Raw genomic sequence first — 56479 nt, 5'->3', positions numbered from 1 at the left:
CATCGTCACCGTGGTTGGCCCCACGAACCTCGAAGACGAATCCGCCGAAGTCCATCATGAATTCTGGCCGAAGCATCTGGGTAAGGCTTAGATCAACGCCGGAAGATGGTGATTGCGGCAATATAGATCGCCGAGGTGAGATACTCGGACGCCTGTCGTCTGCTCCGTGCCGCTTCCGTTGTCTATCCAATGAGCGCAAATTTGTCGACGTCGACCATTCCCATATCGGATATCTTCAGGTGCGGGATGACCGGCAGTGGCAGGAAGGCGACCTGAAGGAATGGCTCCTCGAGCGTCGTACCCAGCGCATAGGCCGATTTTCGCAGATCGTGGAGCGTATCGCGAACCGTCTCGTAGGGTTCCAGGCTCATCAGGCCGGCAATCGGCAGGGCGATTTCGCCGGTGACCTTGCCGTCCTCGACGACGACAAAGCCCCCGTTGATCTCGCCGAGGCGGTTGGCGGCCAAGGCCATGTCATCCTCGCTGACGCCGACGATGCAGATGTTGTGGCTGTCATGGCCGACCGTGGAGGCGATCGCGCCTTTCTTCAGGCCGAAGCCCTGAACGAATCCGTTGGCGTGGTTGCCGTTCTTGCCGTGCCGCTCGATGACGGCGACCTTGATGATATCGTTGGCAAGGTCCACGGCTGTCTGGTTGCCCTTGACCGGCAGGCGATAGCGGCGATGCTCGGTGATAATCTTGCCGGGCATGACGCCGATAACCGGCGTTTCTCCGTCGGCAACGGGTACACCGAAATGGGCGGCGTTGACTGTGCGCGCCTTGACACTGTCGAGGCCGACCGGCGATATCGGTTTGCGGGTGGCGAAGAGTTCGGTCGTGACGCGGCGTCCGGCCGCGAAGACCATTTCCGCCTTGCAATTTCCCAGGCTGTCGATGACGACAAGGTCGGCGCGCCAGCCGGGCGCGACAAGACCGCGGTCGCTCAGGCGAAAGGCGCGAGCAGCCGAGATCGACGCGGCGCGATACACAGCGAGCGGCTCCACACCGTTTTTGATCGCGGTGCGGATCATGTAGTCGAGGTGGCCCTGCTCGGCGATATCGAGCGGGTTGCGGTCGTCGGTGCAGAGCGCCAGATAGGGGGACAGGCGCTCAGTGATGATAGGCGTCAGGGCGGCCAGATCCTTGGAGACGGAGCCCTCGCGCACGAGGATGTGCATACCCTTGCGGATCTTCTCCAGGGCTTCTTCGGCCGTGGTGCATTCGTGCTCGGTGCGGATGCCGACGGCGAGGTAGCCGTTGAGATCCTTGCCTCTGAGCAAGGGCGCATGACCGTCGATATGGTCGCCTTGGAAGGCCTCGAGCTTGGCCAGACAGATCGGATCCTTGTGGATCACGCCCGGGAAGTTCATGAACTCGGCCAGACCGATGACCTTCGGGTGGTCGCGGAAGGGCAGCAGCTTTTCGATCGGCAGGTCGGCGCCTGACGTCTCTAGGTGGGTGGCCGGTACGCAGGAGGAGAGCTGGACGCGGATGTCCATGATCGTCTCCAGCGCCGAATCCAGGAAATACTGGATGCCTTCCGTGCCGAGGACGTTGGCGATCTCGTGCGGATCGCAGACGACTGTGGTGACGCCGTAAGGCAGGACACAGCGGTCGAATTCGTGCGGGGTAACGAGCGAGGATTCGATGTGCAGGTGGGTATCGATAAAGCCGGGTACGATAATCCGGCCCGATATGTCGATTTCCGTCACGCCTTCGTAACTGCCGCAAGTGCCGACGATGCTATCGCCGCAGATGGCAATATCGGACTGTACCAAATCACCGGTCACCAGATCGAAAAAGCGCCCGCCTTTCAGGACGATATCGGCTGGCTCGCGGCCGGTTCCCTGGTCGATGAGACGTTCGAGCTTGGCGGTCATGGGCTTCCTCGTTCTGCACGTTTGGTGGACTATAGCCCATGCGCGCGGCAAAGCGAGGCTGGCCGAGGCACGTGCGCACGGCGTCCACAAACGAAAACCGGGCGCCGATGAGGGCGCCCGGTCGATTGCCTGTCTAAAGCCCTGTGCCTATTCGGCCGGGACGATCTTGCCGGCTTCCCACTTGTAAAGCGCGAAGCTCTGCGAGGAGAGGTCGCCGCTTTCGCCGTATGTCAGCTTGCCGATGGCCGTTGAGACGGGTTCGCCGGCCTTGAGCGCCGTTGCGACAGCTTCAGCGTCTTCGGCGCTGCCGGCCTTTTCGATGCCGGCCTTGATGACTTCCACGGCGGCATAAGCGTTCAATGTAAAGGCTTCCGCCGGGATTCCCTTGGCCGAGAGTGCGTCGGCTGCAGCCTTGGAGTCCGGGCTCTTGGTCGCGTCCATCGCGTTGGTGAAGACGGTGCCGGCGGCGGCGTCGGTGCCGATGTTCCAGAACTCGCTGTTGGAAAGGCCGTCGCCGCCGATGATTGTTGCGTTGACAGAGAGGTCATGCAACTGGCGGGCAAGCAGGCCGCCTTCCGGGTGGTAGCCGCCGAAGTAGACAACGTCCACCTTCTCGGCCTTGAGACGGGTGGTCAGCGCGCTGAAGTCCTTGTCGCCCGGGCTGAGTGCGTCGTCGAGGACTTCCTTCATGCCGCCGGCGTTCAGCGTGGCCTTAAAGCTGTCGGCAAGACCTTTGCCGTAGGCACCCTTGTCGTTGATGATCGCGACGCGCTTGTCCTTGAAGTTCTTCAGGACGTAGTTGGCTGCGACTTCGGCCTGCTGGTCATCGCGGCCGCAGGTGCGCAGAACGTTGGCGAGGCCACGCTTCGTCAGGTCCGGCGCTGTGGCGGTCGGGGTGACCATCAGCACGCCATTCTCGGCCAGCACGTCGGAGGCCGGAATGGCAACGCCTGACGTCACCGGGCCGACCACGAAACGGATACCGTCGCCGACGATCTGGTTCGCGGCGGAAACCCCCTGCTTGGGCTCGCCAGCGTCGTCGGCATATTTCAGGACGACCTTCTCGCCCAGAATGCCGCCCTTCTTGTTGATTTCGTCGACAGCAGCCTGGGCGCCGTTCTTCACCTGATCGCCATAAGCAGCGACCGGGCCGGTCAGCGGTGCGATCAGGCCGATGGTGATGTCCGCGTGGGCGAGCGGCGCGAAAGCGAGGGAGGCAACCAGCGTCGCTCCCGACAATGACTTCAGCTTCATTTTCTATCTCCTTGGGTGGGGTTTCTAACCCGCGACTTCTCTGCCGAAGCGACGAACCCAGGTCGTACAACAGCCCTCATGGGGATGCGCCAAGAGACGACGGATTGCGCGCGGCAAATGCAGCCCACTGCCATGTTTGGCTTCGAGGGATGCACGGCAAGTTTCTTAGGAATTTACCGAGGTTTACGCAAGAAGATAAAAAAATGAGGCCCGATTTTGCCATATCGACAAAAACGGGCCTTGGTTGTGGCGGTTTAGATGTTGTTTTGCAGAATCTCGCGCAGTTTGCCGAACAGCTCGTCGATATGGTGCTTCTCGATGATCAATGGCGGTGACAGGGCAATGATGTCGCCCGTGGTGCGGATCAGCAGGCCCTTCTCGTAGGCCTTCAGGAAGGCCGTGAAGGCACGCTTGGTCGGTTCGCCGGCGATCGGGTCGAGCTCGATGGCGCCGATCAGGCCGGTATTGCGGATGTCGATGACGTTGGGGCAATCCTTCAGCGAATGCAGTCCGTCGGCCCAGTAGTCGGCAAGCTCGGCGGCGCGCGTCAGCAGACCTTCTTCCTTGTAGGTGTCGAGCGTCGCAAGAGCCGCGGCGGAGGCGATGGGGTTGCCGGAATAGGTGTAGCCGTGCATGAACTCGATCATGTGCTCGGGACCGGTCATGAAGGCGTCGTGGATCTCGGAGGTGACAAAGACGGCGCCCATCGGGATGACGCCGTTGGTCAGGCCCTTGGCGGTGGTGATCATGTCTGGCTTGACGTCGTAGTATTGGGCGGCGAACGGGGCGCCGAGGCGACCGAAACCGGTGATGACTTCATCGAAGATCAACAGGATGCCGTGCTTGGTGCAGATCTCGCGGAGCTTCTGCAGATAGCCCTTCGGCGGGATGAGGACACCGGTCGAGCCTGCAACCGGCTCGACGATGACGGCCGCGATGGTTGAGGCGTCATGGAGCGTGACGATGCGCTCGAGTTCGGTTGCGATATCGCCGCCATGCTCCGGCTCGCCACGGGTGAAGCGGTTCTTGTCGGGCTGATGGGTGTGCGGCATATGGTCGACGCCGGTCAGCAGCGTCCCGAACATCTTGCGGTTGGAGACGATGCCACCGACGGAGATACCGCCGAAATTGACGCCGTGGTAGCCGCGCTCGCGCCCGATCAAGCGGAAGCGCGAGCCGTTTCCCTTCACGCGGTGATAGGCCAGCGCCACCTTCAGCGCGGTCTCGACCGACTCCGAACCGGAATTGGTGAAGAGGACGTGGTCCAGGCCATCGGGTGCGATGTCGACGAGGCGGTTAGCGAGCTCGAAGGCCTTGGGATGGGCAAGCTGGAAGGCCGGAGCATAGTCAAGTTCGCCGGCCTGCTGGGCGATCGCCTCGGTGATCTTGGGGCGGCAGTGGCCGGCGTTGACGCACCAGAGACCCGCCGTACCGTCCAGCACCTGACGACCGTCATGGGTCGTGTAGTACATGTCCTTGGCGCCGACGAACATGCGTGGCTCCTTCTTGAACTGGCGGTTTGCCGTAAACGGCATCCAGAAGGCGCGAAGATCGTTCGGTGCATTGAGGCGGTTGGACATGCTGTTCTCCTGGCCGCTGAGTGGCCGTTCCCGGGCGGTTTGGGCCCATATTTTTACTGCCCGGTCAAATTATCAGGGCTTCCCAAGGCGTCAACGGGAAATGTCCCGGAAACCGCACCTCGCCGCGGTGACCGTGTCGCTTCTGCCGGGGTGAACAAGAAACTGTCATCAAGCCTTCGCCTCGCCTTGCTACAGGAATTGCCGGCCCATTGAGCCAATTCAAATTTCCTGCAAGCGCTTGAAATTAAACACATTTATACCGGAGAAAACCATGTCTGACCGTCAGAAGACGAGGGCGCGTCCCAATCCGCGCCGTGCATTCGCGCCCAGCTACGGCGCCGTTCTCGAAGAGGGCGTCCGCCGCCGCAGCGTTCTCAAGGGCTTCCTTGCGGCCATGGGCGCCGCGGCACTTGCGCCGGCGCTGGGTGCGCCACGTGCCGAGGCTGCCGATTCCAGCCTGACCTTTCCTGAACTGAAGCGCGTGCGCGACACCGCCGACCACTGGCCGGAAGGCTATGATCGTCAGATCCTGCTGCGCTGGGGCGATGCGTTGTTTGCCGACAGCCCCGAATTCGACATCGCGACGCTGGATGGCAAGGCTGCCGAGCGGCAGTTCGGTTACAACAACGACTTCACGCAGTTCCTACCCTTGCCCTGGGGCGAGAAGAGCTCGGATCACGGGTTGATCGTCGTCAGCCATGAATATGCGACGCCCTTCCTGATGTTCCCGGGCCTGACCGACGAGGACTATCGCGAGAAGCTGAACGACAACCAGATCCGCGCCATCATGGCGGCGCTCGGCGTGTCGATCTTTGAAGTGAAGAAGACGGACGGCAAGTGGGCGGTGGTCAAAGACGGCCAGTATAATCGCCGCATCCACATGAGCACGGAAATCGGCATTTCCGGTCCAGCTGCCGGCGACGACCGGCTGAAAACCAAGGCCGACCCGACGGGAACCGTGGTGTTCGGCACGATCTCGAACTGCAATGGCGGCATCACGCCCTGGGGTACGATGCTTTCGGGCGAAGAAGGCGCGATGGACGTTTTCGCTGGCGACTACAAGAAGCTGCCGAACCAGGAACTGGTCGAACGCCAGGGCTGGGACGAGGACGAAAACGACATCTATTCCGTCAGCCGCGTCGAGCCGCGCTTCAAGTTTGAGGAAGAGCCGAACGAATGGATGCGCTTTGACTGGGTGGTCGAGATCGACCCATTCGATCCGACCGCCAAGCCCGTCAAGCGCACCTCGCTCGGCCGCATGACGCACGAAGGCGCACAATGTTGCGTCGCCCCTGACGGCCGCGTGGTGGTCTTCATGGGTGATGACGACGACTTCGAATATATCTATCGCTTCGTCACTCGCGATGCCTGGAACCCGAACGACCGCGCCGCCAACAAGGACCTGCTCGACAACGGCACGCTGTCGGTCGCCAAGTTCGAAAGCGACGGCACGATGCACTGGATCCCGCTGATAGCCGGGCAGGGGCCGCTGACGGCGGAAGCCGGCTTCAAGACACAGGCCGACGTGGTGCTGGCAACGCGCGCCGCGGCCGATCTCGTCGGCGCCACGCCGATGGATGCGCCTGAAGGTTTCATTGCGCATCCTGGTACCGGCAAGCTCTATGTGGCGATGACGGAGAACGAAGACCGTCTGCCGAAGGGCCAGGGCGACAGTGCGAAAGAGATGGTCAACGATGCCAATCCGCGCGGCCCGAACCCGCACGGCCATCTGTTGGAGTTGGTGACGCCGGGCTCGCCTGAGAAACCAGACTATGCGGCCGACAGTTTCAAATGGGATGTGTTCGTTCTCTGCGGCGATCCCGCCAAGGCCGAGGATCAGGCGATGTTCCATCCGGGCACGACGTCCGCTGGCTGGTTTACCGATCCGGACAACCTTGCTGTCGATCCGGCCGGACGCCTCTGGGTCACCACCGACGGCCCGCCGCCGGAAGGCATCGCGGATTCGGTCTACGTGATGGAGACCGAAGGCGCGAACCGCGCGCTGCCCAAGCTCTTCTACATCGCGCCGGTTGGCTCGGAGTGCTGTTCTCCGACCTTTACTTCGGACGGCGGCAGCGTCTTCCTCTCGGTGCAGCATCCTGGCGAGTTGCGCATGGCGGACAATGAAGATGCAACCTCGATGGAGGATGCCGGTACCAACTGGCCGGACTTCAAGCCGGGCATGCCCGCCCGCCCGGCACTGGTGGTTGTGAGCCGCAGCAACAACGGCGTTGTCGGTAGCTAACCGATAAAATGCCCGGACCGGCAAACCTTCTGGATTTGCCGGTCCGGTTTAATTTTAAGGTGCTGAAATACCCGGTGCCGCATCATTTCGGAAACATTCCGTTGTGAGCGGCCTCACGCCGACGTCATGCCGGCGTTAGTGTCATGCAGCCGAGCGAATACGCGTCTGAACGGCGTAGATGTCCTCGAGCGCTTCGAGAATTCTCAGGACGGCTTCGGAACTGCTGGAATAGTAGATCGTCTGCGCGTCGCGGCGGGTCTTGACCAGCTTCTGCGCACGCAGCTTCGAGAGATGCTGAGACAGTGCCGACTGGCTGAGGCCAACCTCCGTTGCCAGCGCGCCGACCGGAATTTCGCCCTTGACGAGGTTGCAGAGAATGAGCAAGCGCTTCGGATTGGCCATTGCGGAGAGGAGGGCGGCGGCAATGTTTGCGTGGGCGGCTAAATCAATTGTGTCCATAATCGTCTTTCTGATGTGAAACTAATTTCAAAAACGCACGTGCCCTGCCAAAGAATGTCGGACGGCAAAAACTATCAACAGCGCCTCAAGATTGTATATAGCTAAATTTCAGGTATTGCGTATTTTATGTTAGATATGTGTGAACAAGCGCCTTCGACCCCTTCCGCAACCTCGTCGAATTCGTAGCGCACCAGGAAATCACCCGAAATCACGTCAATTCCGGCACAATCGAGCCCGCAAATGCGCCAATCTATCCGTTTTTCAGCCTTGGCGCCTGCCGCTCTCCTCGCGAGATCGGAGTCGGTTTCTATTAAATTTAGCACTATCGCATCGGCCCGCGCTGCTAACGCCTCGTTGCCTGATGATCGAATCATCAGGTCTTCGCCGTCCAGAACATAGGCCCGCCCGAAACCGCCGTTGAGGCTTGCTGACTGCGGTACGAGCCTGAAAAACCGAAAATCCGGGAAATCGACATAGAGCTTCGCCTTTGAATGACGGCTCAGAAAGCGACCGCGAATTCGGGCGTGAACGTCGGTGTCGCGTTCCACCGGTTCGGCCAGGCATTGCGTCGTCAGCCGTGCATGAGCGAGGGGATCGCCCTTGCCGGGTTCGCCGGTCAGCAGCGAAGCGCGGCGGTCAGCGTCAAGCGCGCGCGTATGCGTCGACAGGCCGGACACGAGAATGACGGGTACGCCATCGATGTCGGTGCCGAGCAGGACGCGGCTTGAAAAGGGGAAGCCGCTCTCCGGGTCGAGAACGGCAATTGCGGCATAGCGGGCAGAGCGGAGGAGCGTGCGAGCGAGCTTGCGGGCCTCTCCATCCGTTTCCCGAAGGACGGAAGCTTGATCTTTCATGTCCACTTTCTGGCCGAAGTGGGAGGCTGGATCAAGCCTGTTCTTTGCGTCGATGCTGGGTTAGGCCCGCAACGATGTCCTGCGCCGAGATGGTGCCTATGACGGCGCCATTTTCGACGACGCCGATGCTGCCGGGTTGACGGGCCAGTGCGTCGAGGATGTCGACCAGCGGCGTTTGCGCGCGCGCCGTGCCGCTGACGACGCTCCCCACCCCTGCGCTGCCGAGCCCGGGCTGCATGACGTCCTGTGCGGTCAGCATGCTGATCGGGTTCATGTGCTGGACGAAGTCGGCGACATACTGATCGGCCGGGTTCTTGACGATATCTTGCGGGGTCCCGCACTGGATGATGCGACCGCCCTCCATGATCGCAATGCGGTTGCCGATGCGGAAAGCTTCGTCGAGATCGTGGCTGACGAAGAGGATTGTCTTTTTCAGGCGCCGCTGGAATTCGAGAAGTTCATCCTGCAGGCGGGTACGGATCAGCGGGTCGAGTGCCGAGAACGGCTCGTCCATGAGGAGGATCGGGGCGCCTGTGGCGAAAGCACGGGCAAGGCCGACGCGCTGCTGCATGCCGCCAGAGAGCTCATTGACCCTGCGATCCGCCCATTTCGTCAGGTTGACGAGCTCGAGTTGTTCGCCGACGCGCTGCTTGCGTTCGGCCTCGGGCATGCCGGCGAGTTCGAGGCCGAATCCGACGTTGTCCGCGACCGTGCGCCACGGGAGCAGCGCGAACTGCTGGAACACCATCGAGACGGTATGCATGCGCAGGTCGCGCAGGCCCTTGGCGCTCGTCTTGTAGGGATTGACGATGCCGGTGCTGGTTGCGACCGAGACCTCGCCGCGCACCACCGGTGCAAGTCCGTTGACGGCGCGCAGCAGTGTCGATTTGCCGGAGCCGGAAAGCCCCATGAGCACGAGGATCTCGCCTTCCTGGACCGACAGAGATGCATCGGCGACACCGAGGACAAGCCCGGTGGCAGCGCCGATTTCGTCGCGATTCTTGCCCTGGTCTGCCAGCGCGAGCGCGTCGGCCGGCTTGTCGCCGAAGACGATGCTGACATTGTCGAAGCGGACGGCCGTCATACGCCTTCTCCTTCACCAGCCGAGCGGAACATGCGATCAAGAATGATCGCGAGAATGACGATACAGAGACCTGCCTGGAAGCCCATGGCCACGTTGACCGTATTCAGCGCGCGCACGACAGGTTTGCCCAGGCCGTCAGCGCCCACCAGAGCGGCGATAACCACCATCGAAAGCGACAACATGATTGTCTGCGTCAGTCCCGCCATGATCTGCGGCATGGCAAACGGAAGCTCGACTTTGCGCAAAACCTGCGTCGGCGTCGCGCCGAAGGATTCGGCAGCCTCGACGAGGGAAGGAGGGGTCGAGATGATGCCGAGGCGCGTAAGGCGGATCGGCGCGGGGATGGCAAAGATGACTGTTGCAATCAGGCCAGGGACCATGCCGAGGCCGAACAGAATGAGGGCGGGGATCAGATAGACGAATGTCGGGATCGTCTGCATCAGGTCAAGCACCGGACGCATGATCGAGAACACCCAGGCGCGCCTGGCGCCGGCGATGCCGAGCGGAATACCGATGGCCATACTGACGAACGTCGAGGCAAGGACAAGCGCCAGCGTTTCGGTTGTTTCCTTCCAGTAGCCCTGGTTCATGATCAGCAGCAATCCCAGCAGCGTGAAGATTGCGACGCCGATCGAGCGCCGGAGCCAATAGGCAATTGCGACAATCACCGCGAGGACGATCAGTGGATGCGGCGCCTGCAGGACGAAAAGCAATGCGCCGATGACATGCGACAGGACCGAAGCCAGCCAGTCAAAAAACCATTCGCCGCTCGAGGTCAGCCAATCGACCGTATATTTGGCGAAAGGGCCGATGGGAATTTTATAGTCGGTGATCCAGTTCAAGGAGCGCGCCTATCCGAAAGAGCAGAGATCAGGACGAAGCAAAAAGGGGCGGCCCTGGCCGCCCCCGTTCATCAGATTCAGAGGCCGAGGCCCGATTTGACGGCCGAAAGGGCGTCTTTGCCGTCCTTCGTCGTCACACCGGCAAGCCATGGATCGACTGCCGTCGGATTTGCCTTCAGCCATTCAGTCGCCGCGACCTGCGGATCCTCACCATCGTTGAGGATCTTGCCCATGATCTTGTTTTCCATTTCCAGATTGAACTTCAGATTGGAGATGAACTTGCCGACATTCGGGCATTCGGTCGTGTATCCGGCTCGGGTGTTGGTGTGGACCGTCGCACCGCCGAAGTTCGGACCGAAGGTGCTGTCGCCACCGGTCAGATAGGTCATCTTGAAGTTCTCGTTCATCGGGTGGGGTGCCCAACCGAGGAATACAACCGGCTTGCCGTCCTTCTCCGCACGGGCAACCTGTGCCAGCATGCCCTGTTCGGAGGACTCGACGACTTCAAGGCCGCCCATTCCCATCTCGTTCTTTTCGATCAGGGTCATGACCAGGCGATTGCCATCGTTACCCGGCTCGATCCCGAAGATCTTGCCGTCAAGCTCGTCCTTGTGCTTGCCGATATCGCTGAAGTCCTTGATGCCGAGTTCAGCGCCCTTGGCGTTGGTGGCCAGCGTGTACTTCGCGCCTTCGAGGTTGGCACCGATGGATTCAACCGTCTTGTCGTCGAGATAGGGCTGAACATCCTTCTGCTGCGCTGGCATCCAGTTGCCCAGGAATACGTCGATGTCCTTGTTCTTCAACGACTGATAGGTCACCGGAACCGAGAGGACCTTGACGTCCGGCTCGTAGCCGAGGTTCTTCAGAAGAACAGCCGCGGTAGCGGTTGTTGCAGTGATATCCGTCCAGCCGACGTCTGAAAGACGCACGGCAGAGCAGCTATCGGGATCTGCGGCAAAAACCGCGGTTGCGACGGAAAGAGCGGCAACTGCGGTGGCAGTGGTCAGTTTGAATGCGCTTGTCGTTTTCATTTTAGACTCCCAGTCTTACGTTCCCAAGCCAATCATCAATAGCCGAGTTTTACAAGCGACCTCAGCGCGTTTGCGCCGCATTGCAGTACCCGATTGCGACGTTCGCGCTTTTTCTTGGAAAGCCAAGATTTCAAAGGGTTCCGCGATTGTCGGACGTGAATTTCCTGTGGCTAACAAAATGCGGGGCTTTTCTTCCCGCTTTCGAGCTTTCAAGAACGAAAAGACGGAGAAAACGATGGCAAAGCTCTATTTCAACTACTCAACCATGAATGCCGGCAAGTCGACGATGCTGCTACAGGCCTCGTACAACTACGAGGAACGCGGAATGCGCGCCGTTCTCCTGATTGCGGCCTTCGACGAGCGGATGGGAAAGGGTGTCATCGGCTCGAGGATCGGGCTTGAAGCCGATGCCATCGCCTTCGAGCCGGAAACCGATCTTTACGCCCTCGTCGGCGATCTCGGCCGGGAGGCGGAACCGATCGCCTGCATCTTCGTCGACGAGGCGCATTTCATGACGCGGGAACATGTGTGGCAGCTCGCCCGCATTGTCGACCGCAGGAATATTCCCGTCATGGTCTACGGGCTGAGGACCGATTTCCAAGGGAAGCTTTTCCCCGCTTCGCAGGAGCTTCTCGCGATTGCCGACGAGATGCGCGAAGTGCGCACCATCTGCCATTGCGGACGGAAGGCGACGATGGTCGTTCGTCTCGATGCGAACGGAAACGTGGCACATGAAGGCGCCCAGATCGAAGTCGGTGGAAATGAGAAGTACGTATCGCTATGCCGTCGTCACTGGGACGATGCCATGAACGGTGAATGGATCGCCGAAGCGGTCTGACTGTTTTCTTTGTCAGGGCGACCGGGTAGTTTCTTCCAATTGATTCCAGGGGGCGTCCGGTGCGCAAGCCTTTCTCCTTCGACACCCAATACGAGGCTGCCCGGACACTAGCGGAAGCGTTGCGCCCGGAGGCGAAGCTGTGCGCGGAGTTCATGAACGAGTTCGCCCGCTACGGCGCACAGACCGACGACGAGCGTTTTCTCGTCGAAAATGGACGCTTTCAGGGGTTTGCCGCAGCCGGCGTGAACCTTGCCAAACTACTGGCTGAGCTTGTCTCCGCCCTCGACGCGATGACGGTGAAGGTCTCCGCTGACCTCGACGGTTTTCGAGGTCTCACAAGGGCCGAAAAGCTGATAGGACGCTTATCGCGGCAACGCATGTGGCGTCGCCACAGCGCCCGGGTGCGAGCGGCGCCGGTGGTGGAACGGTTACGCGATCTTCTGCTGAAGTCGGATGCCGTGGCCGGCCTGATCGAGAACCATCGCGCGCTGGCGCGCGTAACGCACAAGGCCGCCGAACGCCGGCTGATCGACATCGTCGAGCACCGCCGGCGTCTTGTCGACGAGATCGACATCGCGCGCCTCCGCATCAAGGAGTTGAATGCCAAGGCGTTGACGACGCAGGGGCGGATCGGCCTCTATGGCAGCAAGGCCGAATGGGAGACAATGGAAGAGGAGCGCCGCGCACTGAAGTCGGAAGCAGATCGCATTTCCAACGAGGAACACGCGATGCGCGACGAAAGTCAGTGGCGTGAAAGGTTCATCAACATCTTCCAGCTCTTCGTCGATGCGCTCAACAATCAGATCGGTCTCTGTAACGCGCTTGCCCGCAAGCAGATGATCGACACGGAAGAGCGATTGCTGATCTACCAGTCACAGGTGGATACCGAAATTCCCGGCTCGAAGGTTCAGATATCGACGGAGCTGTTTCCCAATATCGCCGGACCGATCTCGCTGTTCGAACGCGGAATGCTGGTGCCGCAGGAGCTGGAGCATCGCAAGCGGGCCGCCGACGGCATCTTCCGCAAGGCGTTCGCCGCTTTCGCGCCGGATCACGACACGGCTCCTGGGACGCCAATTCTCGATACGACGAAGATCTCCACCCGCCTGCGATTCAGATTTCTGCGCTCGTAGCCCGCGCAAGACAATAACATCGACGTGATGTTGTGCTTGCGCGGTCGAGCACATATGTGAGTGCTGAGGAAATATTTCGCCCGCCGTCGCAAGGAGAACAGGATGCTCGACCGGATTGCCGGTTTTTTCAGGCTGATCGGACGCATGATCGGTCGCTGGGTTCGGGTCTTCTTTGCGTGGGCCTTCTGGCCGTTCATGGCTGCAAGAGGGTGGTATGTTCAACGGACATGGATGGTTCGGCTGCCGATCATCGGTCTCGTTGCCTTGCTTGTCGTTCTCTATGGCTACTTCGTCTGGCAGACGCAGGTATGGACCGGTTTCAATCCCTCGTTCGTCAACGAATACCGGCTGTCGGAACGCAAGATTCCGGCTGGGCAGGAACTGCCGGTGGCCGATGGCGCTACCGCGCCCGCGGCCAAGGCCTGCCAGCGCTCGGCAATCGTGGACGTTGCCGCGGATCTGACCGATTTCAACGTCAACCAGAATGCGTGGATTTCATCCATGCTGCTCTATCGCCTCGGCTTCTTCGGCGTCGACTGGGACCACACGCCGTTCCTGGACAACAAGGCGTCGTTTCAGCGTGGCGTAAATCAGGCGGTTCGTCGCACGTCCGCTGAACTCGTCGATACGCTTGGGCGCGTGCGCGGCACATCGGGTATCAACAGCGATTTGCAGGATGCCCGCGGCAAACTGCAGTTCGATGAATACAGCTGGTATTTCGGCCTCAATCCGTTCGGCCCCAAGACGCCGACGCCTAGCTATTACCGGTCCGCGCTCGAGAGCCTGCGGAAATTCAACACCGACCTGGCGAGCTGCAACGCAATCTTCGATACGCGTGCGGACAACCTCATCCAATTCATCGACCGCATTGCCAACGATCTAGGCAGCACGTCCGACGTGCTTGCGGACCGCTCGGCAAACCATCATCGCGGTTGGTTCGATACGCGTGCCGACGATCGGTTCTGGTTCGCCTATGGTCAGCTGTATGCCTATTATGCAATCCTGACCGCCGCCCAATCGGATTTTTCGCAGGTCGTTGCAGAGCGCAACCTCGGCGCCATTTTCGGTGCGACGATGCGGCAATTCCAGGCGGCCTTGCGGATCCAGCCAGCGATCATTTCCAACGGTCGCGAGGACGGTCTGGTCATGCCTAGCCATTTGGCGACAATGGGCTTCTATATCCTGAGGGTGCGCTCAAATCTCGTCGAGCTTCGCTCGGTGCTCGATCGCTGAGCGCTCAGTTGATCAGCTTGAGCCGGATCGCCTTTGCGACCAACTGGGTGCGGTTCACGCAGTCGAGCTTCCTGATCGCGCTGGTCATGTAGGCGTTCACCGTGTGGTCGGACAGGGAGAGGATCTGCCCGATCTCGATCGATGTCTTGCCCTGTGCAGTCCAGCGGACGACCTCGTGTTCACGAGCGGAGAGTGCCGGGTGCTCGGCAGCCTTGGCGCGCTTCACGAGATTGTAGGCGTCGAGCACCTGTAACGTGACCATAACGAGCTCGTTGAGCTCGGTTTGACCAAGCGGCGCGCGATCTCCGCCCAACCACAAAAGCAGGCGCTCGCCGTTTAGCGCGTAGGTCGGTATAGCGACGCCGGTCTGCATGTCGAAAGCGTCCAGCAAATCACGCAACTCAGGGGGGAACGGGTAAGCAGGCGCTGGCTCGGTCAGGTTCCACACACGAGGCAGCGCCGAGTCTTGCATGCCAGCGGGGATAAGCGGACTGTGCGCTACCGCCGCGCGATCGGCTCGGCTGAAATATGCAGCCGGAAGCGAGGTCTCTATCAGAAGTGCCTTCAGAAGTAGGATTTCGGGCGATGGGGCGTGCATCAGGGTGATGTACCTGAAGCCGAACGCTCGCGCTACTTTGGCGAGAATTTCTGCAAACTCAGCCCTGGTCCTGGCAGCGGAAATCTCGACGGACAAAGACAGTTGCCTCTCCGAGGTAGTCATGTAAGACATCGATACGTCCCTGCTTACCGTCATTTCGGTGCCATGAAATATGGAATCCGATATATTTGCTAGCAGAAACAGCGGAGCACGCGGTGATTAATTGCGTCATCCGGAATTAATCACAGAAAATCTCTTATTGGTTGTGTTTTTCGGGCTAGGAATAACAACCGATGTGGGTGAGTGTTTCGTTTTCGTTGTATCGGTGTAGCGAAAAAAGCTACACCCGAGCGGTCTTGGCGGAAACTTTGCCAAGTCGACACGGCCTTTGCCGAATCGTTTAATCATCACGCCTTCTCGCTACCCTTCGCCTTCTTGGTAATCAACTCGAGATAACCGAGCAGAACCGCGGACACGACAAACGCCAGATGCATGGCCGTCAACCACATGATTTTCCCATCCGTGTACTGGTCGACGTTGAGGAAGACCTGCAGCAGGTGGATGGAGGAAATCGCGACGATCGAGGAGGCGACTTTGATCTTGAGGCTACCGGCGTCGAGCTTGCCAATGAAGGATACGTCGTCTTCGCTTTCCTCGAACCGGCTGACGAAGTTCTCATATCCCGAGATCATCACCATCACGATGAGGCTGGCGACCAGCGCCGCGTCGATGAGACCCAGCATGGCAAGGATCATTTCGCCCTCATCGAGCAGGAATACGCCACCCGCGACCTTAAGCAACTTGTAGCCGAAGGAAACGGCGTAAAGCGCCAGCGACCCAGCCAGACCTATATAGAAGACCACCAGTATCCAGCGGCTCGAAAGGATGATGCGCTCGACCACAAGTTCGAGTGATTTCATGTCTTGTCCTCGCAAATATAGAATCGGTCGATCTACAGATAGCGGCTTGGGCAAGCGTTCCGCAACGCGACACTATTCACAGTTCCGGCATATTTCGCTATCCCCGTTGTAGCACATATGGCGTTCGCCGAGCGCAACGAGACAAAGTGGGGAAATAGCCATGGCAGCCTACAAATCCGATATCGAAATCGCCCGCGCTGCAGACAAGAAGCGTATCTTCGACATCGGTGCCAAGCTTGGGATCCCTGCCGAACAGCTAGCGCCCTACGGGCACGACAAGGCAAAGATCAGTGCCGAATTCATCGCCGGCCTGGCCGGCAGACCGGATGGCAAGCTGATCCTGGTGACGGCGATCAATCCGACGCCGGCGGGCGAGGGGAAGACGACCACGACCGTAGGGCTTGGCGACGGACTGAACCGGATCGGCAAGAAAGCGGTGGTCTGCATCCGCGAGGCCTCGCTCGGCCCCTGTTTCGGCGTGAAGGGCGGTGCAGCCGGCGGCGGTTATGCGCAGGTCATCCCCATGGAGGATATCAACCTGCACTTCACCGGGGACTTTCATGCAATCACCTCGGCGCACAATCTGCTGGCTGCGATGATCGACAACCACATCTACTGGGGCAACGAGCAGGATATCGATATCCGCCGCGTCACATGGCGCCGGGTCATGGACATGAACGACCGGGCGCTGCGCGAAATGGTCTCGTCGCTCGGCGGCGTCGCCAACGGTTTTCCCCGACAGAGCGGCTTCGATATCACCGTCGCTTCGGAAGTGATGGCGATCCTTTGCCTTGCTTCCGATCTCAGGGATCTCGAAGCCCGTCTCGGCAATATCATCGTCGGTTATCGGCGCGACAAGACGGCGGTGTATGCCCGCGACCTCAAGGCCGATGGTGCGATGGCCGTTCTGCTGAAGGATGCCATGCAGCCGAACCTCGTGCAGACGCTGGAAAACAACCCGGCGCTCGTGCATGGCGGTCCTTTTGCCAACATTGCCCATGGCTGCAATTCGGTGATTGCTACCAGGACAGCGCTGAAGCTCGGCGAATATGTCGTGACCGAGGCCGGCTTCGGAGCCGATCTCGGCGCGGAGAAATTCTTCGACATCAAGTGCCGCAAGGCGGGGCTGAAGCCCGACGCGGCTGTCATCGTCGCGACCGTGCGAGCGCTGAAGATGAATGGCGGTGTCAGGAAGGAAGATCTCGGAACGGAGAATGTGAGCGCGCTGAAGAAGGGTTGTTCCAATCTCGGCCGCCACCTTGCCAATGTCCGCAAGTTCGGTGTCCCCGTGGTCGTCGCGATCAACCATTTCATTTCGGATACCGACGCCGAAGTGGCCGCGGTGAAGGAATATGTGTCGCGTCTCGGTGCGGAAGCGATCCTATGCCGGCATTGGGCGGAGGGCTCGGCCGGAATCGAGGATCTCGCCTACAAGGTGGTCGAACTTGCCGAATCCGGGCAGGCGAAGTTCGAGCCGCTCTATCCGGACGATGTTCCGCTTTTCGAGAAGATCGAAGTCGTCGCCTCCAAGATCTACCACGCTGGCGAGGTGACGGCCGACAAGGCCGTGCGCGATCAGCTGCAGGCCTGGGAAGACGAGGGTTATGGGAATCTTCCCGTATGCATGGCGAAGACGCAGTATTCGTTTTCGACCGACCCTAACCTTCGAGGTGCCCCCGAGGGGCATATCGTGCCGGTTCGCGAGGTGCGCCTCTCCGCCGGCGCCGGCTTCATTGTGGTCATCACCGGTGAAATCATGACCATGCCGGGGCTGCCGAAATCGCCTTCGGCGGAGCGAATCTATCTTAACGAGCAGGGATATATTGAAGGGTTGTTTTAGGCCCGGCAGGTTCAGACGCGATGCTGATGAATTGATTCAAGCAGCTGACGGGACGATTCAGGCGGGTTTTCCAAGTCTCTGTAAATTAATGGCAATAGCGAAATCCACCTTTGCGCTCCAAGACATCTAGATGGAAGTGGGTTTCGTGCGCGGCATCGCTTTCGGGGTCGAGCACGGTCCTGAAGTACAGGCAGCCGGCTGCGCTCACCGTGCGCTGAAAAGCACCGACAAGCGTCGAATCCTCCCGGCGCGGCTTGACCGCGATGTCCTCCCCCTTCTCGAAGCTGAAGCTGGCGACATCGATCGCGTTGCCACGGGCGTGCTCGGAAATCTTGCCGGCTTCAGCGCCGTTGCGCAGGCGGCAGATGTAGGACGAGGCCTGGTTGATGGTTGTGATGTTGCCCCGGTCTTTCGCTGCGACCGCCGCCGCGGGAATGACGCTTTCCTTCATCCAGCGGGCAAGCGCAAGCGCCACCGGGCAACGAAAGACAGCGTCGGGCTTGAGCTTGATGCCCGGGAGCGCCTCGGAAACCTTGATGGGTTTGTCGATGCCGCAGCCGTTGCCGTCGTCTATTCGGGATATGTCGGTGAAAGCCACGCCGAGGCTCTTGAGTTCCGTGACGCATTCCGAATGGTCGGCATCGCTTTCCGGTTCGATCTTCAGTTGTTGTGCTTCGAGGGTCTGCCGTGAGGGGAGTTGTGGTCCCTGTTTCTCCGGTTCGGCGGTCGATTGGCCCGGGGATTGGCCGGTGGGCGACGGCTTCTCGACACCGGTTTCCCGCGGCTCGGATGCGGGCTTCGGCTTCGGCTCGGGCGTCGGTACCGCTTCAGGGCTGGATGTGGTCGTGTTCAATTCGGGGGGGCGTATCTGCGGCAAGGGAGCCTGCTCAGGCAGGCGCGCACTGGTCAGAAGGCAAAGGCACACGAGGGCCGTCGTCGCTGCAATAATATTCTTCACGTATCCACCCGTCGTTCGGTCCCAGCGAAAGGAGGAACGTTCGGACGCGGATTTCGTTGCAATTTCGCAACGTTGGGTACTATGTTGAAAACATGACTGAATAAATCAAGATAACGCGAACTCTATATATTGACAAATATAGTCATGTTTTTTATGCGGCAGAAAGAAGGCGGAAATCTCCGCTGAAAAGCCTAGCCAGCCCCTCGAACGCGCGAGCGCGTGCCGACCAGCCAGCCCGGTAAATTCTTATCTAGAGGGTTGGTTTAAATGATTATCCGGCATTGGCGCTCGGCACTACTGGTCTGCGCGGCGTCTATATCTGCTCTTCCTGTTTCACAAGCGTTGGCGCAGAGCGCGCCGGCAACGACGACCGCAGCAACGGACGAGAACGGCACGCCGCTGCAGAAAATTGTTGTCAAGGGGAATAGGCGGACGACGACGGCCCCCAAGGGCAGCATCGCAGACACGCCGCTTGCAACCGAAATCGACAGGACGGAGATTGATCGGCAGCAGATCACCAACCTCAGCGATATCGGTCGCAATATCGATCCTGGCGTCAACGTCTCGAAAGCGGATGCCGGCGTCAATTTGCGCGGTCTCTCAGGTCCGCGGATCATCACAGTCATCGACGGCATTCCTATTCCCTATCTTTCCAACGGTTCTCGCCAGGGCGCATTTGCATCGATTAATGCAAACGGCGGCGGCGACACCTTCGACTTCTCGTCGCTCTCGGCGTTCGATGTTGTCCGCGCCTCGGATTCGAGCCTGGGTGGCTCCGGTATGCTGGGCGGCGCGATCGTTCTGCGCACGCTCGAGCCGGAAGATATCATCCCGGAAGGCCGGGACTGGGGTCTCATCGTCAAGTCGACGTATGACAGCGAGGACGAAAGCATCGGCGGCTCGGTTGCGGCTGCGAAGAAGGTTGGCGAAACCTCGGTCCTGTTCCAGGGCAGCTACCGCACAGGGCATGAACGGGACAACCAGGGAACCAACGACAGCTACGGTCGGTATCGCACGGAGCCCAATCCGCTCGACTTCGATCAGAACAATCTGCTCTTCAAGGTTCGCCAGGAACTCGAAGGTGGCCATCGTATCGGGCTGACGGCCGAGAGCTTCCGCCGTGATGCGGATATCGACCTCAGGACGGATCAGGGTACTCCCCGCTCATACAAAATTGGCGATTATAACGGTTTCGACGATCGGGATCGCAAGCGCGTTTCGCTCGACTATGACTACGAGGCGATATCTTCGGATGCGTTCTTCACGACGGCACGCGCGACACTCTACTGGCAAGAACTGGAACGCTCTGCCGGTTCGAACGGCCGCACGGTTGCCAATGTCCGCTATGGACGTGACAATTCGATCAGCAACAAGACCTGGGGCTTTACAAGCAGTGCGACAAAGGACTTCGAATACGGTGGTTACGACCACTCTGTGAGCGTCGGCCTCGATACGGCGATTTCAGATTGGCAGCAGTACACCTGGGCACTTTGCCCCACACCGACAACGTGCCCCGCGCTCAACAACCAATCGGAAATCCCGAATGTCGAAAGCGCCACCGTCGGTGCAACGATCGAGGACAAGATTTCCTTCGGCAACGGCTTCGAGCTGACACCCGGTGCGCGTTTCGACTGGTACCGGTACGATCCGTCGGCGACCGGCGGCTTCGCCAGCAACCCGGCACTTGGAGTGTTTGGACCGCTTGAAGACAAGGATGGCGCGCGCGTCTCGCCGAAGCTGCTGGCCACCTACGATATCACGCCTGATGTCGAGGTCTTTGCGCAATGGTCCATGTCCTATCGTGTGCCTACGGTCGATGAACTTTACAGCCGCTTCTACAACGCCGGCGCGGGTTATGCGCAGCTTGGCAATCCAGACCTGAAGCCTGAAATCGGCAACGGCTTTGAAATCGGCTCGAACTTCAACCACGATGACATAAGTGGGCGCGTTGCGCTCTTCCACAATCGATACAAGAATTTCATCGAGACGGTGACGACGGTCAATCCTGTCACGGGTATCATGGAATTCAACTATACCAACGTGGCCAGCGTGACGATTTCGGGTGTCGAGGCAAGCGCGACCAAGACGTTCGACAACGGCTTCAATGTTCACGCAGCACTGGCCTACGCCTACGGCAAGAACGAAGATACCGACAAGCGTCTGCGTTCGGTCGCGCCGTTCAAGGCTATCGTCGGTGCCGGGTACAGCCAGGAGACGTACGGTATCGATCTATCCATGACCGCTTCCGCAGCGATGCCGGATGACAATGTTCGCAACACGTTCGATGCTCCGGGCTACGGTATCGTCGACCTGACCGGTTGGTGGAACCCGGAGAGCCTGAAGGGGCTGCGCGTGCAGGCTGGTGTCTACAATATCTTCGACCAGAAGTACTTCAACGCATTGGCATTGCGAGATCTCAACCCGAATTCGGCAGCCAACCAGCCTATCGACTACTATTCGGAGCCTGGCCGCACATTCAAGATTTCGCTCACCAAGGTCTTTTGAGTGTTCCGATCACGCTACGCAAGGGCGGCCGATGTGCCGCCCTTATACGTCGCCACAATCGCCTCTTGCACTTGCCGGGATCTCGCGCTAACAATTTTCCCATGAACATGTCCTTGAACATCGCAATCTGGTGGTGGGCTCGCTAAGGCGGCCTCGACCAATCGTGTCCAAAGACGACGATGAGCCGCCCGGAAAATCCCAGGCGGCTTTTTTGTTTTTAAAGGCTGCCTGTCATCCGGGCCCGATAACGGAGTGGAACAATGGTAACGATCCTGCGGGATGACGGAGCGGAGATTTACGAGACCAAGGGCGGCATCACGGTCACCCGCCAGCGCCGAGCGATCCCCTATGGCGATGCGGTCTCCTCCTATATCGACAAGCTCGACGAGCGCCGCGGCGCGGTGTTTTCGTCGAACTACGAGTATCCGGGCCGCTATACGCGCTGGGATACCGCCGTGGTCGACCCGCCGCTTGGGATTTCCTGCAACGGCCGGAAGGTCTGGATCGAAGCCTATAACGAGCGCGGCGAGGTGATCCTCGGCTTCGTCACCGAACGGCTGAAGACACTTGCCGATCTGGAACTCGGCACGTCGACCGCGAGGCGGCTCGATCTGACGGTGAAGACGCCGGAGCGCGCGTTCACCGAAGAGGAGCGCTCGAAGATCCCGACTGTGTTCACCGTGCTGCGCGCCGTCACCGACCTGTTCTATTCGAAGGCCGATGCCAGCCTCGGGCTCTATGGCGCCTTCGGCTATGATCTGGCCTTCCAGTTCGATGCGATCAACCTGAAGCTGGTGCGCCCAGCCGATCAGCGCGACATGCTGCTTTACCTGCCGGACGAGATCCTGGTGGTCGACAACTATTCGGCCAAGGCCTGGATCGATCGCTACGATTTCGAAAAGGGCGGGCTGACCACCGAGGGCAAGGCCGGTGACATCCAGGCCGAGCCGTTCCAGCGCACCGATACCATTCCACCGAAGAGCGATCACCGTCCCGGCGAATATGCCGAGCTGGTGACCAAGGCCAAGGAGAGTTTCCGCAAGGGCGACCTGTTCGAGGTGGTGCCGGGGCAGAAATTCATGGAGCGCTGCGACAGCAAGCCGTCGGACATTTCCAAGCGGCTGAAAGCGATCAATCCGTCGCCCTATTCGTTCTTCATCAATCTAGGAAACCAGGAATATCTGGTAGGCGCGTCGCCTGAGATGTTCGTGCGTGTTTCCGGCCGCCGCATCGAGACCTGCCCGATCTCGGGCACGATCAAGCGCGGCGAGGACCCGATCGCCGATAGCGAGCAGATCCTCAAGCTGTTGAACTCGAAGAAGGACGAGTCGGAGCTCACCATGTGCTCCGATGTCGACCGCAACGACAAGAGCCGTGTCTGCGAGCCTGGCTCGGTGAAGGTCATCGGTCGCCGGCAGATCGAGATGTATTCGCGGCTGATCCATACGGTTGACCATATCGAGGGCCGTTTGCGCGACGATATGGATGCATTCGACGGGTTCTTGAGCCACGCATGGGCCGTCACCGTCACCGGTGCGCCGAAGCTGTGGGCGATGCGCTTTATCGAGGGCCACGAGAAAAGCCCGCGCGCCTGGTATGGCGGGGCGATCGGCATGGTCGGCTTCAATGGCGACATGAACACCGGCCTGACGCTGCGCACGGTGCGCATCAAGGATGGGATTGCCGAAGTCCGGGCAGGGGCGACGCTGCTCAACGACAGCATTCCCGATGAAGAAGAAGCCGAAACCGAACTGAAGGCCTCTGCCATGCTTTCCGCCATTCGCGATGCCAAGGCCGGTAACTCCGGCAAAGTCAGCCGCGACGTCGCTGCCGTCGGCAAGGACGTCAAGATTCTGCTGGTCGATCACGAAGACAGCTTCGTGCATACGCTGGCCAATTATTTCCGCCAGACGGGGGCGACGGTATCGACGGTGCGCTCGCCGGTGCCCGAGGAGATCTTCGACAGGCTGGATCCCGATCTGGTCGTGCTCTCGCCGGGGCCGGGCAATCCGAAGGATTTCGATTGTAAGGCGACGATCAAGAAGGCGAGGGCGCGCAACCTGCCGATCTTCGGTGTCTGCCTCGGCCTGCAGGCGATTGCCGAAGCCTATGGCGGCGAGCTACGCCATCTGGCGCTGCCGATGCACGGCAAGCCGTCGCGCATCCGCGTGCTGGAGCCCGGTCTGGTGTTCTCCGGTCTCGGCAAAGAGGTGACGGTCGGTCGCTATCACTCGATCTTCGCCGACCCTTCGACGCTGCCGCGCGAGTTCATCATCACGGCGGAAAGCGACGACGGCACGATCATGGGCATCGAGCATGCCAGGGAGCCGATCGCAGCCGTACAGTTTCATCCGGAATCGATCATGACTCTGGGCGGCGATGCCGGCATGCGGATGATCGAGAACGTGGTGGCGCATCTGGCCCGCAAGGCCAGCACCAAGGCCGCCTGAGAGGGCATGTAGCGTCGGGCTGCCCGCGACATGGCTTTTTTGCGGGCGGCTTTCGCTGACGGAAGTATCTTCGTGAGGCATTCCGCGCACTCAATGGAATGCCTGTTCGCGACATGGTGGAGGAGGCTAAGGCATGTCCGATTTCGACATTGGTTTCGTGATCTTCCCAGGTATCACCCAGCTCGACTTCACCGGCCCGTTTGAGGTCCTGAGCCGACTTGGGACGCCGCCGTCGATCTCGGCGCAGAGCAGGTTCTCGCAAGCCAAAACGCACGTCGTCGCAAAGACCATGCTGCCGATTTCGAGTGACCGCGGTCTCGGCATCCTGCCTATCTGCACGTTTCAAACTTGTCCCCCGCTCGATCTTATCTGCGTGCCGGGTGGCGCAGGCGTTGTCGACGCGCTTGCCGATGTCGAGACGATCGACTTCATTCGCCGGCAGGGCGAGGATGCAGACTATGTAACCTCCGTATGCATAGGTGCTTTTCTCCTTGGCGCAGCCGGGTTGCTCAAAGGACGCCAGGCCGCGACGCACTGGGCCTATGTCGACCTTTTGCCCCTGGTTGGCGCGAGCCACGGAAAAGGGCGAAGCGTGCGTGACGGCAACGTCGTCACCGCGGCCGGCGTCAGTGCGGGAATTGATTTCGCATTCGACATCGTCTCCGAGCTTGCCGGAGCGGAGGTCGCGCAAGCGATCCAGCTCGCAATCGAGTACGATCCGTCTCCCCCTTTCGATGCCGGGCATCCCGACAAGGCCCCGGGCGCAACCACGGCGCTAATGGTCCAGCGCAACGAGACGACCCACGCAGTCATCGGGAACGAACTCGCGAGGCTGGCCATCCTCGGCAAGGCCTAGCCATCCGCCACGGCACGCGCCGGCAGTCCGTCCACCGATAGCGGATCTGAGACCGTCAGCCCGAAGTGAAGGCGCCACCCTGCCTGGCTGCTCAGCGTTCCGCTGTCGTCAAGTCCGGCCGGCCCGTTGCAATTGCCTCTCATGCGACTATTTTTCCACACTTAGTCACCCTCCGATCGGTGGCAGGGAAAAACACGCGGGAGCAAGTCATGTGCCGAAATATCAAACCCCTGTTCAATTTCGATCCGCCGGCGACGAACGAGGAGATTCATGATGCCGCGCTCCAGTTTGTTCGCAAGGTGAGCGGGACAACCAAACCATCGAAGCGCAATGAGGCTGCGTTCGAGCGTGCGGTCAATTCGGTCGCGGCATGTGCCCGCGAGCTGCTTGATTCGCTGGAGACTACTCAACCTCCTCGCGATCGCGAGGAAGTCGCAGCAAAGGCGCGCGCACGAACAGCGATGCGATTCGCTTAAGGGACTTCTGTCGCTGGCGTCAGGAATGGGTAAGTTGCCGGGGTAAAACCCTTGGAACTACTCTGTCCCTTTGACAAAGGCGCGCTTCTGGCCCATATGGCCCTCATTGGCCGCCTGCGCGTTTTTTCGTGCGGGCGGTTTTGCGTTTGAATGGCATGCTTTCTGCAATTCGTTCGCATCCGCACTGAGACTGATGCAGGGGATCGACATGGAAAGACAGGGCAATCTCACGGTTCGACGGCTGGCGCTTTGGGGTATTCCCATGTCTCTCGGCGTGATGGGCCTGAAGATGGTTGCGTGGTGGGTGACCGGATCGGTGGCGTTGTTATCCGACGGCCTTGAATCGACGGTCAACGTCGTTGCCGCCTTCATCGCTTTCTTCGTCATCCGCTATGCGCAAAAGCCGGCCGACCACGACCATCCTTTCGGGCATCACAAGGCGGAGTATCTCTCCGCGGTCACCGAGGGTGTCCTCATCGTCGTGGCGGCGCTGCTGATCGTCAACGAGGCGATCGGGCATCTGGCCGATCCACGCATGCTCAACGCACCAGTGCTGGGACTTGCGATCAACTTCGCGGCGGGCGTGATCAATGCCGTGTGGGCGCGACTGTTGATTCGGACAGGCCGCAAGTATCGCTCGGCGGCGTTGACGGCGGATGGCCAGCACATCATGTCCGACGTCATAACGTCGATCGGCGTGCTGATCGGCCTCCTGCTGGCGATCGCCACGGGATACGCGATCTTCGACCCGATCCTCGCCATTCTGGTGGCCGTCAATATTCTCTATCAGGGCTGGAAGGTGATCTCGAATTCCATCGGCGGCCTGATGGACCAGGCCGTCGAGGCGCATGAGGAAGAAGCGATCACGCAGGCAATCGCGACGCATGCGGGGGGCTCGCTCGGCGTGCACGACCTGAAGACACGTCGTGCGGGCGCGGTCACCTTCATCGATTTCCATCTTGTCGTGCCGGCCGCGATGTCTGTAAGGCAGGCACACGATATCTGCGACCGCCTTGAAGATGCCATCCGTGCCGTGCATCCGGGCTCCAGCATCGCCATTCACGTGGAGCCCGAGGGCGAAAAAGCCCATGGCATCCGCGTCAAAGTCATCAAGGAGGCTTGAATGCCCAATACCGACGTATCCAGCCTTTCCATGCTGGGCAACCAGACGGAGGCGCCGAAGTCGCCTGAGGAAGCCGTGCTGGAGAAGGTGCCCTCGAACCATACTGGTACCCAGTATGTCGTCCGCTTCACCGCTCCCGAGTTCACGTCGCTCTGCCCGATGACCGGCCAACCGGACTTTGCCCACATCGTCATCGACTACATCCCGAACGAGTGGCTGGTGGAATCGAAGGCGCTGAAACTGTTCCTGCATTCCTTCCGCAATCATGGCGCCTTCCACGAGGATTGCTCGATCTACATCGCCAAGCGTCTGGTCGAGCTGCTCGATCCGAAGTGGCTGCGCATCGGCGCCTATTGGTATCCGCGAGGCGGCATTCCGATCGACGTCTTCTGGCAGACCGGCACTCCGCCGGAGGGCGTGTGGCTGCCTGACCAGGGCGTTGCGACATACCGTGGTCGCGGCTGATATCCGGCTACCCGGATACCTGCCCATTGTGCCACGCGGGACCGTCAGGCGTTGAAGCTGTCGTCGTCGCCGAAATCGGACTGGTCGTCGTCTGACTGATCGTCATCGCCGGTATTGTAGTCCGCCTGTTGCAGGCCGGCGTCGTCCTTGTCGTCGGTAGCCTGCGGTTGGCTACTGGTGTCGGTCGGAGCCTGCTGCTTGTCGCCGTCATTGTTGTAATAGTTGTTGATAACGGTCTCTTCGGTTGGCGCGCTGCTGAGCGGGTTGTTGCCGCCCAGCGGCGATCCCAGACCTAGCGACGACATGTGGCTGCCGAAGATGCCGCTCAGCGAATTGGCAAGCAACATGCCGCCCGCGACGCCTGCGGCCGTGCCGAGCGCGCCCTGCAGGAAGCTGCCGCCGGCGGAAGGCGCGGCGGGCTGCGGGTTCCACGGACCGGCCGGCTGCTGGGGCATTGGGCGGGTGTTGGTGTCGTAGGCCGGATTCTGTTGTGGTGCCTGGCGAGGCGCATTTCCCCAGGGGCCGGAAGCGGGGGGTGCCGGCTGTTGCGCCTGGCTGCTGCCGAAAATCGAGCTCAGGAAGCCGCCGCCCTGTTCCGCCTGGTGACGTTCGCTTTGTTCTGCCTCCATCTGGCGGACATGGTCCTCCAGTTCCCTGATACGATTGGATGCCGCCTCAAGCCCCTTTTCCTGCACTATGACAGCCTGGGCGAGATAATAGGCAGCGTAGGGCTGCTCGCGGGTGCTTTGGTCGACCAGCGCCTCCGCCTCGCGATCGCGGGGCGTGGCCGAGGCGGTACCGACGCGCTCGAAAAGGGAGGTCAGCAATTGGCGTTCTTCGGGTGACATGGCCTGTCTCCTTGTTGCAAACGATCAGATGTCGCCTAGTGATGAGGTAGGTACGACTTCCAGCTTTTCAAAGCTCTGCTGCGTTACATTTCCGTAAGCCGAAAAGACCTGACGATATCTTCATCCGTTCCGTGGCTTGTCTTTTTCCCGCATTGTTTTACGCATGGAGTCGCACTATGTGCGGGGAACCCGAATTTACGTGAGAGAGGTTCGAATGAACGACGAAGACCAGGACGACAAGACGAAGGAACTGCCGCTCGGCAAGGAAACGGAGGCGAACCTTTTCAAGTCGCGTTCCATCTTCATCTATGGACCGATCAATCAGGAACTTGCGCAGAAGGTCTGCTCGCAGTTGGTGGCGCTTGCCGCAGCCAGCGACGACGATATCCGCATCTATGTCAATTCGCCCGGCGGCCACGTCGAATCCGGCGATTCGATCCATGACATGATCAAGTTCATCAAGCCGAAGGTCTGGATGATCGGGACCGGCTGGGTCGCTTCCGCAGGTGCGCTGATTTTCGTCGCGGCACCGAAGGAACGACGCCTTTGCCTGCCGAACACGCGCTTCCTGCTGCACCAGCCGTCCGGCGGCACGCGCGGCATGGCGTCCGACATCGAGATTCAGGCTCGCGAGATCATCAAGATGAACGAGCGCTTGAACAAGATCATGGCTGAAGCCACCGGCCAGACCTACGACAAGATCGCTGCCGATACCGACCGCGACTACTGGCTGTCCGCTGAAGAGGCCAAGGCTTATGGCCTCGTTTCGCGGATTGTGACGTCGCAAAGCGACATCTGATTGATGCGCAAAGGGCGCCCTTGCTTGCCGGACGGCGGGTGGGGCGCTTTTTTGTGGTTTGTGGAGCATCGCCATAGCGCAGAAAGGCCTCGGCATGCCCGATTTGCACTATGAGGATCCGCAGTTGGCGGAGCTCTACGATCTCGACAGCGGCTGGTCGGCAGACCGGGATTTCTACCTTGCACTTGCCGGTTCCGACCCCATCCACATTCTCGATCTCGGATGTGGCACCGGGCTTCTTTGCGATGCCTATGCCGCGCGTGGGCACGCGGTGACAGGCGTCGATCCGGCGGCGGCCATGCTTGAGGTCGGGCGTGGCAAGCCGAACGGACAACGTGTCCACTGGGTTCAGGCTTCGGCGCAGACCTTCCGCTCCGATGATCGCTTTGACCTCATCGTGATGACAGGACATGCCTTTCAAACCTTGCTCGATGACGTTGATGTTGTGGCCACCTTTGCCACGATGCGCGAGCATCTGGTTCGCGGCGGAAGGATCGTGTTCGAATCGAGAAACCCGGCGATTGACTGGCCCGCGCGGTGGAACGGCGACCTGGTGCTTGAGGTTGGCGGGGCTCCCGTGCACGAGGCGCGGCGGTTTATGTCGATGGCGGGCAACAGGATGTCTTTCGAGTTGCGCTACACATTCCCCAACAGGAAACTGGTGTCGAAGAGCGAACTGCTGTTCCTGTCGCGCGAAGAGATCGAGGGGTGGCTCGGCGCTTCAGGACTGTCGACCGAGACCGTCATGGGCGATTGGAACGGGCAACCTTTCGATCCGAGAACGTCGCCGGAGATGATTTTCGTCGGTCGCCACGCGTAGAGCTGCGGTGACCAAACCGTCGGCATGAACGAAATCACGTCTGACTGCACTTGCGCGACTCCTCTCGATGCGGCTCCATGCGGCATTTCTTTCGCAAGAGTACCGCCATGCTCAAAGACTTCTCTATCCAAAGCCTGTTCATGGGCGTTCTCACGGCGTTTGTCGGCTTCGCCAGTTCGTTCGCCGTTGTGCTGCACGGATTGCAGGCGGTCGGCGCCACTGACGGGCAGGCGGCGTCGGGGCTGATGGCGCTGTCGGTTGCGATGGGTGTTTGCGCCATTGTCCTCTGCACTGTGACGCGGCTGCCCATCAGCATCGCATGGTCGACGCCCGGTGGTGCGCTGCTTGCCAGCACCGGTCTCGTCGAGGGAGGATTCAATGCGGCTGTCGGGGCATTCCTGATCTGTGCGTTGCTGATCATCATCGCCGGGCTGTTCAAGCCACTCGGCCGCGCCGTTGCCGCTATTCCTGCACCTCTTGCCAATGCCATGCTTGCAGGTGTGCTGATCGGCCTGTGCTTTGCGCCGGTCAGGGCAATCGGGTTCAACCCGTTGCTTGGACTGCCCATCGTCTTGGCCTGGATCGTTGCAGGCGCCTTCAAGCGCCTGTGGGCGGTGCCGGCGGCGCTCGCGGCCTTCGTGCTGGTGCTCGCCTTCGGCGTCGATATTCCAGACGGTGCGATGGTTTCGATCGAGCGCTCGCTTGCGCCGCCGGTGGAGTTCGTCTCGCCGGTGTTCAATCTTCCGGCCTTCGTTTCAATCGCGCTGCCGCTGTTCATCGTCACGATGGCATCGCAGAACATTCCCGGTATTGCCGTGCTGAAGGTCAACGGATACGAGCCGCAGCCCGGGCCACTTTTTGCAGTCACCGGGTTCTTCTCGCTGCTCGCGGCGCCTTTCGGCGGCCATGCGGTCAATCTTGCGGCGATCACTGCTGCCATGTGCGCCGGTCATGATGCCCATCCTGATCCTGCGCGACGTTACTGGGCGGCGTTGATATCCGGCATTGGCTATGTGATTTTCGGACTTCTTGCGGGCGCGGTGACCGCATTTGTGGCGCTGGCGCCGCCGATCCTCATTCAGGCGGTTGCAGGTCTGGCACTGGTCGGAGCCTTTTCGAGCTCGGCGATGTCGGCCTTCCAGGCTCCGGAAACGCGCGAAGCCTCGGCGATCACTTTCCTGGTGACGGCGTCGGGTGTTTCCTTCGGTGGCATATCGGGCGCCTTCTGGGGATTGCTGGCCGGCGGCTTGATGATGGTGCTGTCGCATTTTGTGCAGTTGGCAAAAAGGTAGACGGGGGGTTGCCAGTTTTTTGGCCTGCGGCTATAAGCGCCACTATGAAGAACACGGGCATCATGATTTCTGAGCATATTGCACGCGGGCGTATTGCCCTGCGCGACAATACGCGCGCCCTGACATCGCTTCTTCTCCTCGGCCTTACGCGCGGTTGCCGGGTCCGTTGAGGAGCGCCCGGCGGCCGAAAGCCCGCCCGGCCATAGCTCCTCTCGCCAACCCCCAGAATTGATCAACCGGATGCATTCGCTCCGGATTCGTCATCGCCAAGCGGCATGCTATGCGCTACTACGCGGCTGGCCAGATGACGGGAAGAGGAAGAGAAGACATGGACACGAACACCCGCTCTCAGACCAACGGCATGCCCGATGCGGCGGTGAAATACCGCGCTTATCCGCAGGTCAACATTCCCGATCGCACATGGCCATCCAAAACCCTGACCAAGGCACCGGTCTGGTGCTCGGTCGATCTGCGCGACGGAAATCAGGCTCTGGTCGATCCCATGGGACACGACCGCAAGGCTCGTATGTTCCAATTGCTGCTCGACATGGGTTTCAAGGAAATCGAGATCGGCTTCCCGTCGGCATCGCAGACCGACTTCGACTTTGCGCGCTGGTGCGTCGAGCAGGGCAATGTTCCTGACGATGTCTCGCTGCAGGTCCTGGTGCAGTGCCGTCCGGAGCTGATCACGCGTACCTTCGAGGCACTCGAGGGCGCAACCCGGCCCATCGTCCACTTCTACAATTCTACCAGCGAACTGCAGCGCCGTGTGGTGTTCGGCAAGGATGTCCAGGGCATCAAGCAGATTGCCGTCGATGCGGCGAAGATGATCTCCGACATGGCGGCCAAGGCCGGTGGCGGATACCGGTTTGAATATTCGCCGGAGAGCTTCACTGGCACCGAGCTGGATGTAGCGCTGGAAATCTGCAACGCGGTGATCGAAGTGATGAAGCCGACGGCCGACAACAAGCTGATCATCAACCTGCCATCGACCGTCGAGATGGCGACGCCGAACGTCTATGCGGACCAGATCGAGTGGATGTGCCGCAATCTCGACAATCGCGAGAACCTGATCATCTCGCTGCATCCGCACAACGACCGCGGCACCGGTATCGCCGCCGCCGAGCTGGCGCTGCTGGCTGGCGCCGACCGTGTCGAAGGCACGCTGTTCGGCAATGGCGAGCGCACCGGCAACGTCGATGTCGTTACAATGGCACTCAACATGTTCACGCAGGGCGTCGACCCCGAGATCGACTGCTCCAACATCGTGCGCATGAAGGAAGTCTTCGAGTATTCCAACCAGATGCCGATCGGCGAGCGTCACCCCTATGTCGGCGAACTGGTCTACACGGCCTTCTCCGGCTCGCACCAGGATGCCATCAATAAGGGCATGAAGGCGATCAAGGTGGCCAACCACCCGGTCTGGGAAGTGCCCTACCTGCCGATCGATCCGCGGGACGTCGGGCGTAGTTATGAAGCGATCATCCGCATCAATTCGCAATCCGGAAAGGGCGGCATCGCCTACATCCTGCAGCAGGACTACGGCCTCAACCTGCCGCGAAACCTGCAGGTCGAGTTCCGCGAGGACATCCAGCGCATCACCGACGAGGATGGCAAGGAATTGCCGTCGCGGAAGATCTACGACCGCTTCATCGAGCGTTACGTGGCGCAGCCGGAAGGCCGTATCAAGTTCGTCGATCATCACACCTATGCCGATCCGGAGCGGAAAGGCCAGCGTATCGTCGCCGCCGAGATTACCGACAACGGCGAGATGAAGCGCATCGAGGGCAGAGGCAACGGCCCAGTCGACGGCTTCATCAACGCGCTCTCCCACTATCTCGGCATCGAAATGTCGGTCGAGGACTATTCGGAGCACTCGCTGCAGCACGGTTCGAATGCAGCCGCAATCTCCTATGTCGAGACGTCCTATCCGGGTGGCCGGCTTTTCGGCGCCGGTATCAGCACGAACATCGTCGGCGCTTCGCTTGAAGCGATTGTGTCGGCGGCGAACCGCGTCCTCGACGTGAAAGCCGGCAAGGTCTGATTATTCAGCGCAGCGGACTAAGTCCGCTGCGCAATGCACTTCAATCCCGCCGCCTTAGTTAGGGCCAATTGCCGTTGAGGACAATTTCGCCGGAGCGTCCTTAGATCGCGGTTGCGATCTGCATGGCGAGCTGCGCAAGCGAGGCTTCTGAGGATGGGCCGACGAGAACGTAGGAGGTCCCGGCATTGTGCCAGCCGACCAGACCAATCTCGTCCTTGATGGTTTCCTTGAAGTCCTCGGTCTCCGCCGCTTGACTGTCCTTGCGGAAGCAGATGGAAGCGAGGTCGCCGTCCGCGCTCGTATAGACAAGCTGGCCGACCGGCCGGCCGTTGGAGAGGAAAACGCGAGCGCCCTGGAACGTCCAGCCTTGGCTCGTGAGGTCGGGAACCCGGAAGGCGACGCCCACGGTGGACGTCAGCCAGCTGGAAATTTCCTCGGCCTGCGTCGATGCCACCTCGACGATATGGCGCGGCTGACGCGCGATCAGGCGCTGGTAGGCCGTTACGTCGACGAGCCAGTCGTTCGCGTCGGAAGCCGCATCAGCCGTCTGAGGTGGATTGGGAGCGCCGCCGGAATTATCGGCGGCGAGATAGCCAATACCGCAGCCGACGACGAAAAGAATGATCGCCGCTGCCAAAGCCTGCGGACCGCTCGGCGCAAGCTTCAGCGAAGGACGCGAGAGGCGCGGTGCGAGCGGAGCCTTCGGCGGCTGCACGTTCTTGATCGAGCGGACGAGCGCCAGCGGCACAGGCTCCTTGAGGACGTCGTCGAGGCGGTGCCTTCCAAAGTCGGCGCCTTGGCGCAGCTTGTCGTAGAGCCGCCTTGCCCCGTCGTCGGTTGCCAACCGCTGTTCCAAGTCCATTTTCTGTTCGGTTGACGCTTCGCCATCCAGCAAGGCGGTCAGCTGAGCATCGAGCGGCAATTTCTTGAAATCGAGCAATTCAGTACCTGTGAGGATAGTTGTCTGCGACGCTGGCGAAATGCAGTCTTGCCGCGGTTAGGTGTGAAACGACGTTGCTCATGGCGATGCCCATGATGTCGGCCGTCTGCTGGTACGTGTGACCTTCGACGACAACCAGAAGAAGGACACTGCAGGTCCCTTCCGGCATCTCGGCTATCATGCGGTGAATTGTGTCGGCATCGAAACCGGCCGTGCGGTCGCGGCTTGCGTCGCGGATATCGGTGACGTTGGCTTTCGGCGTGGCATGCGGCCTGCGCCGGCGGCTGTCATCGTTCCACTGCTGGCGGGCCAGGGTGTAGATCCAGCTTTCCAGCCGCCCTTCACCGTTCCACTGGTTGCTCTTGGCCACGGCGCGTTCACAGACGGCCTGTACGAGTTCGTCGGCGACCGCGGCGTTGCCTGCCAGGGTCATAGCAAAGCGGCGCAGCCGGGGCAGAAGGCCAACCAGGTCGCGTCTGATATCGATTGTCGTCACGGGTTGACGCATAGTCTTTCCAAAGTAATGCCTGGACGGTCGGACGACCGTCCAGCAGTAAACAGACTTATACCGGCTCTGTGTCCTTTATGATACAAGTCCCTGATGCTTCGCAAGCATCGGTCGGTGTATCCTACGGCTTCTCAAAGCTTTTCTTCGGTAGCATGTCCGTTCAGTAGGTTCGGTATCCGTTCAACGCCTGCAGCAGAGAGCGGTACGCCCATGTCTGATCGCCGCCGCGATCGCGAATCTCCACGAGCTGGACGCGCGCGCCCTGCACGTCTCCCTGTTCCACCAAAGCTTGTCCCATGTATGACCGGGCAAGAATATAGTTCTCATCTGCCTGCAGGGCCTTGCGGTAGTACGACATTCCCAGTTCCATCCGGCCCGCTTTGCGGTTCGCATAGCCGAGATAGTTCAGGATGCGGGGATCATTCTGGTTGCTTGCGAGGTGCAGCACGGTGAGCGCGTTGTCGTACTGCCCGGCATAGGCAAATTCGCGGGCTGCGTTGTAAAGATCGTCGTCGTTGAAGCTGCTCTTCTTCGGAACCACGCATTGCTTCTTGTTCTTGTCCCAAACCTTGCCGTTCGCGCACCTGGTGGTCGTCTCGGTCTTCGGTGGCGGCTTCGTCTCATCGCTCTCGTCACCAACGGCAAACGCCGGTGCTGAAAAGGTGAAAGCGAGACAGCCGGCCAGAGTAAGGGTACGAAGCGAGGGGAGAGCGTAGGACATGCGATGACTCCATGGATGGGTGACGCAGAGACGAGGATTGTACCTCTTGATCGCGAAATACCAAGGGGGTGAATGCGGATCGTCGCGGGCATAGTGCCATCTTCAGACGCCGAATCAAACCGTTGACGAAGAGATTCCGTCTGGTGCGCTAAGGCCTGAAAATATCAACGCTTTCCTGACACACGCCATCGCCCATTTCGTTGATGCTGAAACGTTCGCCAGTCAGTTCCCAGTAGCCGGGCGAACCGCCGATGTTGAAGAGATTGTAGGCGGCGGGTGGCTTGATGCCACCGGGGCCCTGCGAAGCGGAGGCGATACCGACCACCGGCACGGGGCCGGTTTGTCCGCGCAGCCAGTGAAGGGTGTTCAGATGTGTATGGCCGTGCAACACCAGCTCGGCGCCGCCCGTTGATACGACTGCGGCGAAGCGGCGAATGCCGATCATCCGTTTGTGAAATGACGTCGCGCCGCGGATCGGGGGATGGTGGATCATCACGACGCGAAAAAGCCCGGCCTCGCCAGCGGCGCGCAGCATGTTGACGGTCTCGCGGGCTTGCCTCTCGCCGAAAAAGCCGCTGGCGGCGAAGGGTGGGGTAGCCAGCGCCGTCGAACAGCCGACGATGGCGACTTTGCCGCGAACGCGCAGATACGGAAAAACGTGACGATCCTCCTCCCAGTGCGGTGGAGCAAGATCGCCGCGGACATTGTCGTACCAGGCGCGCATCGATTTTTCGTAGGCACCGGGCACATAAGCGTCGTGATTTCCAGGTACGACGGAATTGTCCGCTGGGTCGCCCAGCTCCTTCAGCCAGGCAGCGGCGGCGCGGATTTCGATGCCGCTTGCGAGGTTTACCAGATCGCCGGTTATCGCAAGATGATCGGCTTGCCTGGCGCGGATATCGTCTAGCAGCACGTCAAGCGTGCTGCCGAAAAGGTGCTTGCGCCGATTGCGATGCCAGTTCACAAAGCCGGTGATGCGCTTGGAGAACAGTTCGCGGACTGAAAGGCGGGGCAATGGCCCGAGATGAATGTCTGAAATGTGCGCAAGCTTGAACATCCGACGACACATAGCCCAGGAAGTCTGCAATTCAAACACATCTGCTTGAACGGACTATGAAATTGGAAGAAGCGTGAACAGACACATTCGCCCCTGGCAGTCACGGCTGCTGATGCGCATCGCGCACACTTATTTCGCAATTGCTCGTGGAATGACGATGGGGGTTCGGGCCGCGTGCTTCGATTCCGCCGGGCGAATCTTTCTTGTGCGACACAGTTACGTGCCCGGATGGCACATGCCGGGCGGCGGGCTTGAGCGCCACGAGACAGCCGAGGAAGCTCTGATCAAGGAGCTTCGCGAAGAAGGCAATCTGCAGATCGTCGGGCGACCACAGCTATTCCACGTCTACCTCAACACATCCGCGAGCCGACGGGATCATGTCCTTTTCTATCGGGCCAAGGTGACGCAGACGGCGCCACGCGCGCCTGATCGCGAAATCATCGAATGCGGTTTCTTCGCACTAGATGATCTACCGCAGGGGACGACGTCGGCAACGCGCCGACGCCTGGCGGAACTCGCCGGGGAGCATGCGCCGGCCCATATCTGGTAGAACTTTCGCTCAGGCCGCCGCAAGCCGCGCGCGACCGTGTGGCCGATCGAGATCGAGCGCCGGGCCGACCGGTACGATTCCGGTCGGATTGATCGTCCCGTGGCTTCGGTAGTAGTGGTTCTTGATATGGTGAAAGTCGACCGTCTCCTTGACGCCCTGCACCTGGTAGAGGTCACGCAGGTAGGCTGAAAGGTTGCGATAGTCGTCGATCCGACGGATGTTGCACTTGAAGTGGCCGACGTAGACCGCATCGAAACGCACCAGCGTCGTGAACAGGCGCCAGTCCGCTTCGGTCAACTGATCACCGAGCAGGTAGCGACCCTTGCCGAGCCGCTCTTCCAGCAGGTCCAGGGTTTCGAACAGCTTGATCACGTTCTCGGCATAAGCTTCCTGCGATGTCGCGAAACCCGACTTGTAGACGCCGTTGTTGACCGTATCGTAGACGATGGCGTTCAGATCATCGATTTCCGAGCGCAGGTCTTGCGGATAGAAATCCAGCGTCGAACCCGTCAGGGGATCGAAGGCGCTGTTGAACATCCGGATGATCTCCGCGGATTCGTTGTTGACGATCGTGTTCGTCTTTTTGTCCCAGAGCACCGGCACGGTCACACGACCGGAATAATGCGGGTCGGCCTTCACATAAACTTCCCACAACGCCCGCGAACCGAAAAGGTTGTCGCCGGTGGCTCCGTCGCCGACCTTGAACTCCCAGCCGTTTTCCAGCATCAGCGGATCAACGACCGAAACCGAGATCAGGTCTTCGAGCTTCTTCAGCTTGCGGAAGATCAGCGTGCGGTGCGCCCACGGGCAGGCGAGCGACACGTAGAGGTGATAGCGTCCGGCCTCGGCCTTGAATCCGCCGACGCCTGAAGGGCCGGCTTCGCCGTCGATGGTCACCCAGTTGCGAAACTGTGACGCTGCGCGCTTGAAATGCCCCTTGGTTTCCTTCGTATCGTACCAGACGTCATGCCAGACGCCGTCAACCAGCATGCCCATGTTTCCATCCTTCATATTGCCTTGTTGCGATGGAACGTATCGCATCTCGCGCGACTTGGCAGGCCAAGAAAAATTGAACACTGCGTCGCGGCATGTGGCCCGGCTGTTTTTTCCAATGGACGACCGATTTTTTTCCTGCTATCGGCGTTTCCACATTTGGAACCTGATTGATGTCTCTACCGAGAAACCTGCGACGACGCTAATGCTCCCGAACGCCTGAGGGCGTGCTCGAGAACCCATCATTTTCGTCTATCCGGTTTCCGTCTCATCATGCACAAGCACGATCTGGTCTACCTCACCGAGGACGCGTCGCACGACGCAGCTATCGAACATATCAACGAAGAAGCGTTCGGCCCCGGGCGGCACGCCCGTGCCGCTGCCCGTATCCGCGAGCAGGGACCACACGACCTGTCGTTGTCGTTCATCTGCGCGGATGATGGCGAGACGATCGCTTCGGTGCGGATGACGCCTGTAACGGCAGGTTCGGTCAAAGGACATCTGCTCGGACCGCTGGCGGTTCGGCCTTCACACAAGAGCCGCGGTATCGGTCGGGAGCTCGTCCGCATTGCTGTCGAGGCGGCGCGGCGCAAGGGCTCCGAAGCTGTCATTCTGATCGGCGATCCGCCTTACTACGGCCCGCTCGGCTTCGAGAAGGTCGTACACAACGCGCTTGCATTCCCCGGTCCGGTCGATCCTGCCCGCGTTCTCGTGGTTCCGTTCGCAGACGATACTCATGGCAGGCTGCACGGAATTATCGGCTGGCGAAAATAGCCAGCATGCGGTATTGCCTTGGGTCTGAAGTGCGCTTCATGTGATGTTTCAGGGGCTTGGGGGAACCACATGAGCAGCATTTCTATGGACGAAGCGCTGGACCGTGCCGGCACTGGTCCCTTCCAATTGCGTCTCATGGGCATATTCGGACTGGTCTGGGCAGCCGATGCGATGCAGGTGCTGGCGGTCGGCTTTACGGCCGCATCGATCGCGGGGACATTCGGGCTGACCGTGCCGCAGGCCTTGCAGACAGGCACGTTGTTTTTCCTCGGGATGCTGATCGGCGCGGTCCTGTTCGGTCGCCTGGCCGACAAGATCGGTCGGCGGCATGTCCTGATCCTGACCGTCGGTTGCGATGCGATTTTCGGCACACTTTCGATCTTTGCTCCCGATTTCACGAGCCTGCTGGCCCTTCGCTTCCTGACGGGAATTGCGGTGGGTGGCACGCTGCCGGTGGACTACGCGATGATGGCCGAATTCCTGCCTGCCAAGAGCCGCGGGCGTTGGCTGGTGGCTTTGGAGGGTTTTTGGGCGATCGGAACGCTGATCGTTGCGCTAGCAGCCTGGGCGGCAAATGCGGCAGGCGTTCAGGATGCCTGGCGCTACATCTTCGCTGTCACCGCGCTGCCCGCCTTGCTGGGCCTTACGTTGCGCTTCCTAGTGCCGGAATCGCCCCTTTACCTTTTGCGGACAGGGCGGGCCGCCGAAGCGCAGGAGGTTGTCAACCAGATCCTCACGCGCCACGGCAAGGCGCCGCTTGGGTGGCAAGACGAAATCGTTTACGCGCCGCAGGTGAGCGAAGGAATATTCTCGAAGCCGCTTCGGCGGCGCAGCCTGATGATTTTGGGAATCTGGTTCCTCGTTTCCGTTTCTTACTACGGGGTCTTCACCTGGATGCCCGCCAAGCTCGCAGGCGACGGGTTTGGTTTCGTGCGCGGATATGGCTTCCTCGTAGTCGTCGCGCTCGCCCAACTGCCGGGCTATGTCCTTGCTGCCTACGGTGTCGAAGCCTGGGGGCGCAAGCCGACGTTGATCGGCTTTTGCCTGTTGTCCGCGCTCGGTTGCCTGCTTTTCGTCGTATCACCGAGCGACGTGCTGGTCGGTGCATCGCTGCTCGTCATGAGTTTTGCGCTGCTTGGCACCTGGGGAGCCTTGTACGCCTATACGCCGGAGCTTTATCCGACGGCGTCGCGGGCGACGGGCATGGGGACGGCAGGCGCCATGGCGCGGCTCGGCGGGCTTATCGCGCCGTCGCTGATGGCGTTCGTAGTCGCCGAAGGGCTGGGCGTTGCGATCGGGTTGTTTGCCGGCCTGCTGGTCATTGCCGCGCTTGCGGCGACGGCGATCGACATGGAGACCCGTCAGACAGTGCTGACCTGAGGCTACTGGTCCAGCAGCTTTCGCAGGAAGCTGCGCGTTCGGCCCCTTGGGAAGTCGGGCAGTTCTCCGAAGACCTCATACCCATGCCGCTGGTAGACGCGGAGCGCCCGCGGATTGAATGTATCGATCCAGGCGCCGTGACAACCGCGCGCGGCGGCCTCTTGTTCGGCCATGGATAGAATCTTGGCTGCCAACCCTTTGCCGCGCTCGCTGTCGGGGATGTAGAGCCACTGGGTGAAAAGCCACCCCCAGGCAGTATAGCCTGACAGCCCACCCGTTATCTTGCCGTCGGTATCGCGAATGAGAACGGCGAGCACCTGCCGTTCCGCAGGGCCGACATCGCTGATGTTGAATGCGGCGAGTGCGTCGCCGATCGCGGCAAGGTCCTCGGGGGAGGGCGAGGCTGTCAGCTCCAAGCCGGCCATGGTCTATCGACCCTCGCGCCACCACATGGAACCGAACGCAAGCAACAGAATGCCGACACCGGCAAAGCCTGCGAAAAGCGGCAAGGTGTTGATGCCCTTAAGCACCGTCTCGTTTGTCATATGGAGCTGCATCCGCTCGCCATCGGCGACGCGAATTTGGCCACGAACCGGCAGGATCGGTGGAATGCTGATTGCGCCGTTCGCGTCAGAAACGCGGGCGGTGAGACCCCTGGTCTTGTCGGCGATAGGTTTCAGCGCCTCTGTCGTCGAGATCATCGCCTTGAATTCCGGAGCGTCGACTGCACCGACATGAACAAGCGTGATCAAGTCGCCATTGCGGATCTCGAAGAGGCCGATCTCGTCCATCTTTTTCTCGGCCTTGAACAGGCCTGGCTCGGATTGTTCCAGCGGAAGGGTTTCGGTCCGTCCGGACGGGTAGCGCACGGTGGCATCGCCGGGAGCTCCACCGATCGTCTGGCGGGTGATTTCCAGTGTTCGGCCGGAGGCGCGAGCGGTCAGTGCTTCCTCCTCAAGCGCAGGCTCCTTCATCAGCCAGTGGGCGATCCGGCGGTAGAGCGAGACATGCGGACCACCGCCCTCGAAGCCACGGGCCCAGAGCCAACCCTGATCGGAGAGCAGCATGGCGACACGGCCTTGTCCGGCACGGTTCAACACAAGCAGCGGGTGATTGTCTGCGCCGACCATGACCGTCTGGCCCTGCGGCGGGTCGACATCGACACTGCGGAACCAGCGGCCCCAGTGCGGCGGCTCGTCGGATGAACCGTCGAGGCCGCGGGTGACTGGGTGCTTCTTCCCCTCGTCGGAGAGGCGCGGATAAAAGGCCTTCTCGACCATCTGGCCGGTCGGGGCAGCAGGCAGGACCGATGACAGCGGGGTCAGAGCGATCGAATCCTGACCGGCATGTTCAGGGCCGGCCGCGATCAGCAGTGCGCCCCCGTTCTCGACATATTGCGCGATGTAGTCGTAGTACAGGATCGGCAGTACGCCGCGGTGCTGATAACGGTCGAAAATGATCAGGTCGAAGTCCTTGATCTTGTCGACGAAGAGTTCGCGCGTCGGGAAAGCGATCAGCGACAGTTCATTAATCGGCGTGCCGTCCTGTTTTTCCGGTGGACGCAGGATCGTGAAGTGTACGAGGTCGACCGAGGCGTCGGATTTCAACAGATTGCGCCATGCACGTTCGCCCGCATGCGGCTCGCCCGAGACGAGGAGCACGCGCAGGTTCTCGCGGATCCCGTCGATGACGTGGACGGCCCGGTTGTTTGCCTCCGTGACTTCGCCGGGCAGACCGGCAACGGAAAATTCGAGAACGTTGCTGCCACCGCGAGAGACCTTGAAGGAGAAGGGCGTATCTTGGCCCGGGGTGGCCTGCAGCGTGGCGATTTCGTCGCCGTTCAACTTCACGGTGACGTTGGCGGTGCCGCCGGGGCTAGGGCCGTCGTCGAAGACGCGCAGCACCAGTTGCTGCTCCTCATTGACGATGCCGAAGCGCGGTGCCTTGATGACCTCGATGCGGCGGTCGAATTCATTGGCCTTGCCGGTGATCAGACCGTGGATGGGTGCGTCGAATCCAAGAGCCTGATTGACACCGGGGACATCGTGCACCTCGCCATCGGTCAGCATAATTGCGCCGCCGATACGGGCAGGCGGAACGTCGGCGACAGCTGCGGAAAGCGCGTTGAAGAGGCGGGTCGACGGGGCGTCGGACCCTTCCGGCTCCGTTGCATCCACGTAACGGGGCTCGATATCCGGGAAACGCGCAAGGCGATCCTTCAACTGCGCCAGAGCGTCATTCGTCATCTCGATGCGTTCGGGTGTCTGCTGGCTCTGGCTGCGATCGACGATGACGGGCACGACCGTCGACAGATGCTCGCGATCCTCCTGAAGCAGCAGGGGATTGGCCAAGGCGGCCAGCAGGGCCAGCGCGGCGATCGAACGAATCCAGGCGCCACGAATGCCGCGCCAGATAGCGAAGGCTGCGATGACAACCGCAACAAACGTCAGTGCCGCCAGGATCGGCCATGGAATGAACGGCGAAAAATCAACTGTCATATCACTGTCCCAACCGTTCCAGCAGGGCAGGGATATGGACCTGGTCGGTCTTGTAGTTGCCGGTGAGCATGTACATCATGATGTTGACGCCGCTGCGGTAGGCGTATTCGCGTTGCATTTCATCCGGCGGCACCGTCGGCAGCATTGGCATGCCGCTCTGGTCGACAGCCCAGGCGCCGGCGAAATCGTTGCCGGTGATCAGAATCGGGGACACCCCGTCGGCCGACCCCGTCGACTTGGGGTTGGCGGCGTGATTGTCCTGCCGGGCCTCGATCCATAATGGGCTGCCTGCGTAGCGACCGGGGAAGCTCGAAAGCAGGTAGAAGGACTTCGTCAGAACATGGTCGGTCGGAACCGGTTCAAGTGGTGGAATGTCCAGATTGGCAAGAATCTGCTGCAGGCGCTCGCCATTGGCGCTGGCCGGCCCGCCGCCAGTATCAAGCGCGCTGAACTGGTCACGCGTGTCAAACAGCACTGTTCCGCCGGACCGCATGTAGGCGTCAATCCTGTTGATCGCAGCGGCCGACGGCATCGGCGCTGTGGCCGTAACCGGCCAGTAGATGATTGGATAGAAGGCCAGTTCGTCTTTCGTCAAGTCGAGCCCGACGGGCGGTGCCGGCTCAAGCGTTGTCCGGAACGTCAGGAACTCGGTCAGACCTTCGAGCCCGCGTTCCGAAATGTTGTCGACATCCTGCTCGCCGGTGACGACATAGGCCAAATGCGTATTGTCCAGCCGCTGGAATATCTGGTCGTCACCCGGTTTGGAGTCATCGGCCCGGGAACGGTCGGGCAGCAGCAGAAGCGCAGCGCTGAGAGCCACGGCGACCAGAGCGGCCGTGCGGGCCGCGGGGCGCAGGCGAGAGAAAGCACCACTCATGAACATCACAATCAGACTGTCTGCCAGCAGGAGCAGGAATGCTATCAGGAAAAGAGCCGGCTTGGCTGACCACGTTTCACCGCCGATCAGCCCTTCACGAACGGCTGTCACACCCGAGGTGTCGAGCGGTTTCAGCTCGGCATCTTTCTGTAGGACATTCAACGCCGTAAAGCCTTCTTCTGAACCATAGAGTCCGGGCGGATTGTCAAATCCGGCGACAGGGGTGACCTTCGCATTGGGAATCAGCGGCCGAGCGGTTCCTGTTTCCGTGGTCAGTGCCCCCAATGCCGTCAGCAGGCGAAACGGCGGCAGGGCTTCGGCGGTGGCGGCGCCGCCGGTTTCCGAGGTTACACCACCCGAGCGGGAGAGTTGTACAAGCCGGCGCAGCATTTCGACGAAGTTGCCGGAGATCGGCAGATCCGACCAGGTTGCCTCCGCACTGACATGGAACAGCACGATCCGGCCGGCACTGATCGGCTTCGTCGTCACCAATGGCGTTCCGTCGGCAAGACTTGCCCAGGTGCGTTCGGCGAGGTCCGGCGTCGGTTCCGCCAGGACCTGGCGCTTGATGGTCACGTCGGTGGGCTTCGGCATTCCTGCAAAGGGGCCGAAGTTCGGGAACTCGGCAAGCGGTTGCGGTTCGGCCCATGACAGCGCGCCACCGAGCGCGCGCTCGCCCTGGCGTAGCGTGACCGGAACCAGCGGGTCATCGGCGGGCGCGGCAGCGAGGCGTGGTCCGGCGAAACGGATCAGCGTCCCGCCGTTGGCGATCCAGCGCTGTAGCGGTTCGTAGGTGTCCTGCGGCAGCCTGCCGATATCGGCCATCACGATGACGGACGGATTTTGTGAGAGGAGGTCGGGGATCGACGTCGCGAGATCAGGCGTGTTCGGCTCGATCAGGTCGGCATAAGGCTGCAGGGCGCGCTGGATATAGTAGAGCGGCGACAGCAGCGGCTGAAAGGTATCGCCCGCTTCGCCCGAGAGCAGGACGACGCGCCGACGCTTGAAGCCGTCATCGAGTAGATGGACCGCGCCTGCCGTCGCATGATTGTCGATGCTGAGGCGGGCGAAGTCGTTTCGCATTTCGAAGGGGGCGGCGATGGCGCCGGTGGCGACAGCCTGGCCGGGCTGAAAGTTGACAGAGCCCGTGGCAATCGGTCGGCCCTGCGCATCTTGCGCCGTCAGCGGCAGTGAGGCGGCAGCGCCGCTGTTCAACCGCGTGGCGGTAACGGTCATCGAATCCGCAGCGTTGTTCGCCGATGTGATGGCAATGGTCTCCGCCGCGTCACCCTCGACCAGCCGCAGTTGCGCCGGCTGCAGGTCCGAGAGCTGGCGGACGGTCGCGTCGTTGTCGCGTGATGCGGCGCCATCGGTCAGAAAGGCCAGCGTCCCGGGGTGAACGCCGTTGAGCGCAGCGCGCAGTGCCTCGAAGGCCCGTTGACGGTCGGGGACGAGGGGCTTCGGCTCCGCGGCCCGCAGTTTGTCGCGAGCTGCGGCTGCGGTCCCGGGAACGGCGTCGTTGGTCGGATCTGCGGTGAAGGCTATGGCAACCGGCGTTCCTGCCGCTTCGGCATCGTCTATCAGCGCATCAGCCGTCTTTACACGACGCTCCCAATCGGGGGCCGTCGCCCAGCTATTATCGACAAAGAGAACGAGCGGACCGCCCGAGGCGAGTGAACTCGTGCGCGGATTGAAGACGGGATCGGCGATGGCGAGGATAACCGCGGCTGCAAGCAGCATACGCAGGAGCGTCAGCCACCAAGGGCTCTGCGCCGGCGTTTCCTCGCGCTTCAGCACCGTTGCCAGAATCCTCAGCGGTGGGAAGACTTCGCTCTTTGGCCGGGGCGGCGTCAGGCGCAGCAGCCACCAGATGACCGGAAGTGCGGCGAGCGCGCCAAGGATCGCGGGGTAGGCAAACGCAAAGGGGAGGGCGTTCAAAGTTGCCCTCCGTGGTTTGCCTTGGCGGGCATGCCGGACAGATACATGTGAACCGCAACCAGGGCCTCGGAGGCGAGATGGTCGGTGCGATGGCTTACAAAGGTCCAACCGATATGGCGCAGCGCCTGGCCGAGTTCGTCGCGGCGGGCGAGATAGGCGCGGCTATAGGCATCGCGAATGTTCTCGGCGCGGCCGGAGGTGAGCTTCGAACCCGTCTCGGGGTCGGTAAACTCGGTTCGTCCGTTGTAGGGGAAAAGCTCCTCGGCGGGATCGGCGACCTCGATGACATGACCGCGCAGGCCACGCCGGGCTAGGGGGGAGATGCGGGCCATGACGGCGCGCGCATCGTCGAGAAAATCGCCGATCAGCACAAGTTCGCTCCAGCCCCGGATCATTGCTGTTTCCGGCAGTCCGCCGGTCAATGGAGCATGTATCAGCGCTGTGGCGAGACGTTCGGCCGCATTGCGTGCCGAGACCGGCTCCATCACACCTGGGCATCCTATGCGCTCGCCGGAACGGGCCAGGATTTCAGCCAGCGCCAGCATGATGACGAGGGCTCGGCTCTCCTTTGAAGCGCTGGCGAAGGTCGATTTGTACATCATCGACGGTGACATGTCGGCCCATAGCCAGATGGTGTGGGCCGCTTCCCATTCTCGGTCGCGAATATAGGTATGGTCGTCGCGGGCGGAACGCCGCCAGTCGATGCGTGACAGGCTTTCGCCTTCGGTATAGGGACGAAACTGCCAGAAGTTTTCGCCGATCCCGCGTTTGCGACGACCGTGCCAGCCGGCGATCACCGAGTTGGCTATGCGCTTGGCTTCCACCAGGCAGTCCGGCACGAGGCTGGCACGCTGACGGGCGCGTGCAAGGGCATCACTGCCGGAAGTCGGATTGACGGTCTGTCCGATAGATGCCACGCGTGAGGCTTCCTTATCCCTTGGCCTGCTTGACCAGTTCAGCGATCACGTCACGGACCGACATGCCTTCGGCACGGGCGGCGAACGTCAGCGCCATACGGTGCTGGAGAATGGGCTCGGCGAGCGCGTGGACATCGTCGAGGGATGGCGCGAGGCGGCCTTCATAAAGGGCGCGGGCACGAGCGCAGAGCATCATTGCCTGGCCGGCACGAGGGCCGGGGCCCCAGGCGACGTTCTTGTCGGTGGAGGCATTGCCCTGACCGGGACGGGCGGAGCGGACGAGGGAGAGGATGCCATCTACCACTTTGTCGCTGACCGGCATCTGGCGGATAAGGGTCTGGATCTCGACCAAGCGTTCGGCGTTGAGGACGGCTTGCGGCTTGGTTTCGCCGAGGCCCGTCGTTTCCAGCAGGATCTGGCGCTCGGCGGCAAGCTCGGGATAGTGAACGTCCACCTGCAGCAAAAATCGGTCGAGCTGTGCTTCGGGCAGGGGATAGGTCCCCTCCTGCTCCAGCGGGTTCTGGGTGGCGAGGACGTGGAACGGCGTCGGCAGGTCGTAGCGCTGGCCCGCGACGGTGATGTGGTATTCCTGCATGGACTGCAGCAGCGCCGACTGGGTGCGCGGCGAGGCGCGATTGATTTCGTCAGCCATCAGCAATTGGGCGAAGACCGGGCCCTTGACGAACCGGAAGGAGCGGCGGCCGCTATCATCCTGATCCATGACCTCGGAGCCGAGAATATCAGACGGCATCAGGTCTGGCGTGAACTGGATGCGGTTGGCGCCAAGACCGAGCACTTCTCCGAGCGTGGTGACGAGCTTGGTCTTAGCAAGGCCAGGGACGCCGACAAGAAGGGCGTGGCCACCAGATAAGACGGCGAGAAGCGTATTCTCGACGACGCTTTCCTGGCCGAAGATCACCTTCGAGACCTCGCCCCGGACGGTGGCGATATCGGCAAGCGCTTTTTCGGCTGCGGCGACGATCGCCTTTTCATCGAGGGGGGCGTCGGTCTTCATCATACCCATCAGGCATCTCCAGCGGCTGATCTCATTCGTCACGAATCGGCGGACTTACACCTGTGCCTCATACCCGATAGAGTTATGAGATTGTTACGGGCTGACAAGTTCGTTTCGAATGACTATCTCGTGACATTCTTGAGTTAAGTGCAAACCGGGACGGAACAATGGCAGCCGACGATATCAAGGCGACGACGGATGCGGCGGGTCTTGCCGCGCTGATTTCGCGCGCTGCCGGTGACGCCGGTGACAAAAAACGGGGTCCACCGCCGGTCGAGAAATGGAATCCGCCCTTTTGCGGCGATATCGACATGGAGATCCGGGCAGACGGGACGTGGTTCTACATGGGGACTCCAATTGGTCGCGCCCCGCTCGTCAGGCTGTTTTCGACCGTCCTGCGCAAGGACGAGGACGGGAAGACATATCTTGTGACTCCTGTGGAAAAGGTCGGCGTCAGGGTCGTGGACGCACCCTTCATCGCCACCGAAATGAATGCGGGCGAACAGGCTGGAGAGCCGCTGCTCACTTTTCGTACCAATGTCGGCGACGTCATCGAAGCCGGAGCGGACCATCCGCTGCGCTTTGTGATCCAGGGAGAAAACAGCGAATTGAAGCCCTACCTGCACGTCCGCGGCCGGCTCGAAGCCCTCGTTTCGCGCGCTGTGATGTATGAACTGGTCGAGCGCGGCGAAACGCTCGATATCGATGGTATAAGGATGTTTTGCCTGCGCTCGGGCGGCAGGACCTTTCCAGTCATGCCCGCCGATGAACTGGATGCGCTTTCGCGATGACCCGTGCGTTGACCGACCATCATCCGCTTTATTCCGCTTCGGAATTCCGTCGACGGGCGTTGCACCAGAGCGGTGGGCCTGTGGATCACTCCTGGCGCGACCACGGCGATCACATCCTCAATCCGGATATCGTCGCGCAGGTGGAAACCTTCAAGCTGCGTGACGCCGCCGTGCTGGTGCCGGTTGTCGATGACGGCGACGAGGCGCATGTGATCTTTACGCTGCGCACTTCTACGCTGCGCAAGCATTCCGGGCAGATCGCCTTTCCCGGTGGCAAGATCGACGATGTCGACGGATCTCCCGAAAAGGCGGCGATCCGCGAGGCGGATGAAGAGATCGGGCTGAAGGACGCGTTTGTAGAGACGGTCGGGCGATTGCCCAACTATCTGGCGTCGACTGGCTTCCGCATTACACCGGTCCTTGCCGTCGTTCAGCGTGGTTTTGAACTGAAGCTCAACCCGAGCGAAGTCGACGATGTCTTCGAGGTGCCGCTGTCTTTCCTGATGAATCCGGCCAATCACACGCGTGACAAGCGCATGCTCGACGGCCTTGAGCGGCATTTTTACCGGATGCCCTATGAAACACGGATGATCTGGGGCATCACCGCCGGCATCGTCCGCACCCTCTATGAAAGGCTTTACGCATGACCAGCCTTGCCCACGAAGCCTGGTTCAAGGATCCGGCGCTGGCGCGCGTATTCTCGTTGCTCAACGCCGATGGCGGCGAGGGGCGCGTGGTCGGTGGCGCGGTTCGCAACGGCATCATGGGATTGCCGGTTAGCGATATCGACGTCGCGACGACGTTGACACCTGACGCGGTGATCGAGCGCGCCGCGGCGGCTGGGATAAAAGCCATCCCGACAGGCGTAGAGCATGGCACGGTGACCCTCGTCGTCGATGGAAAGCCATTCGAGGTTACGACACTCAGAACGGACGTGGAGACAGACGGTCGACGCGCCAAGGTGGCGTTCAGCACGGACTGGCAGACGGATGCGGAGCGCCGTGACCTGACGATCAATGCGCTCTATCTCGATTCCGCTGGCGATGTCATCGATCTGATCGGGGGGCTTGCAGATATTGAGAAGCGCAATATCCGCTTCATCGGCGACGCGTCGACACGCATCGCCGAGGATTACCTACGGATATTGCGGTTCTTCCGTTTCTTTGCCTATTACGGCTCGGGCCGGCCGGATGCGGATGGTCTGAGGGCGTGCGCAGCAGCCAAGTCGAAGCTCGGGACGCTTTCAGCCGAGAGGGTGTGGTCGGAGCTTCGCAAGCTGCTTTCGGCCGGAGATCCGGGCCGTGCGCTTTTGTGGATGCGGCAGGTCACGGTGCTTGCCGAAATCCTGCCGGAAACGGAGAAATGGGGCATCGACGCGATCCCGGCGCTGATTGCGACCGAAAAGGCACTCGGCTGGAAACCTGATCCGCTTTTGCGCCTCGCTGCCATTGTCCCCCCTGACGCCGCACGACTGGAGAAAATGGCTGCGCGACTGAAACTCTCGAATGCCGAGGCGGCCTACCTCAAATCATGGGCAAATGCGGCTCCGGTGAACGACGAACTGTCGTCCGCAGCCTTTGAGCGGCTTCTTTACAGGAACGGTGCTGACGGTATCGCAACGCGGCTAAAGCTCGCCTTGGCATTGGCGCGGGGCAAGGCGGAAGGAGATATGAGCGAGATGGCCCGTTCGGGACGACTCGGTAAACTTCTCGACCATGCCGCGCAGTGGACGAAGCCACAGCTCCCGATCAGCGGCAGCGACGTGGTGGCAGCCGGGATTCCAGCGGGCAGGCGCGTCGGGGAAATCCTCGCTGCATTGGAAGACCAGTGGGTGGAGGGGAACTTCCGTTCGGACCGGGCGGCGCTGCTCGCCCGGCTTGACGAACTGGTCAGCTAGATCAGGCCGCGTTTGCCTCGTTGCGAATGCGCGCCTTGATGTTGTCGACCATGTTTTCGCGGATGATCGTCTCCCCGTGCGCGGCCCTCATATGTTCGACGGCGCGACGCACGACTTCTGCATCGTTGCTCGCCCGGGTATGCCAGTCGCATCCGGGGACCAGCGTTCCACATTCGAAAAGTCGCATTCTTTCCTCCTGTTTTCAGTTCGATAGGCACTGCGCGTTCGCGTATTGCCTGAATGTCCGAGGTCGGGAGAAGGTTCCCTTCGGAGTGCCAGCCGCGTGATCATTCGCTGGCTATTCGGGCATCGCCCAGGCTCGGTAGCAATCAACCTCAGCCTTGTTGTCTTGGCCTTTTGCCAAACGATCCAGTTCTTCGGGAGTCCTGCCGCCGGCAAGCTGAAGCTTCACTTGCTCGACAAAGCACGAGAGAGGCAAGTCGGAGCCGCTCTTTGCCCTGAACTCTTCAGCGAGGCGGTTCAGGAACTCGGGAGTATCCAAGCGAGATGCCTGTCGAACATCCGCAGATGCCGTTGGGCTGTTTTGTATCGTCATGACAACCTCCTGATTGTGGCACGCGTACATGCCAGAGGTAGTAGCTCAGTTTCGGAATTGAAGGCCTTTCACGAAGTTTTACTGATCAATTTTCCGAGGTCACGGCCAGCGGACGAGAGGGGGTAAAGATGAGAGGATGGATTCCACATTCCCCCCCGTTTTCAGGCCGAAAATCGTTCCACGATCATAGAGGAGATTGAACTCAACATAGCGGCCACGGCGAATCAATTGTTCGTCACGATCGGCCTCTGTCCACTGTTTGTTGAAGTTCGAGCGCACAATCCGTGGATAAACCATCGCAAAGGCTCTTCCAACGTCGCGGGTGAAGGCAAAGTCGGCGTCCCAGCCGCCCGCCTCGTCGCTGGAATGCAGCCAGTCGTAGAACAGCCCGCCGATGCCGCGGGCCTCATTGCGGTGCTTGAGGAAAAAATACTCATCGCACCATTTCTTGTAGGCGGCGTAGTCGGCGACGGCCGAATGACTGCGGCAGGCTATTTCCATCGCCTTGTGAAAGAGCACGCTGTCTTCGTCTTCCTGCGTGCGGCGACGATCGAGCACCGGCGTCAGGTCGGCGCCACCGCCAAACCAGCGGCTGGAGGTGACAACCATGCGGGTGTTCATATGGACCGCCGGGACGTTCGGGTTGACCGGATGTGCGATCAGCGAAATGCCGGAAGCCCAGAAGCGGGGATCCTCCTGGGCGCCGGGCATTTGTGCGCGCAGGTCCGGTGCGAACTCGCCGTATACGGTCGAGGTGTGGACACCGACCTTCTCGAAGACGCGGCCTTCCATCATCGACATGCGGCCACCGCCGCCCGCGCCGTTCTCACGCTGCCAATTCTTGGCGACGAAGCGGCCCGGCTGCCGATCGGAAAGGGCCCCCGTCAGTTCGTCCTCGATGGCTTCAAACGAGGCGCAGATGCTATCGCGGAGCCCTTCGAACCATGTCCGGGCGACCACCTTCTTTTCCTCGATATCGTCAGGCAGTCCGCTCGGAAGTTCCGGTCTTTCCATGCTGCTCGTCTCCGCTGAGCTGGCATCATCCGATGCGACTCGTAGTTTGCGATCATCGACCCTGATAGCAGCTGCACTGACCTCTCGCCAGCACCAGTCGCGAGGCTGAGCGAACGCTCAGATTCGACTCGCAAAAAGCGATCTTCAATATTACCTTTTCCTTGAAGAGGTAGGTTTTATGACAAAGATCCCCGGACCTCCGTCCTTTGACGGCCTGAAGCGAAGGATTGCCGCGCATCGAGCCGAGGGTACGCCCCGGAAGAATGACCGCTTCGTGCGGCAGACATATTGTCTGGCGCTCATCGATGCCCGGGCTAAGGCCCGCGAATGGTTCGAGGAATACCCGAAAGCCGCGTACTGGACCGAAGTGGAGAGCTGGCGCCAGCTCGACGGCGACCAGATCGAATTCACCATGCGGCGGCTTCCCTCGGCCGACTGAACTCTCACTCTGCTGCCTTGCGCAGACGGCTCTCGATGAGCAGGCCGCTTTCGTCGAGGATCGGATGCGCGACCGAGACGATGTGAGCGTTTATGCGCTTGAGATCGCGCAACATGTCGAGATGGAGGGAGCTCGTCTGCAGGCTGTCGGCCCGCCCATCGCGAAGGCGCTCCAGATGGCGCTCGGAGGACTGCTTTTCCATCCGCCGGACTTCGACCTTCACTTCCATCAGCTGCCTGGCAAGGTTGAAGTCGCGCGTGACGAAGATCGTCTGGGCGATGCGCAGGTTATCGATCGTCAGATGGAACAGCTTCTTGAGTTCCTGATAGCCCTCTTCCGAGAACTTGAGGCCCAGTGTAACCTTCTTGGTCACCTGCGGCATCAGCCCCTTGTCGATGATATCGCCGATATGTTCGAGATTGATCGCGTAGTCGATTATCTCGATCGAACGACGGCCGTCTTCCTCGCTCAGGCCGCCGTGGCCGAGCTTGGAGAGGTAGATCTTTACCTCCTGCTGCAGGCTGTCGACCCTCTTTTCCAGAGCGAGTATTTCCTTGAGCTGCGAAAGATCGTTTCGCTCGAAGGCGTCGGCAGTGCGCATCAGCATCCGCTCGATGAGGTCGCCGACGCCGAGCACCTCCCGGGTGGCGCTGGCGAGCGCCACGACGGGGGTCGTGAGGCTCTGTGGGTCAAGATATTTAGGCCCGTTTTCCGGCTGTGCCTCTTCTGGCACGAGTTTCAGCATCAAGCGCGAGAGAGGGCGCGAGAACGGCCAGGCGAGGGCGGCGAGAATGAGGTTGAAGCCGAGATGGGCGTCGACCGGCAGCTTGGCAGCTGACAGCGGCAGCATTTCCAGAAGGTCGGCGCCGTAGCCGGCGAGGGGCAACGCGATGACACAGCCGATCGCCCGGACGATCAGGTTGCCGAGCGTCACGCGCTTGGCCGCGGCGGGTCCGCCCAGAGACGCAACGACAGGGGGAATGGCGCCGCCGAGATTGGCGCCGAGCACCAGCACGATCACCAGCCCTGCCGAGAGGATACCGGTCGAGGCCAGCGACAGAATAAGGACGACGGCAGCGAGGCTCGAAGACGAGATGAAGGCAATCGCGGCTGAAAAGGCCAGTGCTACCGGCCAGGCATTGTCGAGCAGACCGATGAATGCGGCGAGCGCCGGCGATTGGCGCATCGGTTCCGTGGCACTGCTGAGCAGGTGCAGGGACAGCAACATCAGGCCGATGCCGATCAGCGCGGTGCCACCACCTTGGCGGGAAGAGGAGCTGCTGCGGTAGAGCACGAGACCGACAAGAATGACCAGCGGCGACAGCCACGCGATGCCGGTGGCGACGATCCAGGCGGTTACCGCCGTGCCGACATTGGCGCCGAGCAGCACGATCTGCGCCATGCGCGGTTTGACCAGTTGCCGCTCCACGAAGGACGCAACCATCAGCGCGGTGGCGGTCGAGCTCTGAAGTGCAATCGTTGCGAAAAAGCCGGACAGGAAGGAGCGCAGCCCGCTGCGGGTGCCTGTCGCGAGCCCGGTCCGCAGCCGGGCTCCGAAGGCTCTGGAAGCGCCGTCCTTCACCTGTGCAAGGCCAAACAGCAGCAAAGCCACCGCGCCGAACAGGTTGATCATGACGATTGTCGATTCCATTCTGTCTTTTCTTCGTTTCTTGCGCGCGGGAGCGCGGATTTCAGTCGAATCTCTTTCCGTCAAGCGGTTGGAATCGCGGCGTTCCGGGAGAATTTTTGATTGCCCGGCTAAAAACTATACGCCGGTCCTGCAATTTCACAACGCCGTTCGCGACATATTGTTCAGCGCTACCGGCATTTGCGTCAGCGCGGCATAAAATCAACCCCAGACGGTCTGCCGCAAAGCCTCTCCGACAATCATTGCCGCAGACACGGCGACATTGATCGAACGCTGTCCCTCGACCATCGGAACGACAATCCGAGCGTCGGCCGCATCGTGGACATTGTCAGGAACACCGGCACTCTCACGGCCGAAGAGCAGGATGTCGTCGGCGCGGAAATTGAAATCGGTGTAGCGGCCTGATGCCTTGGTCGATGCAAGAACAAGCCGGCGTCCGGTTGTGCCTCGCCACGCTTCAAAGCGGACCCAATTGACATGGCGCGTGAGAGCGGCGGCGGCGATATAATCCATTCCGGCGCGTTTCAGGGTGCGGTCCGAGATGTCGAAGCCGGCGGGTTCGATGATATCGACGCCGAAGCCCAGACAGGCTGCAAGCCGCAGGATGGTCCCTGTATTGCCAGGGATATCCGGTTGGTAAAACGCCAGTCTCAGGTCGGGCATCTCTGATCTCTTTCACGCGTTTCGATCGGCGGACACCTATTCCACCTGTAGTTTCGGCGCAACAGGGTGGATTATGACCCCAAAATGTTCAATTTCCAGCAAATCAGGGCTGGAAATTGCGCCAGATTCGCGTTATCGGTGCACATCTTTTAATCGCCAGCAGGGAGCGCCAAGATGGAAATATTGCTGCATATGCGCCGCCTCCCGTGCGTGAATCCGCGAGTGGCGATCCGGCACTCCTAGTGCCATATATTTCCTGAATTCCCATTTCCAATCCATTGCGCGGCTGTCGTGGCCTCGTCCCTTGAACGTCCGGTTCCCATGTGCTTCAGCGCGACGTTTCTCGCGAGGGCCGGGCCGGAACGCTGAAGTCTCGGAGCTTTGTCATGTTTGGCTGGTTTGAACAGCGACTAAATCCCTTTCCGACCGAGGAGCCGCTGGCTCCGCCGAAAGGTCTCTTTGCCTTCTGCTGGCACTACACAAAGCCGGCAGCGCCCTGGCTCGGCATGATGGCCGTGCTGACGGCGCTTATCGCAATTGGCGAAGTGGCTCTTTTCCAGTTCCTCGGCGATGTCGTCGACTGGCTGACCAACGCGGACAAGGCTACCTTCCTGCAGACGGAATGGCATCGGCTTGCCTGGATGGCGGCGCTGATCCTGATTGGCCTGCCGCTGGCGGCCATTCTGGATTCGCTCATCATGCATCAGGTGCTACTGGGCAACTATCCGATGATCGCGCGCTGGCAGATGCACCGCTTCCTGATGCGGCACAGCATGACCTTCTTTGCCAACGAATTTGCCGGACGTGTTGCAACGAAGGTGATGCAGACGTCGTTGGCGGTGCGCGAAACGATGATGAAGATCCTCGACGTCTTCGTCTATGTGGTCACCTACTTCCTGACGATGATCATTGTCATCGCGGCTGCCGACTGGCGGCTGATGATCCCGATTCTCGTCTGGCTCGGCGTCTATGTCGCCATCGTGGCCTACTTCGTCCCGCGCCTTCGCAAGATCGCCGCCACCCAGGCGGACGCGCGATCGATCATGACGGGCCGCGTCGTCGACAGCTACACCAACATCGCGACGGTCAAGCTGTTCTCGCATGCCGGGCGGGAGGAAGCCTATGCCAAGGAGGGCATGGACGAATTCCTGCAGACAGTGCACCAGCAGATGCGCAAGGTGACGTTGTTCCATGCGTCGGTCTACTTCAACAACTGCGTGGCGCTCTTCGTCATTTCGGGTCTTTCGATCTGGTTCTGGCTGAACGGACAGATCTCGGTCGGTGCGATCGCGATTGCGATTGGTCTTGCCATGCGCGTCAACGGCATGTCGCAGTGGATCATGTGGGAGGTCTCGGCTCTGTTCGAGAACATCGGCACGGTCTATGACGGCATGGAAATGATGACGAAGCAGCACGACATCGTCGACAAGCCCGGCGCGCCGCAGATCACGGCCAAGAAGGGGGCGATCCACTATGAACAGATCGGCTTCCACTACGGCAAGGGCAAGGGCATCATCGACAATCTCTCCCTTGACATCAAGGCGGGTGAGAAGGTCGGTCTGGTCGGTCGCTCCGGTGCGGGCAAGACGACGTTGATGAACCTGCTGCTGCGCTTTTACGACCTTGAGGCAGGTCGCATCACGATCGATGGGCAGGACATTTCTCATGTCTCGCAGGAAAGCCTGCGAGAATTGATCGGTGTGGTGACGCAGGATACGTCGCTGCTGCATCGCTCGATACGCGACAACATCGCCTACGGGCGTCCGGATGCCAGCGACGCCGATGTGATCCAGGCTGCGAAGCGTGCCAATGCCTGGGACTTCATCGAGGGTCTGGTCGATATGCAAGGCCGCAGGGGCCTGGATGCCCAGGTTGGCGAACGGGGCGTAAAGCTGTCCGGCGGCCAGCGCCAGCGCGTCGCGATCGCTCGCGTTTTCCTCAAGGACGCGCCGATCCTGGTGCTCGACGAGGCGACCTCGGCGCTCGATTCCGAAGTGGAAGCGGCGATCCAGGAAAACCTGTTCGCACTGATGGAAGGCAAGACGGTAATCGCAATCGCCCACCGGCTGTCGACGCTGACCGAGATGGATCGCCTGATCGTCCTCGACAAGGGCCGCATCATCGAGGCCGGATCGCATGCGGATTTGGCACAGCAGGGCGGCGTCTACGCCGATCTCTGGAATCGCCAATCCGGCGGTTTTCTGGCCGATCACTCGGAGGCCGAGGAGGCTGCCGAATAAAACGAGGGCCCTCCCTGCGAATTGCGGGGAGGGCCCATGCGGCCAAATCTGAATTGCTGTGACTTAGAGGCTGTCGGCCCAGTCGATCACCCTGTTGACTTCAACGAACATGCCGTTGGTCGATACGAGATTGCGCAGCGCGACGAAACGCCGTTCTTCTTCACGGGCAATCCATACGGAAATGGCATCCGCAACAATCTCGTCGTAGGATATGTCGAACCGCTCGGCGATGGCGTCGAGTTGTTCTGCAAGCGGCAACGGAATACTCGACAGAATTGTCCTAGTCTGCATTGCGACCGTCTCCGTAAAAACCCAACGTACCCCGAGATTGTGACGAGGTTGGTCCCGTTCAACGGCAATGCCGCCGATGTTACCGATTGTTACGAAATATAAGTTGCAGCCGGCGGGCTCGTCCTTCCCCGCTTCGTCCATTAAGCCTATATCGCAAATATGCTCATAAAACGACTCCTACGTGTCTTCGAAAGCTGGATTGACCCCTTCCAACCGCGCGACAATATTCAGCCGCCGCGGTCAACGTTGCGATTTATCTGGTTTTACATTGGCCAGGCCAAGGCGCCGTTCATCGCCATGCTGGTCCTCGGCGGGATGTCGGCGGCAATCGAGGCGGCGCTCTTC

General features: G+C 60.7%; 54 protein-coding genes (2 of these 54 only partly in view). 25 read left to right on the top strand and 29 right to left on the bottom strand.

The genetic code is table 11. The features are described 5' to 3' along the window. Nucleotides 1-91: the end of a nucleoside deaminase gene (locus ASC90_RS25845; RefSeq protein ID WP_056547284.1), read on the top strand. The gene continues 383 nt to the left of window position 1, outside the view; the window shows 91 of its 474 coding nt (coding positions 384-474); its start codon lies beyond the left edge, outside the window; the stop codon is at nt 89-91. A 91-nt stretch (nt 92-182) separates the two neighbouring features. Here the strand turns inward: ASC90_RS25845 and ade are convergent, their stop codons facing one another. The 3 genes from ade to ASC90_RS25830 all read right to left on the bottom strand — a co-directional run bounded on the left by ade (nt 183) and on the right by ASC90_RS25830 (nt 4714). Continuing rightward, a complete protein-coding gene (gene ade / locus ASC90_RS25840; protein WP_056547013.1) occupies nt 183-1880 on the bottom strand; it encodes an adenine deaminase in 1698 nt (565 codons plus the stop codon). A gap of 147 nt (nt 1881-2027) precedes the next feature. Next, nucleotides 2028-3134, bottom strand: coding sequence for a branched-chain amino acid ABC transporter substrate-binding protein (locus ASC90_RS25835; RefSeq protein WP_056547010.1), 1107 nt, complete (start codon nt 3132-3134; stop codon nt 2028-2030). 254 nt (nt 3135-3388) lie between these two features. After that, entirely contained in the window at nt 3389-4714 is a 1326-nt protein-coding gene (locus ASC90_RS25830) for an aspartate aminotransferase family protein (protein WP_056547008.1), read from the bottom strand. Between the two features lie 271 nt (nt 4715-4985). Here ASC90_RS25830 and ASC90_RS25825 point away from each other — a divergent pair, with 271 nt between their 5' ends. Then, nucleotides 4986-6959: a PhoX family phosphatase gene (locus ASC90_RS25825; RefSeq protein ID WP_056547005.1), complete on the top strand. Its 1974-nt coding sequence runs from the start codon at nt 4986-4988 to the stop codon at nt 6957-6959. A gap of 141 nt (nt 6960-7100) precedes the next feature. Here ASC90_RS25825 and ASC90_RS25820 read toward each other — a convergent pair whose 3' ends face one another. The 5 genes from ASC90_RS25820 to ASC90_RS25800 form a co-directional block, all read right to left on the bottom strand. Continuing rightward, nucleotides 7101-7418 carry a metalloregulator ArsR/SmtB family transcription factor gene (locus tag ASC90_RS25820; protein WP_056547002.1) on the bottom strand — a complete coding sequence of 106 codons (318 nt, stop codon included), beginning with the start codon at nt 7416-7418 and terminating at the stop codon, nt 7101-7103. Between the two features lie 101 nt (nt 7419-7519). Then, complete coding sequence (locus ASC90_RS25815; protein ID WP_056546999.1) at nt 7520-8272, bottom strand: pyridoxamine 5'-phosphate oxidase family protein; 753 nt, start codon at nt 8270-8272, stop codon at nt 7520-7522. Nucleotides 8273-8303: 31 nt separating this feature from the next. Then, the gene (gene choV / locus ASC90_RS25810) at nt 8304-9356 is read right to left on the bottom strand and encodes a choline ABC transporter ATP-binding protein (protein ID WP_056546996.1); all 1053 of its coding nucleotides are present in this window, start codon (nt 9354-9356) and stop codon (nt 8304-8306) included. Then, a complete protein-coding gene (choW, locus tag ASC90_RS25805; protein ID WP_056546993.1) occupies nt 9353-10198 on the bottom strand; it encodes a choline ABC transporter permease subunit in 846 nt (281 codons plus the stop codon). Before choW ends, choV begins: the two co-directional genes overlap by 4 nt. Nucleotides 10199-10275: 77 nt before the next feature. Further along, entirely contained in the window at nt 10276-11229 is a 954-nt protein-coding gene (locus tag ASC90_RS25800) for a choline ABC transporter substrate-binding protein (protein WP_056546990.1), read from the bottom strand. 235 nt (nt 11230-11464) lie between these two features. Here ASC90_RS25800 and ASC90_RS25795 point away from each other — a divergent pair, with 235 nt between their 5' ends. The 3 genes from ASC90_RS25795 (at nt 11465) to ASC90_RS25785 (ending at nt 14433) form a co-directional block, all read left to right on the top strand. Continuing rightward, nucleotides 11465-12067 carry a thymidine kinase gene (locus tag ASC90_RS25795; RefSeq protein WP_056547281.1) on the top strand — a complete coding sequence of 201 codons (603 nt, stop codon included), beginning with the start codon at nt 11465-11467 and terminating at the stop codon, nt 12065-12067. A gap of 59 nt (nt 12068-12126) precedes the next feature. Then, the gene (locus ASC90_RS25790) at nt 12127-13200 is read left to right on the top strand and encodes a hypothetical protein (RefSeq protein WP_056546987.1); all 1074 of its coding nucleotides are present in this window, start codon (nt 12127-12129) and stop codon (nt 13198-13200) included. Between the two features lie 102 nt (nt 13201-13302). Further along, nucleotides 13303-14433: a DUF2333 family protein gene (locus ASC90_RS25785; RefSeq protein WP_056546985.1), complete on the top strand. Its 1131-nt coding sequence runs from the start codon at nt 13303-13305 to the stop codon at nt 14431-14433. 4 nt (nt 14434-14437) lie between these two features. Here the strand turns inward: ASC90_RS25785 and ASC90_RS25780 are convergent, their stop codons facing one another. Both ASC90_RS25780 and ASC90_RS25775 read right to left on the bottom strand, forming a co-directional pair. Then, entirely contained in the window at nt 14438-15163 is a 726-nt protein-coding gene (locus ASC90_RS25780) for a LuxR family transcriptional regulator (RefSeq protein WP_056547279.1), read from the bottom strand. A 275-nt stretch (nt 15164-15438) separates the two neighbouring features. Next, nucleotides 15439-15951 (bottom strand): TIGR00645 family protein, encoded by a 513-nt coding sequence (locus tag ASC90_RS25775; protein ID WP_056546983.1) that lies wholly within the window; start codon nt 15949-15951, stop codon nt 15439-15441. A 160-nt stretch (nt 15952-16111) separates the two neighbouring features. Here ASC90_RS25775 and ASC90_RS25770 point away from each other — a divergent pair, with 160 nt between their 5' ends. After that, nucleotides 16112-17791, top strand: a complete 1680-nt coding sequence (locus ASC90_RS25770; RefSeq protein ID WP_056546980.1) for a formate--tetrahydrofolate ligase — start codon at nt 16112-16114, stop codon at nt 17789-17791. 85 nt (nt 17792-17876) lie between these two features. Here ASC90_RS25770 and ASC90_RS25765 read toward each other — a convergent pair whose 3' ends face one another. Beyond that, nucleotides 17877-18749 (bottom strand): extensin family protein, encoded by an 873-nt coding sequence (locus ASC90_RS25765; RefSeq protein ID WP_056546977.1) that lies wholly within the window; start codon nt 18747-18749, stop codon nt 17877-17879. A 267-nt stretch (nt 18750-19016) separates the two neighbouring features. Here ASC90_RS25765 and ASC90_RS25760 point away from each other — a divergent pair, with 267 nt between their 5' ends. From ASC90_RS25760 to ASC90_RS25750, 3 genes are all read left to right on the top strand, one after another. After that, nucleotides 19017-21254: a TonB-dependent hemoglobin/transferrin/lactoferrin family receptor gene (locus ASC90_RS25760; protein WP_056546975.1), complete on the top strand. Its 2238-nt coding sequence runs from the start codon at nt 19017-19019 to the stop codon at nt 21252-21254. A 260-nt stretch (nt 21255-21514) separates the two neighbouring features. Further along, entirely contained in the window at nt 21515-23704 is a 2190-nt protein-coding gene (locus ASC90_RS25755; RefSeq protein WP_056546972.1) for an anthranilate synthase, read from the top strand. A gap of 133 nt (nt 23705-23837) precedes the next feature. Further along, nucleotides 23838-24560, top strand: a complete 723-nt coding sequence (locus tag ASC90_RS25750) for a DJ-1/PfpI family protein (RefSeq protein ID WP_056546970.1) — start codon at nt 23838-23840, stop codon at nt 24558-24560. Here ASC90_RS25750 and ASC90_RS29020 read toward each other — a convergent pair. After that, nucleotides 24557-24703, bottom strand: a complete 147-nt coding sequence (locus ASC90_RS29020) for a hypothetical protein (protein WP_156393141.1) — start codon at nt 24701-24703, stop codon at nt 24557-24559. The two genes, ASC90_RS25750 and ASC90_RS29020, sit on opposite strands and share 4 nt — an antisense overlap. 66 nt (nt 24704-24769) lie before the next feature. Between ASC90_RS29020 and ASC90_RS25745 the strand changes: the two genes are divergently transcribed. From ASC90_RS25745 to queF, 3 genes are all read left to right on the top strand, one after another. Continuing rightward, nucleotides 24770-25036: a DUF2277 domain-containing protein gene (locus ASC90_RS25745; protein ID WP_056546968.1), complete on the top strand. Its 267-nt coding sequence runs from the start codon at nt 24770-24772 to the stop codon at nt 25034-25036. Between the two features lie 208 nt (nt 25037-25244). After that, nucleotides 25245-26159 (top strand): CDF family cation efflux transporter EmfA, encoded by a 915-nt coding sequence (emfA, locus tag ASC90_RS25740; RefSeq protein WP_056547275.1) that lies wholly within the window; start codon nt 25245-25247, stop codon nt 26157-26159. Beyond that, complete coding sequence (gene queF / locus ASC90_RS25735; RefSeq protein WP_056546965.1) at nt 26160-26624, top strand: preQ(1) synthase; 465 nt, start codon at nt 26160-26162, stop codon at nt 26622-26624. It abuts the gene before it with no gap. A 44-nt stretch (nt 26625-26668) separates the two neighbouring features. Here queF and ASC90_RS25730 read toward each other — a convergent pair whose 3' ends face one another. After that, nucleotides 26669-27472 (bottom strand): DUF2076 domain-containing protein, encoded by an 804-nt coding sequence (locus tag ASC90_RS25730; protein ID WP_056546963.1) that lies wholly within the window; start codon nt 27470-27472, stop codon nt 26669-26671. A gap of 214 nt (nt 27473-27686) precedes the next feature. Here ASC90_RS25730 and ASC90_RS25725 point away from each other — a divergent pair, with 214 nt between their 5' ends. From ASC90_RS25725 to leuA, 4 genes are all read left to right on the top strand, one after another. Further along, complete coding sequence (locus tag ASC90_RS25725; RefSeq protein ID WP_056546960.1) at nt 27687-28271, top strand: ATP-dependent Clp protease proteolytic subunit; 585 nt, start codon at nt 27687-27689, stop codon at nt 28269-28271. 94 nt (nt 28272-28365) lie between these two features. Beyond that, complete coding sequence (locus tag ASC90_RS25720) at nt 28366-29091, top strand: class I SAM-dependent methyltransferase (protein WP_056546957.1); 726 nt, start codon at nt 28366-28368, stop codon at nt 29089-29091. 107 nt (nt 29092-29198) lie between these two features. Continuing rightward, the gene (locus ASC90_RS25715; RefSeq protein WP_056547272.1) at nt 29199-30383 is read left to right on the top strand and encodes a benzoate/H(+) symporter BenE family transporter; all 1185 of its coding nucleotides are present in this window, start codon (nt 29199-29201) and stop codon (nt 30381-30383) included. Nucleotides 30384-30711: 328 nt separating this feature from the next. Then, nucleotides 30712-32427 (top strand): 2-isopropylmalate synthase, encoded by a 1716-nt coding sequence (gene leuA, locus ASC90_RS25710; protein WP_056546955.1) that lies wholly within the window; start codon nt 30712-30714, stop codon nt 32425-32427. Nucleotides 32428-32527: 100 nt separating this feature from the next. On the opposite strand, the gene ASC90_RS25705 is transcribed toward leuA, so the two are convergent. The 4 genes from ASC90_RS25705 to ASC90_RS25690 form a co-directional block, all read right to left on the bottom strand. Further along, the gene (locus ASC90_RS25705; RefSeq protein WP_056546952.1) at nt 32528-33367 is read right to left on the bottom strand and encodes an anti-sigma factor; all 840 of its coding nucleotides are present in this window, start codon (nt 33365-33367) and stop codon (nt 32528-32530) included. 1 nt (nt 33368) lies between these two features. Then, nucleotides 33369-33875: an RNA polymerase sigma factor gene (locus ASC90_RS25700; protein WP_056546949.1), complete on the bottom strand. Its 507-nt coding sequence runs from the start codon at nt 33873-33875 to the stop codon at nt 33369-33371. 160 nt (nt 33876-34035) lie between these two features. Further along, the gene (locus tag ASC90_RS25695; RefSeq protein WP_056546944.1) at nt 34036-34596 is read right to left on the bottom strand and encodes a tetratricopeptide repeat protein; all 561 of its coding nucleotides are present in this window, start codon (nt 34594-34596) and stop codon (nt 34036-34038) included. 148 nt (nt 34597-34744) lie between these two features. Next, a complete protein-coding gene (locus ASC90_RS25690) occupies nt 34745-35683 on the bottom strand; it encodes a metallophosphoesterase (RefSeq protein WP_156393140.1) in 939 nt (312 codons plus the stop codon). Nucleotides 35684-35765: 82 nt separating this feature from the next. On the opposite strand from ASC90_RS25690, the gene ASC90_RS25685 reads away from it, so the two are divergent. Beyond that, entirely contained in the window at nt 35766-36203 is a 438-nt protein-coding gene (locus ASC90_RS25685) for an NUDIX domain-containing protein (protein WP_056547269.1), read from the top strand. A gap of 9 nt (nt 36204-36212) precedes the next feature. Here the strand turns inward: ASC90_RS25685 and ASC90_RS25680 are convergent, their stop codons facing one another. Then, complete coding sequence (locus tag ASC90_RS25680; RefSeq protein ID WP_056547267.1) at nt 36213-37199, bottom strand: glutathione S-transferase family protein; 987 nt, start codon at nt 37197-37199, stop codon at nt 36213-36215. A 270-nt stretch (nt 37200-37469) separates the two neighbouring features. On the opposite strand from ASC90_RS25680, the gene ASC90_RS25675 reads away from it, so the two are divergent. Continuing rightward, complete coding sequence (locus tag ASC90_RS25675) at nt 37470-37970, top strand: N-acetyltransferase (protein ID WP_056546937.1); 501 nt, start codon at nt 37470-37472, stop codon at nt 37968-37970. A 69-nt stretch (nt 37971-38039) separates the two neighbouring features. After that, nucleotides 38040-39350, top strand: a complete 1311-nt coding sequence (locus ASC90_RS25670; RefSeq protein WP_056546934.1) for an MFS transporter — start codon at nt 38040-38042, stop codon at nt 39348-39350. 2 nt (nt 39351-39352) lie between these two features. Here ASC90_RS25670 and ASC90_RS25665 read toward each other — a convergent pair whose 3' ends face one another. From ASC90_RS25665 to ASC90_RS25645, 5 genes are read right to left on the bottom strand one after another with little or no spacing between them, the layout of a single operon-like run. Continuing rightward, nucleotides 39353-39775, bottom strand: coding sequence for a GNAT family N-acetyltransferase (locus tag ASC90_RS25665; RefSeq protein WP_056546931.1), 423 nt, complete (start codon nt 39773-39775; stop codon nt 39353-39355). A 3-nt stretch (nt 39776-39778) separates the two neighbouring features. Next, entirely contained in the window at nt 39779-41848 is a 2070-nt protein-coding gene (locus ASC90_RS25660) for a hypothetical protein (protein WP_056546928.1), read from the bottom strand. A gap of 1 nt (nt 41849) precedes the next feature. Continuing rightward, nucleotides 41850-44663: a DUF4159 domain-containing protein gene (locus ASC90_RS25655; RefSeq protein ID WP_056546925.1), complete on the bottom strand. Its 2814-nt coding sequence runs from the start codon at nt 44661-44663 to the stop codon at nt 41850-41852. Further along, nucleotides 44660-45580: a DUF58 domain-containing protein gene (locus tag ASC90_RS25650; protein WP_056546922.1), complete on the bottom strand. Its 921-nt coding sequence runs from the start codon at nt 45578-45580 to the stop codon at nt 44660-44662. Before ASC90_RS25650 ends, ASC90_RS25655 begins: the two co-directional genes overlap by 4 nt. 13 nt (nt 45581-45593) lie before the next feature. Further along, nucleotides 45594-46604 carry a MoxR family ATPase gene (locus tag ASC90_RS25645; RefSeq protein ID WP_056546919.1) on the bottom strand — a complete coding sequence of 337 codons (1011 nt, stop codon included), beginning with the start codon at nt 46602-46604 and terminating at the stop codon, nt 45594-45596. 158 nt (nt 46605-46762) lie between these two features. On the opposite strand from ASC90_RS25645, the gene ASC90_RS25640 reads away from it, so the two are divergent. Genes ASC90_RS25640 through ASC90_RS25630 form a run of 3 tightly spaced genes read left to right on the top strand, consistent with a single transcriptional unit; the run spans nt 46763 to nt 49283 of the window. After that, on the top strand, nt 46763-47386 hold the full coding sequence (locus ASC90_RS25640; protein WP_056546916.1) for a DUF1285 domain-containing protein: 624 nt from the start codon (nt 46763-46765) through the stop codon (nt 47384-47386). Next, nucleotides 47383-48033, top strand: coding sequence for a CoA pyrophosphatase (locus tag ASC90_RS25635; RefSeq protein ID WP_056546913.1), 651 nt, complete (start codon nt 47383-47385; stop codon nt 48031-48033). The genes ASC90_RS25640 and ASC90_RS25635 overlap by 4 nt, the downstream gene beginning before the upstream one ends. Beyond that, nucleotides 48030-49283, top strand: coding sequence for a CCA tRNA nucleotidyltransferase (locus tag ASC90_RS25630; protein ID WP_056546909.1), 1254 nt, complete (start codon nt 48030-48032; stop codon nt 49281-49283). Before ASC90_RS25635 ends, ASC90_RS25630 begins: the two co-directional genes overlap by 4 nt. Nucleotide 49284: 1 nt before the next feature. Here the strand turns inward: ASC90_RS25630 and ASC90_RS25625 are convergent, their stop codons facing one another. The 3 genes from ASC90_RS25625 to hemF form a co-directional block, all read right to left on the bottom strand. Beyond that, the gene (locus ASC90_RS25625) at nt 49285-49470 is read right to left on the bottom strand and encodes a DUF1059 domain-containing protein (RefSeq protein ID WP_056546906.1); all 186 of its coding nucleotides are present in this window, start codon (nt 49468-49470) and stop codon (nt 49285-49287) included. 111 nt (nt 49471-49581) lie between these two features. Beyond that, nucleotides 49582-49839: a hypothetical protein gene (locus tag ASC90_RS25620; protein ID WP_056546903.1), complete on the bottom strand. Its 258-nt coding sequence runs from the start codon at nt 49837-49839 to the stop codon at nt 49582-49584. A 99-nt stretch (nt 49840-49938) separates the two neighbouring features. Continuing rightward, nucleotides 49939-50853, bottom strand: coding sequence for an oxygen-dependent coproporphyrinogen oxidase (hemF, locus tag ASC90_RS25615; protein WP_056546900.1), 915 nt, complete (start codon nt 50851-50853; stop codon nt 49939-49941). A gap of 178 nt (nt 50854-51031) precedes the next feature. Between hemF and ASC90_RS25610 the strand changes: the two genes are divergently transcribed. Beyond that, on the top strand, nt 51032-51292 hold the full coding sequence (locus ASC90_RS25610) for a hypothetical protein (protein WP_056546897.1): 261 nt from the start codon (nt 51032-51034) through the stop codon (nt 51290-51292). 4 nt (nt 51293-51296) lie between these two features. Here the strand turns inward: ASC90_RS25610 and ASC90_RS25605 are convergent, their stop codons facing one another. Beyond that, nucleotides 51297-52943: a Na/Pi cotransporter family protein gene (locus tag ASC90_RS25605; protein WP_056546894.1), complete on the bottom strand. Its 1647-nt coding sequence runs from the start codon at nt 52941-52943 to the stop codon at nt 51297-51299. Nucleotides 52944-53141: 198 nt separating this feature from the next. Beyond that, a complete protein-coding gene (locus ASC90_RS25600; RefSeq protein WP_056546892.1) occupies nt 53142-53603 on the bottom strand; it encodes a tRNA (cytidine(34)-2'-O)-methyltransferase in 462 nt (153 codons plus the stop codon). Between the two features lie 386 nt (nt 53604-53989). Between ASC90_RS25600 and ASC90_RS25595 the strand changes: the two genes are divergently transcribed. Next, complete coding sequence (locus tag ASC90_RS25595) at nt 53990-55843, top strand: ABC transporter ATP-binding protein (RefSeq protein ID WP_056546889.1); 1854 nt, start codon at nt 53990-53992, stop codon at nt 55841-55843. Between the two features lie 63 nt (nt 55844-55906). Here ASC90_RS25595 and ASC90_RS25590 read toward each other — a convergent pair whose 3' ends face one another. Continuing rightward, nucleotides 55907-56134: a hypothetical protein gene (locus ASC90_RS25590; protein ID WP_056547264.1), complete on the bottom strand. Its 228-nt coding sequence runs from the start codon at nt 56132-56134 to the stop codon at nt 55907-55909. Between the two features lie 159 nt (nt 56135-56293). Between ASC90_RS25590 and ASC90_RS25585 the strand changes: the two genes are divergently transcribed. Continuing rightward, on the top strand, nt 56294-56479 hold the 5' portion of the coding sequence (locus ASC90_RS25585) for an ABC transporter ATP-binding protein (protein ID WP_056546886.1). The gene runs 1734 nt beyond the window's last position; 186 of the gene's 1920 nt are visible here — the first part of the coding sequence; it begins with the start codon at nt 56294-56296; its stop codon lies off the right edge, out of view.

The organism is Rhizobium sp. Root1220, assembly GCF_001426265.1.
GTDB lineage: Bacteria > Pseudomonadota > Alphaproteobacteria > Rhizobiales > Rhizobiaceae > Rhizobium.
The sequence above is the reverse complement of the archived record's forward strand: the minus strand, read 5'-3'. Positions and strand labels throughout refer to the sequence as shown.

Coding starts and splice junctions, on each gene's coding strand:
- ASC90_RS25785 (WP_056546985.1), top strand. CDS start 13,303: ATGCTCGACCGGATTGCCGGTTTTTTCAGGCTGATCGGACGCATGATC.
- ASC90_RS25770 (WP_056546980.1), top strand. CDS start 16,112: ATGGCAGCCTACAAATCCGATATCGAAATCGCCCGCGCTGCAGACAAG.
- ASC90_RS25600 (WP_056546892.1), bottom strand. CDS start 53,603: ATGCCCGACCTGAGACTGGCGTTTTACCAACCGGATATCCCTGGCAAT.
- ASC90_RS25700 (WP_056546949.1), bottom strand. CDS start 33,875: ATGCGTCAACCCGTGACGACAATCGATATCAGACGCGACCTGGTTGGC.
- ASC90_RS25660 (WP_056546928.1), bottom strand. CDS start 41,848: ATGACAGTTGATTTTTCGCCGTTCATTCCATGGCCGATCCTGGCGGCA.
- ASC90_RS25800 (WP_056546990.1), bottom strand. CDS start 11,229: ATGAAAACGACAAGCGCATTCAAACTGACCACTGCCACCGCAGTTGCC.
- ASC90_RS25795 (WP_056547281.1), top strand. CDS start 11,465: ATGGCAAAGCTCTATTTCAACTACTCAACCATGAATGCCGGCAAGTCG.
- ASC90_RS25830 (WP_056547008.1), bottom strand. CDS start 4,714: ATGTCCAACCGCCTCAATGCACCGAACGATCTTCGCGCCTTCTGGATG.
- ASC90_RS25755 (WP_056546972.1), top strand. CDS start 21,515: ATGGTAACGATCCTGCGGGATGACGGAGCGGAGATTTACGAGACCAAG.
- ASC90_RS25620 (WP_056546903.1), bottom strand. CDS start 49,839: ATGACGATACAAAACAGCCCAACGGCATCTGCGGATGTTCGACAGGCA.
- ASC90_RS25695 (WP_056546944.1), bottom strand. CDS start 34,596: ATGTCCTACGCTCTCCCCTCGCTTCGTACCCTTACTCTGGCCGGCTGT.
- ASC90_RS25675 (WP_056546937.1), top strand. CDS start 37,470: ATGCACAAGCACGATCTGGTCTACCTCACCGAGGACGCGTCGCACGAC.
- ASC90_RS25610 (WP_056546897.1), top strand. CDS start 51,032: ATGACAAAGATCCCCGGACCTCCGTCCTTTGACGGCCTGAAGCGAAGG.
- ASC90_RS25760 (WP_056546975.1), top strand. CDS start 19,017: ATGATTATCCGGCATTGGCGCTCGGCACTACTGGTCTGCGCGGCGTCT.
- ASC90_RS25590 (WP_056547264.1), bottom strand. CDS start 56,134: ATGCAGACTAGGACAATTCTGTCGAGTATTCCGTTGCCGCTTGCAGAA.
- ASC90_RS25730 (WP_056546963.1), bottom strand. CDS start 27,472: ATGTCACCCGAAGAACGCCAATTGCTGACCTCCCTTTTCGAGCGCGTC.
- ASC90_RS25630 (WP_056546909.1), top strand. CDS start 48,030: ATGACCAGCCTTGCCCACGAAGCCTGGTTCAAGGATCCGGCGCTGGCG.
- hemF (WP_056546900.1), bottom strand. CDS start 50,853: ATGGAAAGACCGGAACTTCCGAGCGGACTGCCTGACGATATCGAGGAA.
- ASC90_RS25625 (WP_056546906.1), bottom strand. CDS start 49,470: ATGCGACTTTTCGAATGTGGAACGCTGGTCCCCGGATGCGACTGGCAT.
- ASC90_RS25640 (WP_056546916.1), top strand. CDS start 46,763: ATGGCAGCCGACGATATCAAGGCGACGACGGATGCGGCGGGTCTTGCC.
- ASC90_RS25670 (WP_056546934.1), top strand. CDS start 38,040: ATGAGCAGCATTTCTATGGACGAAGCGCTGGACCGTGCCGGCACTGGT.
- ASC90_RS29020 (WP_156393141.1), bottom strand. CDS start 24,703: ATGAGAGGCAATTGCAACGGGCCGGCCGGACTTGACGACAGCGGAACG.
- ASC90_RS25595 (WP_056546889.1), top strand. CDS start 53,990: ATGTTTGGCTGGTTTGAACAGCGACTAAATCCCTTTCCGACCGAGGAG.
- ASC90_RS25835 (WP_056547010.1), bottom strand. CDS start 3,134: ATGAAGCTGAAGTCATTGTCGGGAGCGACGCTGGTTGCCTCCCTCGCT.
- queF (WP_056546965.1), top strand. CDS start 26,160: ATGCCCAATACCGACGTATCCAGCCTTTCCATGCTGGGCAACCAGACG.
- leuA (WP_056546955.1), top strand. CDS start 30,712: ATGGACACGAACACCCGCTCTCAGACCAACGGCATGCCCGATGCGGCG.
- ASC90_RS25645 (WP_056546919.1), bottom strand. CDS start 46,604: ATGGGTATGATGAAGACCGACGCCCCCCTCGATGAAAAGGCGATCGTC.
- choV (WP_056546996.1), bottom strand. CDS start 9,356: ATGACGGCCGTCCGCTTCGACAATGTCAGCATCGTCTTCGGCGACAAG.
- ASC90_RS25745 (WP_056546968.1), top strand. CDS start 24,770: ATGTGCCGAAATATCAAACCCCTGTTCAATTTCGATCCGCCGGCGACG.
- emfA (WP_056547275.1), top strand. CDS start 25,245: ATGGAAAGACAGGGCAATCTCACGGTTCGACGGCTGGCGCTTTGGGGT.
- ASC90_RS25665 (WP_056546931.1), bottom strand. CDS start 39,775: ATGGCCGGCTTGGAGCTGACAGCCTCGCCCTCCCCCGAGGACCTTGCC.
- ASC90_RS25775 (WP_056546983.1), bottom strand. CDS start 15,951: ATGAAATCACTCGAACTTGTGGTCGAGCGCATCATCCTTTCGAGCCGC.
- ASC90_RS25780 (WP_056547279.1), bottom strand. CDS start 15,163: ATGTCTTACATGACTACCTCGGAGAGGCAACTGTCTTTGTCCGTCGAG.
- ASC90_RS25680 (WP_056547267.1), bottom strand. CDS start 37,199: ATGGGCATGCTGGTTGACGGCGTCTGGCATGACGTCTGGTACGATACG.
- ASC90_RS25605 (WP_056546894.1), bottom strand. CDS start 52,943: ATGGAATCGACAATCGTCATGATCAACCTGTTCGGCGCGGTGGCTTTG.
- ASC90_RS25750 (WP_056546970.1), top strand. CDS start 23,838: ATGTCCGATTTCGACATTGGTTTCGTGATCTTCCCAGGTATCACCCAG.
- ASC90_RS25825 (WP_056547005.1), top strand. CDS start 4,986: ATGTCTGACCGTCAGAAGACGAGGGCGCGTCCCAATCCGCGCCGTGCA.
- ASC90_RS25720 (WP_056546957.1), top strand. CDS start 28,366: ATGCCCGATTTGCACTATGAGGATCCGCAGTTGGCGGAGCTCTACGAT.
- ASC90_RS25725 (WP_056546960.1), top strand. CDS start 27,687: ATGAACGACGAAGACCAGGACGACAAGACGAAGGAACTGCCGCTCGGC.
- ASC90_RS25815 (WP_056546999.1), bottom strand. CDS start 8,272: ATGAAAGATCAAGCTTCCGTCCTTCGGGAAACGGATGGAGAGGCCCGC.
- ASC90_RS25715 (WP_056547272.1), top strand. CDS start 29,199: ATGCTCAAAGACTTCTCTATCCAAAGCCTGTTCATGGGCGTTCTCACG.
- ASC90_RS25635 (WP_056546913.1), top strand. CDS start 47,383: ATGACCCGTGCGTTGACCGACCATCATCCGCTTTATTCCGCTTCGGAA.
- ASC90_RS25820 (WP_056547002.1), bottom strand. CDS start 7,418: ATGGACACAATTGATTTAGCCGCCCACGCAAACATTGCCGCCGCCCTC.
- ASC90_RS25685 (WP_056547269.1), top strand. CDS start 35,766: ATGCGCATCGCGCACACTTATTTCGCAATTGCTCGTGGAATGACGATG.
- ade (WP_056547013.1), bottom strand. CDS start 1,880: ATGACCGCCAAGCTCGAACGTCTCATCGACCAGGGAACCGGCCGCGAG.